The 57671-nt window shown below is 33.2% G+C and carries 59 protein-coding genes, 7 tRNA genes and 1 pseudogene (1 of these 67 running past the window's edge); 36 read left to right on the top strand and 31 right to left on the bottom strand.

From position 1 onward, the window contains the following. Positions 1-218: 218 nt before the first annotated feature. From RVY88_RS01775 to RVY88_RS01785, 3 genes are all read right to left on the bottom strand, one after another. Positions 219-1718 carry a disulfide bond formation protein B gene (locus tag RVY88_RS01775; protein ID WP_002850725.1) on the bottom strand — a complete coding sequence of 500 codons (1500 nt, stop codon included), beginning with the start codon at positions 1716-1718 and terminating at the stop codon, positions 219-221. 10 nt (positions 1719-1728) lie between these two features. Continuing rightward, positions 1729-1893, bottom strand: a complete 165-nt coding sequence (locus RVY88_RS01780; protein WP_202930987.1) for a hypothetical protein — start codon at positions 1891-1893, stop codon at positions 1729-1731. Between the two features lie 173 nt (positions 1894-2066). Further along, entirely contained in the window at positions 2067-4157 is a 2091-nt protein-coding gene (locus RVY88_RS01785; protein ID WP_317051248.1) for a TonB-dependent receptor domain-containing protein, read from the bottom strand. A 216-nt stretch (positions 4158-4373) separates the two neighbouring features. On the opposite strand from RVY88_RS01785, the gene exbB reads away from it, so the two are divergent. The 8 genes from exbB to RVY88_RS01825 all read left to right on the top strand — a co-directional run bounded on the left by exbB (position 4374) and on the right by RVY88_RS01825 (position 10574). After that, complete coding sequence (exbB, locus tag RVY88_RS01790; RefSeq protein WP_002850727.1) at positions 4374-4811, top strand: TonB-system energizer ExbB; 438 nt, start codon at positions 4374-4376, stop codon at positions 4809-4811. Continuing rightward, positions 4795-5184, top strand: a complete 390-nt coding sequence (gene exbD, locus RVY88_RS01795; protein WP_042960538.1) for a TonB system transport protein ExbD — start codon at positions 4795-4797, stop codon at positions 5182-5184. Before exbB ends, exbD begins: the two co-directional genes overlap by 17 nt. Beyond that, positions 5181-5906: an energy transducer TonB gene (locus RVY88_RS01800; RefSeq protein ID WP_081303743.1), complete on the top strand. Its 726-nt coding sequence runs from the start codon at positions 5181-5183 to the stop codon at positions 5904-5906. The genes exbD and RVY88_RS01800 overlap by 4 nt, the downstream gene beginning before the upstream one ends. A gap of 134 nt (positions 5907-6040) precedes the next feature. Beyond that, entirely contained in the window at positions 6041-7576 is a 1536-nt protein-coding gene (locus tag RVY88_RS01805) for an ABC transporter substrate-binding protein (protein WP_162167410.1), read from the top strand. After that, the gene (locus RVY88_RS01810) at positions 7576-8526 is read left to right on the top strand and encodes an ABC transporter permease (protein WP_162167411.1); all 951 of its coding nucleotides are present in this window, start codon (positions 7576-7578) and stop codon (positions 8524-8526) included. Before RVY88_RS01805 ends, RVY88_RS01810 begins: the two co-directional genes overlap by 1 nt. A gap of 2 nt (positions 8527-8528) precedes the next feature. Continuing rightward, entirely contained in the window at positions 8529-9311 is a 783-nt protein-coding gene (locus RVY88_RS01815; protein WP_317051249.1) for an ABC transporter permease, read from the top strand. Beyond that, complete coding sequence (locus RVY88_RS01820; RefSeq protein ID WP_162167413.1) at positions 9304-9918, top strand: ATP-binding cassette domain-containing protein; 615 nt, start codon at positions 9304-9306, stop codon at positions 9916-9918. The genes RVY88_RS01815 and RVY88_RS01820 overlap by 8 nt, the downstream gene beginning before the upstream one ends. Next, positions 9915-10574, top strand: a complete 660-nt coding sequence (locus tag RVY88_RS01825; protein ID WP_011732302.1) for a dipeptide/oligopeptide/nickel ABC transporter ATP-binding protein — start codon at positions 9915-9917, stop codon at positions 10572-10574. The genes RVY88_RS01820 and RVY88_RS01825 overlap by 4 nt, the downstream gene beginning before the upstream one ends. Here the strand turns inward: RVY88_RS01825 and RVY88_RS01830 are convergent. Beyond that, on the bottom strand, positions 10567-11832 hold the full coding sequence (locus RVY88_RS01830; RefSeq protein WP_002850734.1) for an arsenic transporter: 1266 nt from the start codon (positions 11830-11832) through the stop codon (positions 10567-10569). The genes RVY88_RS01825 and RVY88_RS01830 overlap by 8 nt on opposite strands. A 122-nt stretch (positions 11833-11954) precedes the next feature. On the opposite strand from RVY88_RS01830, the gene RVY88_RS01835 reads away from it, so the two are divergent. The 9 genes and pseudogenes from RVY88_RS01835 (at position 11955) to RVY88_RS01875 (ending at position 18906) form a co-directional block, all read left to right on the top strand. Continuing rightward, positions 11955-12569 carry a hypothetical protein gene (locus RVY88_RS01835; RefSeq protein ID WP_011732303.1) on the top strand — a complete coding sequence of 205 codons (615 nt, stop codon included), beginning with the start codon at positions 11955-11957 and terminating at the stop codon, positions 12567-12569. Further along, positions 12566-13201, top strand: coding sequence for a UPF0323 family lipoprotein (locus RVY88_RS01840; protein WP_065844837.1), 636 nt, complete (start codon positions 12566-12568; stop codon positions 13199-13201). The genes RVY88_RS01835 and RVY88_RS01840 overlap by 4 nt, the downstream gene beginning before the upstream one ends. Before the next feature lie 62 nt (positions 13202-13263). After that, entirely contained in the window at positions 13264-13551 is a 288-nt protein-coding gene (locus RVY88_RS01845) for a hypothetical protein (protein ID WP_038454246.1), read from the top strand. 14 nt (positions 13552-13565) lie between these two features. Continuing rightward, complete coding sequence (locus tag RVY88_RS01850) at positions 13566-14744, top strand: glutathionylspermidine synthase family protein (RefSeq protein ID WP_024305178.1); 1179 nt, start codon at positions 13566-13568, stop codon at positions 14742-14744. Next, on the top strand, positions 14744-15286 hold the full coding sequence (locus RVY88_RS01855; RefSeq protein ID WP_002850738.1) for a UbiX family flavin prenyltransferase: 543 nt from the start codon (positions 14744-14746) through the stop codon (positions 15284-15286). The genes RVY88_RS01850 and RVY88_RS01855 overlap by 1 nt, the downstream gene beginning before the upstream one ends. 111 nt (positions 15287-15397) lie before the next feature. Next, on the top strand, positions 15398-16330 hold the full coding sequence (locus RVY88_RS01860; RefSeq protein ID WP_002850739.1) for a D-2-hydroxyacid dehydrogenase: 933 nt from the start codon (positions 15398-15400) through the stop codon (positions 16328-16330). Positions 16331-16332: 2 nt separating this feature from the next. Continuing rightward, a pseudogene (locus RVY88_RS01865) lies at positions 16333-16830 on the top strand (YajQ family cyclic di-GMP-binding protein). Positions 16831-16839: 9 nt separating this feature from the next. Next, positions 16840-17511 (top strand): disulfide isomerase, encoded by a 672-nt coding sequence (locus tag RVY88_RS01870; RefSeq protein WP_162167414.1) that lies wholly within the window; start codon positions 16840-16842, stop codon positions 17509-17511. Between the two features lie 87 nt (positions 17512-17598). Beyond that, positions 17599-18906 (top strand): coproporphyrinogen III oxidase family protein, encoded by a 1308-nt coding sequence (locus RVY88_RS01875; protein ID WP_010401553.1) that lies wholly within the window; start codon positions 17599-17601, stop codon positions 18904-18906. A 155-nt stretch (positions 18907-19061) separates the two neighbouring features. On the opposite strand, the gene RVY88_RS01880 is transcribed toward RVY88_RS01875, so the two are convergent. From RVY88_RS01880 to RVY88_RS01900, 5 genes are read right to left on the bottom strand one after another with little or no spacing between them, the layout of a single operon-like run. Further along, on the bottom strand, positions 19062-20771 hold the full coding sequence (locus tag RVY88_RS01880) for an ATP-binding protein (RefSeq protein WP_011732304.1): 1710 nt from the start codon (positions 20769-20771) through the stop codon (positions 19062-19064). Continuing rightward, a complete protein-coding gene (locus tag RVY88_RS01885) occupies positions 20768-22312 on the bottom strand; it encodes a fatty acid--CoA ligase (protein ID WP_162167415.1) in 1545 nt (514 codons plus the stop codon). Before RVY88_RS01885 ends, RVY88_RS01880 begins: the two co-directional genes overlap by 4 nt. A 2-nt stretch (positions 22313-22314) precedes the next feature. Next, positions 22315-23598 carry an OmpP1/FadL family transporter gene (locus RVY88_RS01890; protein WP_002850742.1) on the bottom strand — a complete coding sequence of 428 codons (1284 nt, stop codon included), beginning with the start codon at positions 23596-23598 and terminating at the stop codon, positions 22315-22317. Then, the gene (gene nfo / locus RVY88_RS01895) at positions 23598-24446 is read right to left on the bottom strand and encodes a deoxyribonuclease IV (protein ID WP_002850743.1); all 849 of its coding nucleotides are present in this window, start codon (positions 24444-24446) and stop codon (positions 23598-23600) included. Before nfo ends, RVY88_RS01890 begins: the two co-directional genes overlap by 1 nt. Then, entirely contained in the window at positions 24443-24919 is a 477-nt protein-coding gene (locus tag RVY88_RS01900) for a hypothetical protein (RefSeq protein WP_162167416.1), read from the bottom strand. Before RVY88_RS01900 ends, nfo begins: the two co-directional genes overlap by 4 nt. 134 nt (positions 24920-25053) lie before the next feature. Between RVY88_RS01900 and RVY88_RS01905 the strand changes: the two genes are divergently transcribed. The 8 genes from RVY88_RS01905 (at position 25054) to RVY88_RS01940 (ending at position 32534) form a co-directional block, all read left to right on the top strand. Continuing rightward, positions 25054-25128: transfer RNA gene (locus RVY88_RS01905), tRNA-Glu, on the top strand. Positions 25129-25403: 275 nt separating this feature from the next. After that, a complete protein-coding gene (locus tag RVY88_RS01910; RefSeq protein WP_002850746.1) occupies positions 25404-25985 on the top strand; it encodes a hypothetical protein in 582 nt (193 codons plus the stop codon). A 72-nt stretch (positions 25986-26057) separates the two neighbouring features. After that, a complete protein-coding gene (locus tag RVY88_RS01915) occupies positions 26058-27401 on the top strand; it encodes a Cas10/Cmr2 second palm domain-containing protein (RefSeq protein ID WP_162167417.1) in 1344 nt (447 codons plus the stop codon). Beyond that, on the top strand, positions 27398-27916 hold the full coding sequence (locus tag RVY88_RS01920) for an RAMP superfamily CRISPR-associated protein (RefSeq protein WP_065843680.1): 519 nt from the start codon (positions 27398-27400) through the stop codon (positions 27914-27916). The genes RVY88_RS01915 and RVY88_RS01920 overlap by 4 nt, the downstream gene beginning before the upstream one ends. Next, positions 27913-29268 (top strand): hypothetical protein, encoded by a 1356-nt coding sequence (locus RVY88_RS01925; protein WP_162167418.1) that lies wholly within the window; start codon positions 27913-27915, stop codon positions 29266-29268. The genes RVY88_RS01920 and RVY88_RS01925 overlap by 4 nt, the downstream gene beginning before the upstream one ends. Beyond that, positions 29258-30598 (top strand): RAMP superfamily CRISPR-associated protein, encoded by a 1341-nt coding sequence (locus RVY88_RS01930; RefSeq protein ID WP_162167419.1) that lies wholly within the window; start codon positions 29258-29260, stop codon positions 30596-30598. The genes RVY88_RS01925 and RVY88_RS01930 overlap by 11 nt, the downstream gene beginning before the upstream one ends. Further along, positions 30595-31032: a TIGR04423 family type III CRISPR-associated protein gene (locus tag RVY88_RS01935; RefSeq protein WP_162167420.1), complete on the top strand. Its 438-nt coding sequence runs from the start codon at positions 30595-30597 to the stop codon at positions 31030-31032. The genes RVY88_RS01930 and RVY88_RS01935 overlap by 4 nt, the downstream gene beginning before the upstream one ends. After that, the gene (locus RVY88_RS01940) at positions 31029-32534 is read left to right on the top strand and encodes a TIGR03986 family CRISPR-associated RAMP protein (RefSeq protein WP_002850754.1); all 1506 of its coding nucleotides are present in this window, start codon (positions 31029-31031) and stop codon (positions 32532-32534) included. The genes RVY88_RS01935 and RVY88_RS01940 overlap by 4 nt, the downstream gene beginning before the upstream one ends. 329 nt (positions 32535-32863) lie before the next feature. Here the strand turns inward: RVY88_RS01940 and RVY88_RS01945 are convergent. The 13 genes from RVY88_RS01945 to tig all read right to left on the bottom strand — a co-directional run bounded on the left by RVY88_RS01945 (position 32864) and on the right by tig (position 41162). Beyond that, a tRNA-Leu gene (locus tag RVY88_RS01945) sits at positions 32864-32948 on the bottom strand. Positions 32949-32958: 10 nt separating this feature from the next. Beyond that, positions 32959-33035: transfer RNA gene (locus RVY88_RS01950), tRNA-Arg, on the bottom strand. Positions 33036-33089: 54 nt separating this feature from the next. Beyond that, positions 33090-33166, bottom strand: a tRNA-Arg gene (locus RVY88_RS01955). A gap of 24 nt (positions 33167-33190) precedes the next feature. Then, a tRNA-His gene (locus RVY88_RS01960) sits at positions 33191-33267 on the bottom strand. Positions 33268-33271: 4 nt separating this feature from the next. After that, positions 33272-33349: transfer RNA gene (locus RVY88_RS01965), tRNA-Pro, on the bottom strand. 119 nt (positions 33350-33468) lie between these two features. After that, positions 33469-34188, bottom strand: coding sequence for a TerC family protein (locus RVY88_RS01970; RefSeq protein WP_162167421.1), 720 nt, complete (start codon positions 34186-34188; stop codon positions 33469-33471). Next, on the bottom strand, positions 34181-34768 hold the full coding sequence (purN, locus tag RVY88_RS01975) for a phosphoribosylglycinamide formyltransferase (protein WP_162167422.1): 588 nt from the start codon (positions 34766-34768) through the stop codon (positions 34181-34183). Before purN ends, RVY88_RS01970 begins: the two co-directional genes overlap by 8 nt. Beyond that, positions 34759-36144: an NAD(P)H-hydrate dehydratase gene (locus RVY88_RS01980; RefSeq protein WP_162167423.1), complete on the bottom strand. Its 1386-nt coding sequence runs from the start codon at positions 36142-36144 to the stop codon at positions 34759-34761. The genes purN and RVY88_RS01980 overlap by 10 nt, the downstream gene beginning before the upstream one ends. Further along, positions 36141-37655 (bottom strand): YifB family Mg chelatase-like AAA ATPase, encoded by a 1515-nt coding sequence (locus RVY88_RS01985; RefSeq protein WP_162167424.1) that lies wholly within the window; start codon positions 37653-37655, stop codon positions 36141-36143. The genes RVY88_RS01980 and RVY88_RS01985 overlap by 4 nt, the downstream gene beginning before the upstream one ends. Next, positions 37652-38170, bottom strand: a complete 519-nt coding sequence (def, locus tag RVY88_RS01990; RefSeq protein WP_002850762.1) for a peptide deformylase — start codon at positions 38168-38170, stop codon at positions 37652-37654. Before def ends, RVY88_RS01985 begins: the two co-directional genes overlap by 4 nt. Next, the gene (locus tag RVY88_RS01995; protein ID WP_052122006.1) at positions 38171-39253 is read right to left on the bottom strand and encodes a GGDEF domain-containing protein; all 1083 of its coding nucleotides are present in this window, start codon (positions 39251-39253) and stop codon (positions 38171-38173) included. Between the two features lie 11 nt (positions 39254-39264). Beyond that, on the bottom strand, positions 39265-39855 hold the full coding sequence (gene clpP, locus RVY88_RS02000) for an ATP-dependent Clp endopeptidase proteolytic subunit ClpP (RefSeq protein WP_002850769.1): 591 nt from the start codon (positions 39853-39855) through the stop codon (positions 39265-39267). Next, positions 39855-41162 (bottom strand): trigger factor, encoded by a 1308-nt coding sequence (gene tig, locus RVY88_RS02005; RefSeq protein ID WP_038454267.1) that lies wholly within the window; start codon positions 41160-41162, stop codon positions 39855-39857. Before tig ends, clpP begins: the two co-directional genes overlap by 1 nt. A gap of 133 nt (positions 41163-41295) precedes the next feature. Between tig and folE the strand changes: the two genes are divergently transcribed. The 7 genes from folE to RVY88_RS02040 all read left to right on the top strand — a co-directional run bounded on the left by folE (position 41296) and on the right by RVY88_RS02040 (position 48579). Then, positions 41296-41883, top strand: coding sequence for a GTP cyclohydrolase I FolE (gene folE, locus RVY88_RS02010; RefSeq protein ID WP_002850772.1), 588 nt, complete (start codon positions 41296-41298; stop codon positions 41881-41883). After that, entirely contained in the window at positions 41880-43184 is a 1305-nt protein-coding gene (gene fliI, locus RVY88_RS02015) for a flagellar protein export ATPase FliI (RefSeq protein ID WP_002850774.1), read from the top strand. Before folE ends, fliI begins: the two co-directional genes overlap by 4 nt. A 196-nt stretch (positions 43185-43380) precedes the next feature. Continuing rightward, positions 43381-44571, top strand: coding sequence for a NifS family cysteine desulfurase (locus RVY88_RS02020; RefSeq protein WP_162167425.1), 1191 nt, complete (start codon positions 43381-43383; stop codon positions 44569-44571). Between the two features lie 21 nt (positions 44572-44592). Then, complete coding sequence (locus RVY88_RS02025) at positions 44593-45594, top strand: iron-sulfur cluster assembly scaffold protein NifU (protein WP_002850779.1); 1002 nt, start codon at positions 44593-44595, stop codon at positions 45592-45594. Between the two features lie 311 nt (positions 45595-45905). Continuing rightward, complete coding sequence (locus RVY88_RS02030; protein WP_238389029.1) at positions 45906-47609, top strand: methyl-accepting chemotaxis protein; 1704 nt, start codon at positions 45906-45908, stop codon at positions 47607-47609. 78 nt (positions 47610-47687) lie between these two features. After that, on the top strand, positions 47688-47867 hold the full coding sequence (locus RVY88_RS02035) for a hypothetical protein (RefSeq protein WP_238389030.1): 180 nt from the start codon (positions 47688-47690) through the stop codon (positions 47865-47867). Positions 47868-48027: 160 nt separating this feature from the next. Then, positions 48028-48579: a bacteriohemerythrin gene (locus tag RVY88_RS02040; RefSeq protein ID WP_011732311.1), complete on the top strand. Its 552-nt coding sequence runs from the start codon at positions 48028-48030 to the stop codon at positions 48577-48579. A gap of 7 nt (positions 48580-48586) precedes the next feature. Here the strand turns inward: RVY88_RS02040 and RVY88_RS02045 are convergent, their stop codons facing one another. From RVY88_RS02045 to RVY88_RS02060, 4 genes are all read right to left on the bottom strand, one after another. Beyond that, entirely contained in the window at positions 48587-48964 is a 378-nt protein-coding gene (locus RVY88_RS02045) for an NINE protein (RefSeq protein WP_162167426.1), read from the bottom strand. 182 nt (positions 48965-49146) lie between these two features. Beyond that, a complete protein-coding gene (gene infC / locus RVY88_RS02050) occupies positions 49147-49665 on the bottom strand; it encodes a translation initiation factor IF-3 (RefSeq protein ID WP_162167427.1) in 519 nt (172 codons plus the stop codon). Further along, positions 49662-51482, bottom strand: a complete 1821-nt coding sequence (gene thrS, locus RVY88_RS02055) for a threonine--tRNA ligase (protein ID WP_162167428.1) — start codon at positions 51480-51482, stop codon at positions 49662-49664. Before thrS ends, infC begins: the two co-directional genes overlap by 4 nt. A 285-nt stretch (positions 51483-51767) precedes the next feature. After that, positions 51768-52616 (bottom strand): hypothetical protein, encoded by an 849-nt coding sequence (locus RVY88_RS02060; RefSeq protein ID WP_317051250.1) that lies wholly within the window; start codon positions 52614-52616, stop codon positions 51768-51770. Between the two features lie 257 nt (positions 52617-52873). Between RVY88_RS02060 and RVY88_RS02065 the strand changes: the two genes are divergently transcribed. Continuing rightward, positions 52874-53005: a hypothetical protein gene (locus RVY88_RS02065; RefSeq protein WP_002850786.1), complete on the top strand. Its 132-nt coding sequence runs from the start codon at positions 52874-52876 to the stop codon at positions 53003-53005. 183 nt (positions 53006-53188) lie between these two features. On the opposite strand, the gene RVY88_RS02070 is transcribed toward RVY88_RS02065, so the two are convergent. The 5 genes from RVY88_RS02070 to glmM form a co-directional block, all read right to left on the bottom strand. Then, positions 53189-53264, bottom strand: a tRNA-Val gene (locus RVY88_RS02070). 53 nt (positions 53265-53317) lie between these two features. Further along, positions 53318-53764 carry a CopD family protein gene (locus RVY88_RS02075; protein WP_002850804.1) on the bottom strand — a complete coding sequence of 149 codons (447 nt, stop codon included), beginning with the start codon at positions 53762-53764 and terminating at the stop codon, positions 53318-53320. Positions 53765-53827: 63 nt separating this feature from the next. Next, positions 53828-54190, bottom strand: coding sequence for an NINE protein (locus tag RVY88_RS02080; RefSeq protein WP_162167212.1), 363 nt, complete (start codon positions 54188-54190; stop codon positions 53828-53830). Continuing rightward, a complete protein-coding gene (gene lspA / locus RVY88_RS02085; RefSeq protein ID WP_002850807.1) occupies positions 54190-54633 on the bottom strand; it encodes a signal peptidase II in 444 nt (147 codons plus the stop codon). Before lspA ends, RVY88_RS02080 begins: the two co-directional genes overlap by 1 nt. Then, positions 54626-55966, bottom strand: a complete 1341-nt coding sequence (glmM, locus tag RVY88_RS02090; protein WP_002850809.1) for a phosphoglucosamine mutase — start codon at positions 55964-55966, stop codon at positions 54626-54628. The genes lspA and glmM overlap by 8 nt, the downstream gene beginning before the upstream one ends. A 204-nt stretch (positions 55967-56170) precedes the next feature. On the opposite strand from glmM, the gene rpsT reads away from it, so the two are divergent. The 3 genes in view from rpsT to RVY88_RS02105 are tightly spaced (at most 25 nt apart) and all read left to right on the top strand, a layout consistent with a single transcriptional unit that may run on beyond the window. Continuing rightward, on the top strand, positions 56171-56437 hold the full coding sequence (gene rpsT / locus RVY88_RS02095) for a 30S ribosomal protein S20 (protein WP_002850811.1): 267 nt from the start codon (positions 56171-56173) through the stop codon (positions 56435-56437). Positions 56438-56448: 11 nt separating this feature from the next. Then, a complete protein-coding gene (gene prfA / locus RVY88_RS02100; RefSeq protein ID WP_002850812.1) occupies positions 56449-57516 on the top strand; it encodes a peptide chain release factor 1 in 1068 nt (355 codons plus the stop codon). A gap of 25 nt (positions 57517-57541) precedes the next feature. Continuing rightward, positions 57542-57671, top strand: partial view of an MmcQ/YjbR family DNA-binding protein gene (locus RVY88_RS02105; protein ID WP_002850814.1) — the beginning only. 221 nt of this gene lie beyond the right edge of the window; the window shows 130 of its 351 coding nt (coding positions 1-130); its start codon is at positions 57542-57544; its stop codon lies off the right edge, out of view.

Consider the following 57671-nt stretch of genomic DNA (forward strand, 5'->3'; position numbering starts at 1 on the left):
AATTAACCAGATAAATGAAGCTGTTGCTACGGTAGATGAGCAGACTAAACAAAATGTCACTATAGCTCAAAATAGTAATAAGATAACTAATGAGGTGGAGAGTATAGCAAACGAAGTATTTAACGAAGTCAATAAAAAGAAATTCTAACCGGGTTAAATTTGAGCTTTTATTAAGCTCAAATTTATTATCCGGTTTTATCTCTTAATCTTATCAGAGATCAAAACTCCAACGTATAAAGAACATCTTTACCGTTTTCATAACTTGAAATCAAAATTTTATCATCTACAAACGTCATAGCACGGATATTTAAAATATCTTTTGGAAAACCATAAGCTTTAGTTATGATCTGATCTTTTGGGTCTATTAACAACAAAGTATTGTAAGCTTTACTTGCGGCGTAAAGCATATCGTCTTTTATGGCTAATGCCGAAATATAGAGCTCACCTAAGCTTCTTGCATCTTTTAATTTCACATTATCTCCAAGCTCGGGAATGAACTCAGCAGATAATCCTTTATCGCTATTTAAAGCGGAAACAACTATTAGTTCTTTATACTTGTTATTTGGCACAGTTATCATGTACGTATGTTTTTTATCACTTCTAGATGTTAACACATAGTAGTTTTTAGCTCTGCTAGTTTTGAGTCTATATCTACTGATTTCATCAAATTTATCTGCTCCTTCTAAAAAATATCGAAAATTTGCTACTTTATTTGCAGATGGATTTGGCTTGACATCAACGCTGGTTTTGTTTATTCCCATAATGCGTATATTATCGCCTACGAAATTTGCTCCGGCAAATTTCTCAACAGTAGCAGAAAAATATTTATCTAGAACTAAATGCGAGCTTATATTCGCAAGATCTTTATCTGTTATATATAAACCGTATTCTTCTGTAGATACGAGCATATTATCATTTTGATAATTTAAATCACTTATAGGTGAGTTTAAATTTAAAGAGCTGATTTTTTTATCGATGATTTCTAACTCCTCTTCTACAACAAGAGGCGAATTTGAGTAGTCGCTATCAAATTCAAAATCCTCAGATGCGTCAAGAGCGAGATCAGGAAAATTGACATCTCTTTTTCCAAGAAAATTAGTCGGGAATCTCATATCTTTCCATCCATCGGCAGACCAAATTGTATATTTGCTATTCCAACTATATCGAACCGGATCTCCTTGACCTAAAAACGGCGGCGGTCCTGTAGAAATAAATGCTTGCACGATATTTGAAACGATAACTATAAAAAATACCCAAAAGGCGACTATGTTTGCACTTGTTAATTTTCTAAATTTATAGGCTTCATCTTCAAATTCTTTTAAATTTGGAGCGAAAAATAATATAACTCCCAACAAAAACACTACAGCCCAAAATACAACTTCAGCCCAAAACTGCGTATGCAAACCTAAAATCGCTACGCCAAATCCCTGTCCAACATCTTCTAATGCGTGATTTCCTAAATGATAAAAACTCTCCCATAAACCAACTGCAGTGATAATAAGTATCATAGCTAAATATTTTGGCTTAAATCCATATCTCAAAACAAACAAAGCCGCAACCGAGATATATATCATGCTTTGACGCTGACCCCAACAAAGTGTGCAAGGCGAATCGCCAAGAATATATCCGAAAATAAAATTAGCAATCCCGACCGGAAGCGCTAAAATACCTATTGCCGCTAATGAAAATAGCAGATAAAATGTTTTTGTATTTCGCATAGTTGCTCCTTTAGAGATTAATATTTGGTAAAATACTCGAAACATGAGCTATATACATAATAGCAGCCATAGCCCAAGCAATAACAAAAATTCCAAAAGCGAATTTCTCTTTTTGCGGTTTTTTGTAGATCAAAAATACAGCAATAAATGCTAGAATGAGTCCTAGAAATTCCATTACTTTCTCCTTATGTTTAGATATTATCATAATTACACTTTTTAAATTCAATCAAATTTTATCTCGGTTACAATCTATTTTTTGATATAAAATATAAATTCAATAAAAGTTTGGCTTAAATTTAACAACAAGCCAAACATGTCTGATTTAATATAATTTTAATAACGCAAAATCTAGAAATTACCGTTTAAAGATAGATAAAATCTTCTGCCTTCTTCTATTCTATTATAAGTATTTACCCACGTTTGCGTATTTGCACTAGTATAAGACTCGTAACTATCCGTAAAATCTTTATCTAGCAGATTATAAATACCTAAATTTACATTCCAATTTTTATTTATATCATAACGCATACCTACCGAAGCTAAAAATATATTTTTATAATATTCTCGATTTAAATTTGAATCTCCCATATATCTGTCTATTTGATATTCGCCTTTTATCCAAGGCGTAAATTTATTAAATATCATATAAGATGCTTTTGCGACTATATTGTGTTTTAGACTGTTGATCTCTGGTTTTCCTATGCTGGTACTATCTATGCTATCTTTAACTTCGCTGTCTGTATATGTCCATGAAAGATCAATATTTAAATCTTTTATCGGCTTTACTCCTGCTGCAAACTCTAAACCTTTGTACTCTACTTCACCGTGATTTATAGCTTGTAAGCAGCGAGCCGCGCCACACACTCCTATACTAGGAACGGATTGACCTGTTTTATAAGTTTTACTTGAAATTTTATCTTCAAACGTGGTTAAAAATCCGGTTAAAGACGTGCTGAATATTCCAGTATCATAAATTGCACCAAATTCATAATTTACAGAAGTTTCCTCTTTTAAATTCGGATTTCCATATACGGGATATTTTCCTTGACCGCTAAAGTTATACTCTCCGGCAATTAGTCTATTTGCATATGGAGCTTTAAAACCAGTAGAAACGCCGCCTTTTAACGTTAAATTATCAGTAGCGTTATAAACTAGATATGCTCTTGGAGATATGTTATTGCCAAATATTTCATGATGGTTATATCTACCGCCTAAAGTTAAAAGCAAATTTTCTAAGATTGTTATCTCATCTTCTGCATAAACAGCGAGCATATATTGATCAAAACTCGTTGGATTTGCTATTTTATCATGCATTTTTTCAAGGCGATACTCGGCGCCGACACTTAATATATTTCCATTTCCTATAGGAACAACTGCTTTAGTATCTAGCATAAAATCTTCGGCTTTTATATCTCTATTTTGACCGAGAAACGCTTGAGTTGGCTGACCCACAACCTCTCTTCCGTCATTTGTAACGCGATTATACTGCACAGCCGAATTTAAAGTAAATGCATCATATATGCCTTCGTGAGCAAGATATGTAACTATCTTTGATATATCCATAGTAGGCGTATATCCGCCAGTAAGGCTTCCGTTTGGATTTTTTTTCGTGAGAGTTCCTATTTCACTATTTTTATTATTATAGTGATTTTTAGAGTAGTCTATATCCCATATAATACTATTTCTATCGTCCACTAAATAGTTAAATTTAGCTCCTATATTAAATGTATTTGCCCTAGTAGGACTTTGAGCTTGATCTCCTGCTACTCTTTGACCAAAACCGTTTGTAAATTCAACCTTTGACTGCTCTCTATATGAGTTTCTAAAACGAAGATCTAATCCTAATTTATTATCTAATAATGGACCACTAGCATAAATACCGGTTCCATAAGTATTTCCCCAGCTACTATCTTCATTTATCATAGTATCTAGGCTAAAAGATGCTCCCCACTTATCGCCTACTTTTTTTGTAATTATATTTACAACGCCGCCAAGAGCCTCAGATCCATATAAAGTAGACATAGGACCTTTTATGACTTCGATTCTTTCTATACTAGAAAGCGGCGGTAAAAGAGCATTTGAAACTTCACTAAAACCATTTGGACCTATCTCGCCGCCAACGCTTTGACGTCTGCCGTTTATGAGAACTAACGTATAGCCAGTTATCCCGCGCATAGTGATATTATAAGCTCCGGTTTTACCTTTACTAGCATATAGATCAACTCCCGGAATATCCGATATAACTTCGGCGATATCACGATACGGTTTGCTTTGTAGTGCTTTTTTATCAATAACGTTTATAGTAGCCGGCGCTTCTTTGATATCTTGGGAAAATCCAGAAGCACTAATAATAGAATGTTCTAATTCTTTTATATCATCTGCTATTAGAGAATTACATAGATAAGCAGCAACACAAAAACTCAATATGGTTTTTTGCATATATATCCTTTATTATAAAATTAATTAAATAAGAATATAATATTATAAAAATATCTATTAATTTATACTTAATTACAATAATAAATATCAAAATTAATTTACTATATAAAATAAAATCAAAATTATGCCTATATATAATATAATGATATTAATTATAAATTTAGTTTGTTTTTATTATAATGCTCGAATTACAAAAAATATTTAAGAAAGTAAAAAATGGAATTTCTAAAGCAATATATCGATTTAATCATCTTTATCATACTTGGATTAATGGCTTTTATAGCTATTTGGTGTGTTATAGAAAGAGTATTATTTTTAAATAAAATAGATATAAATGAATATAACAATCAAGAAGATTTAGAAGATAGTATAAGTGAAAATTTAACCACGCTTTATATCATATATTCTAATGCTCCATATGTAGGACTTTTAGGTACAGTTATAGGCATTATGATCACATTTTACGATATGAGCTTAGCTGGAAATATCGACGTAAAATCTGTAGTTTCAGGTCTATCTTTGGCTCTTAAAGCTACAGCTCTTGGACTTTTTGTCGCTATTCCTAGTTTGATAGCCTACAATGCTCTTTTAAGAAAAGTAAATTTGGTAATCAACAGGTATAAAACAAGGAAATCTAATGATAAAATTGCCTAAAAATGAGGGTTTAAATATCATTCCGTTTATTGATATTATCCTAGTTTTATTAGCAATAGTGCTTAGTATATCTACGTTTATAGCTCAAGGAAAGATAAAAGTAGATCTTCCGCAAAGCCAATCTGCACGAAGCTTAGAAGACGATAAAAATAGACTTTCTATAATAATAGATAAAGATAACAAATTTTATTTAGACGAAAATGAAGCAAGTGTAGAAGATCTAAAAAATAGAATTCAAACATTAAATCCAGACACTTTAGTTGAGCTAAAAAGTGATAAAGACGCTAAATTTAGCAGTTTTGTCGTGATAGTGGACAGCTTGAAGCTAAAAGGACACGATAAATTTCAGATAGTTACGGAAAAAGAGCAATGAGAGAGCTTATTCGCACATATTTTAACCATAAAACTCAAGCATTTTTCATATCATCTATTATATTTTTACCTATTGTTTTATTGTTTTACCAAGCTACTTCGATTTTAAGGTTAGAGTTTCAAAACCATAAAGAAGAGAGTTTCGTACTAAGTATGCAAGACTTCATAGCTCCACCTGTGCAAAACTCGCCTATGCCGACTCCTGATATACCTCATATAGCAGAACCTACGGTAGATAAAATAGAGCCTATAAAACCAAAACCTATTAAAAAAACGGTTAAAAAGATACAAAAACATATCAATAAACAGATAAAAACCGAATTTACGCACAAAGTAGAAACAGCCAAAACAGCAGATATACAAAACATCGAACAAATCCCGCGTATTTCACCATCTCAAACAAATATCGCACCTAAAAACACGATTCAAACTCTTACATACGGTAAAAGTGATAATCCTCATTTAAAAGAGATTAAAGCTGCTATCGATAAAGCAGGTTTTTACCCCAGACAAGCAAGAAGAATGAGAATGAGCGGAGAGGTTTGGGTAGAGTTTTTATGGCTAAAAAGAGGTATTTTAAAGGACCTAAAAGTAAGCAAAAGTTCAGGTTATGAGCTACTAGATTTAAGTGCTATGGAAACTATAAAAATAGCTTCAAAAGAGTTCCCAGCGCTAAATGAAGATGCTAGATTATCCGTACCGATAGTTTATCGCTTAAAATAATAAACTAAATTTAAAATACAATCAAATTTAAAAATTCTTCTAAATTTATATATTAAATAAAATTATCTAATATATATTTAAGTAAGATAATATTAAAATACAATCAATATTACCAATCAACACAAGGAAACATTATGATTAGAAATCTCATTTTAGCAAGTTTATTAGCTATTAATATTTTTGCCGCAACACCAAAAGATACGATAGTAATCGGTATAGAAAACGAAACATCGCGCATAAATCCGCTATTTGATGAAGATCACGATACCGCTCTTGATTTTGTATTTAGCGGACTTACCAAATTTACTCCGGATATGAAAATCGAACCAGACTTGGCAAAAAGCTGGAAAGTAAGCGAAGACGGTCTTGTCTGGACGTTTTACTTAAGAGATGATGCACTTTGGCACGATGGAGAAAAATTTAGCGCCGAAGATGTTAAATTTACTATAGAACAAGCACTAAATGATAAACTAAATGCTCCTGCTAAAGCGAGTTTTGAAGAGGTTCAAAGTGTAGAAGTCATAAATAAATATGAGTTAAAAATCATGTTAAAATCACCGTTTCCACCACTTCTTGATGCGCTTAGCATAGGAGTTTTACCAAAACATATTTTAGATGGCAAAGATATAAATAGTGATAAATTTAATCAAAATCCGATCGGCACCGGTCCATTTAAATTTAAAAAATGGCAAAAAGGCAGCTATATAAGTTTTGAAGCCAACAAAGACTTTTACCGAGGTAAGCCAAAAGCAGATAAAGTAATTCTTAAAATCGTGCCTGATTACAATATAAGAACATATGAGATAAAAAGAGGCGATCTTGACGTGGCTCTTATAGAATCAAATTTAGTAAAAGAGTTGCAAAATGATAAAAATATCAAAATCATGAAACTAGATAGTGCTGATTATAGGGCTTTGATGTTTAATTTTGATAATGAAATACTAAAATCTTTGGCCGTAAGACAAGCTATCAATTATGCTATAGACAGGGAATTGATCGCTACGAAAATACTTCATGGATATGGATTTAGCGCTAATAATCCTATACAAAAAAGCTGGGCAAACGATAAAAACGCAAAAATATATGAATACAACATAGAAAAAGCTAAAGAGATCTTAGCAAATGATGGCTGGGAGCTAAAAAACAAGGTTTTACAAAAAAACGGGAAACGACTTGAGTTTGATATCTATGCATTTAATGGCGATCCGTTCAGAGTAACACTTGCCAACATCATCCAAAGCGAATTATCTAAAATCGGCATAAAAGCTCGAGCTATAGCTAAAAATCACGGAGCATTTGAGATAGATAAAGTAGATAGTTTCATTATCGGCTGGGGAAGTCCGCTTGATCCTGATGTGCAAACTTATAGAGTATTTAGCTCTAAAATGGACGCCGCCAAAAATGAAAACGGTTGGAATTACAATCATTATAGCGATAAAACGGTTGATGAAACACTTTTAAAAGCTAGAACGACAGATAAGACAGAAGAGAGAAAACTATGGTATTCTAAATTTATAAACGCCTTACATGAAGATCCGCCGTTTGCATTTTTAGTTTATTTGCAATATCCATTAGCGTACAGCGGCAAAATAAGCGGTATTAAGCCTACTATTCTTGGTCATCATGGAGCCAGATTTACTCATAATATAGAAGAGTGGAGTAAAAATTAGTGTGGATATTTGCTGCTAAAAGAGCAGTCCAGACTATTTTTCTCATTTGTATTTTTAGCTTATTTATATTTATAATGATAGAGTTTTCTAGTGGAAATATCGTATCAGGACTTTATGGAGACAACATTCAAGCCTTAAATCCAGCTTTAAAAGAGAGAATCTTAGCTAATTTAGGACTTGATAGACCTCTAATGGTGCGATATTTTGAATGGTTTTTAAATTTTATAAGAGGCGACTTTGGATTTAGCTTTATAAGCGGAGAAAAAGTTATAGATATCATAAAAGACAGGCTTCCTTGTACTCTCATTCTTGGCACAATAAGTTTTTTTCTTAGCTTTGTTTTAGCCGTAATTTTAGGAGGTCTTAGCGCTATTTTTCAAGGTTCTTTATTTGATAAAATAGTTATGATAATAACTTTATCGTTTTTTAGCGTTCCTAGTTTTTGGCTGAGTCTTATTTTTATAATGTTTTTTAGTGTTATTTTAGGAATTTTTCCTAGTTCAGGAGCATATGATATAGGAACCCAGGGGAATTTTATAGATTTAGCACATCATATGATACTTCCGATTTTAGTTCTTAGTTTATCTCATCTTGCCATATATATCAGACTAGTTAGAACTACTGTTTTAGAAGCCTTGAAAGAACCTTTTGTTACTAGCTACAGATCTTGGGGAGTCGATAAAAAAGATATTTATCTAAAACTTGTTTTAAGATACTCATTATTGCCTGTTATAAGTTATTTCGGCGCAAACTCCGCGGTGATTTTAAGTGGAACTTATGTCGTAGAAACCGTTTTTTCCATCGGAGGACTTGGGAATACGACCATAAACGCACTTTTGGACAAAGATTATCCATTAGCACTCATCATCATACTTTTAAGCACTATCTTTGTAGTTTTTATAAATTTAATAGTCGAAATATCAGCCAAAATATTAAATCCGAGATTTTAGCAATGAAAAAAATTACTATTTATACGACTATTTTTTTGGGATTGATAATAATTTTACCGATGTTTGCACCGTTTGATCCAAATGAAGTAAATTTAAACGCTATAAAATTAGCTCCAAATTTAAAAAATATTTTAGGTACGGATTTTTTAGGAAGAGATGAGCTTTCTAGGATTTTATTTGCATTTAGAAATTCAATTTTTATAGGACTTTTAAGCGGAGTTTTTGCCATAATTTTTGCTTTTGGTTTTGCTTTTTTGGCGCTTAATTCGCCAAAAATCGTAAAAACTTTTTTAATGCGTTTTTTAGATGCGTTTTTATCTCTGCCTAATTTACTATTTATACTGCTATTTAGTGCATTTATCGATAAAGGATTTAATATTTTTACTATAAGTTTACTTTTGGCGATATTTTCCTTTGGAAGCGGTGCAAAAGTGATACATGATGAGTTTTTAAGCATAAGCAAAAACGAGTTTATACTAAACGCAAAAGTTCTTGGTGCCGAGCGATTTGAGATTATGTTTTATGAAATTTTACCGGTGGCTAAAAATAGCGTATTTGTGATATTTATAAATATCTGTGCTCATGCCATAAGCACAGAAGCGCTGCTTAGTTTTTTTGGGCTTGGGCTTATGGTTGGCGAAGCTAGTCTTGGAAATATGCTAAATGAAGCCGCAAAAGCGATATTTACAGGTGCTTGGTGGCTTGTTTTGACACCAGGATTGGCTATTTTCGTTACTATTTTATCGCTGATGCTAGTTGGAGAAAGAGTGCAAAAATATGATTGAGGTTTTAAATTTAAACATAAAAGCTAAGAATACTCAAATTTTACACAATATCAGTTTTATCTCAAACTCAAATTTAGCAATCTTAGGTAGCAGCGGAAGCGGAAAAAGTACGCTTTGTAAAGCCATCTGCTCTATTTTGCCAAATAACGTAAAAGCCGATTATGCTAAACTGCAAACAGATGAAAAACCTGCTTATATATTTCAAGACTGTATAAGCTGCTTTTATCCATATCTCAAGATAAAAGATACGTTTAAAACGGTTTTAAAAAATAATGCAAGCTCGGCTAATCAAATTTTTGATGAATTACACATACCAAAACAAGTGTGGGAAATGTATCCGTACGAACTTAGCCGAGGGATCGCTAGTAGAGTTCAAATCGCTCTAAATTTAGCATTAGATGCCAAAATACTTCTACTTGATGAAGTTACCAGCTCGCTTGATGAAACAAATACAAACAGAGTTATAGAAATACTTTTAAGACTAAATATACAAAAAGTAGTCATAACTCACGATGAAAATTTAGCATTTACACTATGCGATGAAGTACTAGTTTTAGAAGACGGACGTATGACGTATTTCGGAGATAAAATAGGATATTTTTCATGAGCTTAGAAATTATAAATTTAAAAAAATCATATGGTAAAACTGAAGTTTTAAAAGATATCAGCTTTTATCTAAAAAGCGGAGAAAGCGTAGCTCTTATGGGGGCTAGCGGAAGCGGAAAAAGTACACTTGCAAAATGCATAGCTAGGCTAGAGAGTATCAACAGAGGAAGCATAATTTATAACAGAAAGGATATATTAAATTTAAAAAATGCAGAGTTCAGACAAAATATTCAATACGTATTTCAAGATCAGCTAACCGCACTAAATCCATCAAAGCGCGTAAAAGATCTATTAATAAGCGTTTTAAAACGTTTTAAGATAGATAAAAAAGATGAATTTGAGCATATTTTAAGTGACGCAAAGCTGCCTTATTCTATTTTAGATAGATTTCCAAAAGAGCTTAGCGGAGGTGAGAGACAAAGGCTTGGTATCGCTAGAGCTATGCTGATAAAACCAAAAATTCTGATCTTAGATGAAGTCACAAGCGCGCTCGATAAGAGACTAAAAAGCGAGATAATGCATACTCTTATGCACTATAAAACTCTTCATAAAACCGCAATGATATTTATAACGCATGATAAATTTATAGCAAAAGAGTATTTTGATAGAATACTTATGCTTGAGTGCGGCAGATTGATTTTCGATAAAACTAGCTAACCCAGATATATATGCTAATTAAAACAACAAAAAGCACTGGAGGAGTTATCATAAAACTAAATTTAAAAAAGCTTTTTATACTTATACGAATACCGTTTTTTTGCAGTATAAAAAGCCAAAGCAATGTAGCCAAAGAGCCAAACGGAGTTAGTTTTACTCCTACATTCGAGCCTATTATATTTGCATAAATCGCAGCCTTACTCGATATACCATCAAGAGAAATATCCATTATCATGATAGCCGGTAAATTATTCATAACAGCGCTTAAAATAGCCGAAAGAAATCCACTAGCCATCACAAAAGAAAATTCCCCAAATGAGCTAAAATAAACCAAAATACCCCTAACAAATTCCAACAATCCTGCATTTTTAAGTCCAAAAACAACAACATACAAACCTATACTAAACCACACTATCTGCCAAGGAGCAGTTTTTAGTAGATCTTTTGCACTTACCACTTTTGATTTTGCCGCTACGCATAAAAATATAATAGCTCCTCCAAGAGCAAACAAACTCACCGGAAGTCCTAAAAAATCTCCTAAAAAATAACCACATAAAAGCATAATTAAAAATATCCAGCTAAACTTAAAAAGTTTAACGCTTTTTATAGCTGTTTTTGGTTCTTTTAATAGGCTTGCGTTTACGCTTTTCGGTATATCTCGCCTAAAAATCAGCCATAAAAACAAAGTAGAAGTTATAACACTAGCAATAAATGCAAAACTCATATCATACATATATGCTGAAAAGCTGATTTTATAGTAGTTTGCCGTAATTATATTTGTTAAATTTGAAAAGACAAAAGGAAGAGAAGCTGCGTCGCTGATAAATCCACCTGATAACAAAAACGCGGTTATGGTTTTTAAATTTAGTTTTAAAATTTTCATTTTGGCAAGTATTATAGGTGTTAAAATAAGCGCAGCAGCGTCATTTGCAAATAGAGCCGAAACAAAAGCTCCGAGCAAAATCAAGTAAATAAACATCTTTTTCGCACTATTTTTAGCAAGTTTTGCAACAAAAAGAGCACTCCACTCAAAAAAACCTATCTTATCAAGAACCATTGAAAATAAAATTATTCCGATAAACGTTAAAGTCGCGTCCCAAACTATACTTACGACTTCTAAAATATCATCAACACTAACCACATTAAACATATAAGCCATAGCAGCTCCTAAAACGGCTGAAGTGCCGATTCCAAAACCTTTTGGCTGCCATATAACTAAAACCATAGTGATTAAAAATATAAAAGCGGCTATAAGCATTTATCTGCCTTTAAAAATTTTAAAATAGCTATGCTAGCAAAAAATAGCCAAGACTAAGTTTAACTAAGATTTTAGATAAATTTAATTATAATATTTAACTAAAATAACTCCGAAGGCGAAAAATGAAGGTTTCTATTAAAGAAGCAGCTGAAATTTTGGGTATCACAAAAGAGGCCGTTTATAATAGAATTCGTAGAAACTCTTTAAAAAGCGAAGAGATTAACGGAGTTAAATATGTTATTTTAGATGATAAAACAGTAAAGAAACCTTCTAACAAAACTATAAAAACGAAAAATCAAGATGAATTCACAAATTTTTTACTCTCTCAAATCGAAAACCTCAAAGAGATAAATAAGCGGTTATCTGCGGATAAAGATAGAATTTTTAAAGAAAAAGAGCAGCTTTTACTAGCCAAAAATGAAGAGATAAAAGAGATCTATAAAAACAGCGACGAAAGACTAAAAAGATTTTTGCAAATGTTAGAAAACTCATTAAATTTACCTTCGCAAACGCAAAAACCATTAGCAATAGATGTAGAATACGAAGAGATAAAAGATAAAAATTGGATAACTTTGAGTGATTTTTTATTAAATTTAAAAATAAAACCTAAAAAGTTAAAAAAACTTCAAAATTATCTGCTAAAATGTGTGAAAAAAGGCAAACTTTCAAAGCTAGAAAATGGAGTTATATATATAAAAGCCGGACTTAGTTATGAAAAAGTAAAGGAGAAAATGTGAAACATATAAAAACATTAAAAGAGATAAGCAAAATCAGCGGCGTTGGAGCTATACTTATATTTGGTTTAGCGGCATGCGGAAATACCGAACAAAGCAGTGGAGGTTCGGCAGTGCAAGAAGCTAGCCAAAAACAAGGCGCAACAGTATTTATCGAAAAAAATAGCGATGGAAGCTATAAAATAGCAGACGAATTCCCAAGCAATGAAACAAGAGTATTTTTAAGAGAGCCGGGTGCCGACGGAGCTATAAGCGAAAGACTTTTAAGCCAAAACGAACTCGATAAGCTTATGCAAGAAGAAAATGCCAAAATAGATGCCGGAACTAGCGGACTAACAAATCAAAACGCTAGTGTAAGCGGAGGCGGTATGAGCCTTGGAGAAACTATTTTAGCTAGTGCGGCTGGCGCAATCATAGGAAGCTGGATAGGAAGTAAGCTATTTAACTCACCTGGCTATCAAAATCAGCGTCAAGGCGCGTATAAAAATCCATCAGCTTATAACAGAAGCGTAAACAGCTTCAATAAAGCCGGCACTGCAGCAGCTAGCTCCAAAGCAAACGCCGGTAAAAGTGGATTTTTCGGAGGAAATAAAGCAGCAACTAGCAGTTCAACTTCTACAACGAGCGGCGGCTGATATTTGTGATTTAAATTTGGCTTAGAATTTGCTTGATATTCTCAAAATTTAAAGGAGAAAATATGCAAGCCGTAAATGAGTTGAAATCTATTTTTAATAGCTATATAAACATAACTAATAAATTTAACAAAGATAATAGCTTTTCTAAACTCTTAGATGAAAGTTCTGCGAAACTTGATGAACTTGAAAACAAGATGAATGAGCTAAAAAGTATAGCAAAAAACGATGAAGAGATGTTTAAGGTTTTTGATTTTATGCAGATTATGACTCAACTTATGTATGGAAATGTTGACGAGAAAGAGCGCGATAAACTCCTTAGCAAAGCTGCAAAAATCAGTAATAGTTTATAAAATAATTAAGGGATATTATGAATTTAAAAAGTATAAAAGCATTAGATAATGAGTATTTAGAAAGTATCGGCTTTAGCTGGCATACAGATCCAGACAACACTCCATACGTAGCAGATGAGTTAGTAGTCGTGAGTCAAGATGAGTGCGAAGCATACTATAAAGCTGCAAATGAGTTATATGATATGTATGTAACAGCAGCTCAATATGTTATCGATAACAATCTTTTTCACGAGCTAGGAATTCCTTTTAATCTTATCGATACGATAAAACATAGTTGGGAAAATGATGTGCATTGGCATCTTTATGGGAGATTTGATCTTGCCGGAGGACTTGACGGCAAACAGATAAAACTCATTGAGTTTAACGCAGATACGCCAACTAGCCTGTTTGAAACAGCTATAGTCCAGTGGGCTATGCTTAAGTTTAACGGTATGGATGAAGAGGCGCAGTTTAATGATCTATACGATAGCTTAGTAGAGAATTTTCGCAGGCTAATAACTCTTGAAGAAGATACTAGTAAATTTGACGAGTATTATGAAGGATGGGGGATATTATTTAGTTCAATAGCAAACAACATAGAAGATGAAAATACAACAAGACTTTTACAAAGCGCGGCTATAGACGCAGGATTTAAAACCGAATTTGCCTTTGCTAATCAAGTAGATTTCAGTGATGAAAACGGAATTTCTTACAATGGGGAAAATTACGAATATTGGTTCAAACTAATCCCATGGGAAAATATCGCGGTAGAAGAAGGTGAGTTAGCACTTATCTTAAAAAATATTATCGAAAATCAAAAAGCAATTATCCTAAATCCAGCCTATACGCTTTTATTTCAAAGCAAAGGCATCATGAAAATACTTTGGGATCTATACCCAAATCACCCGCTTTTATTAGAAAGTAGTTTTGAACCGTTAAAAGGCAAAAAACAGGTCAAAAAACCGTTTTTAGCCAGAGAAGGAGCAAATATAAGCATTATAAATGAAAACGGCGAAACTGAGCTTGAAACAGACGGAGAATATGCAAACGGAAAGTTTTTATATCAAGAATTTGCAGATTTTAATAAAGATAGTAAAGAAAATAGCTATCAAGCCGGACTATTTTTTGCATTTGAAGGTTCGGCACTTGGATTTAGAAAAGGTGGATTAGTGCTTGATAACTACTCTAAATTTGTAGGACACGTGATAAAATAGTGAAAACTTTAGTAGCTATAAGCGGTGCTAGCGGTGCTCATCTAGGAATCAAACTAGCAAATGCTATTGCTAGCTTGGAAAATGATACGCATATGATTATCAGCGAAAATGCGTTGATCTCTATGCAAAAAGAGGGATTTAACGAAAAAGTCGATAAAAATATACGAATTTATTCAAATAATGAAATTTGGGCTGCTCCGGCTAGTGGTTCGTCTAAATTTGAAAATATGATAATCGCACCTTGCTCCATAAACTCTTTAGCCAAAATAGCTTCTAGCATCAGTGATAATCTGATTTTAAGAGCAGCTGCAGTTATGATAAAAGAGCATAAAAAACTTATTTTAGGCGTAAGAGAAATGCCTTTATCTGCTATCAGTCTTAGACAAATGGCGGATTTAGCAACACTTGGAGTTATCATAGCGCCGCCTATTATAGGGTATTATTCCGAGATAAAAAGTCTTAAAGATATGGAAAACTTCGTGATAGGAAAGTGGCTAGATACTCTTGAAATAAAACACGATATTTTCAGTCGCTGGAAGTGATCCGTATCAAAATGTTACTATAATTTCATGTTATGGATAAAATTTTTATAAACAATTATAGTTATAAGAGTTTTTTGATATAATTGTGATAGAAACAAAAAAGGATAAAATATGAAAATAGTATGCTTAGATGCCGACACGCTTGGAAACGATATTGATTTAAAATCTGTATTTAGTGAGTTTGGGGAGTTTATCAGCTATCCTAAAACTGCACCAAATGAGACCATAAACAGATTAAAAGATGCCGATATAGTACTTACAAATAAAGTTTTAATCACGCAAGAAGTTATAAATTCTTTAAATTTAAAACTCATCTGCGTAACTGCAACCGGAGTAAATAATGTAGATCTTGACGCTGCGGCTAAAGCAGGAATAGCCGTTAAAAATGTTGCTGGCTACTCTACAAATAGCGTTGTACAGCAGACTTTTGCAAATCTTTTATCAATAACTAATCAAACAAAGTATTACGACAGCTACTGCAAAGATAGAGTCGGCTGGGCTAAAAGCCCTATTTTCGTGCATTTAAATGATCCTATTTATGAGTTAAGCGGAAAAAAATTCACAGTTGTTGGATTAGGAACCATCGGAACTAAAGTAGCAAGAGTAGCAAAGTCTTTTGGCTGCATAGTTTCTTACTACTCAACAAGCGGTAAAAACAGTAGTAATGAGTTTCAAAAAGTTAGTTTTGATGAGTTACTAAAATCAGATATCATCAGCATACACGCACCTCTAAATGCAAATACAAAAAACCTATTTGATGAAAAAGTGCTTTCAAATTTAAAAGACGGTGCTATAATCGTAAATTCGGGTAGAGGCGGAATAGTCGATGAAAACGCCGTTGCAAAATTAGTTGATGAAAAAAATATCTACTTTGCAACCGATGTTTTAGAAACTGAGCCTATGAGAGAAGATCATCCGTTTTTAAACGTAAAAAACAAAAATAGACTCCTCATCACTCCGCACATTGCATGGGCAAGCGTAGAAGCTAGAAAATGCCTTGTGGAGCTAGTAGCAAAAAATATTAGAGATTTTATAAAAGGATAAAAATGGCTGATGAGCATAGCTTTGATATAAGCGCAAGCGTAGATATTATGGAGGTCAAAAATGCTCTTGAAACAGCGAAAAAAGAAGTTTCAAGCCGTTTTGACTTTAAAGGCTTAAAAGCCCAAATAGAGCTAAACGAAAAAGAAAAAACTATAACTCTTATTAGCTCAAGCGATAGCAAAATAGATGCTTTAAAAGATATAGTTTTGAGCAAACTAATAAAAAGAGAGATTCCTCCTGTTGCTATAACCGAGTTAAAAAGAGAGAGCGCAGGCGGTGCAAATACCAAATGCAGTTTAAAACTAAACGATACTTTAAATAGCTTAAATGCAAAAAAAATCACAAAAGCTATAAAAGATGAAAAACTCAAGGTAAATGCAAGTATAAGAGGTGAAGAAGTAAGAGTTACTAGCAAATCTATCGATGAGCTTTAAAATGTTATAAAGCTTGTAAAAGATTTAAATTTAGAGCTTCCGCTAAGTTTTAAAAATTTAAAATAAAGGATAAAAATGGGTTTCGAATTTAAAAAAACAGTACTAATTGGAGCATTGGCGATATCTACTTTTTTAAGTGCGGCTACAGAAGGAACCGAATATATAAAACTAACCAAAGCTCAACAAATTCCAAACGCAGACGATAAAATAATAGAATTATTAAGTTACGGCTGTATCCACTGCTATAACCACTTTAAAAATGGAACTTTAAAATTTGTTTCCGAGTTTTTTCCGGAGTTTAAATACGAAGAGTGGCAAGTAAAACAGATGGGCGAGTACGGTTACCAAATGGCTGAAGTATTAGCATATGCAAAAATGCTAGACGGAAAAAGCGGTATAAACTCTTTAAGCGTTAAATCATCGTTCCATCAAATTTTAAAAGCGTATTTTGAAGCAAATTTCAAACAAAGAAAAAGATATAACGATGCAAATGCATTTTATCAAGTTGCCATAGACGTATTAAAAAATCAACTAAATAAAGATGTAAGCGTGCAAGATATCATAGATTATGCCAAAAGCGACGCCGGCAAAAAACAGATACAAAGATTTGACGATGGATTTGAAATAGCAAAATTAAATGGAACTCCAGCTTTTATCATCAAAGGAAAATATCTGATAAATTTAGAAAAGATAGGCAGCGCAGAAGAGCTAGTAGAAGTGATTAGCGAGATAGTTAAACTGGATTAACTGGAATTTTACTTAAATTTAAATATTAATTTTATATTTATTATGTTATAATCTACGCTAATTTTTATTAGCAAGGATTATAATATTATGACTTTTTCAAACATAGCCCAGAATCTTGCTATAAAGTACGCGGATTTTAAAATGCAAAGATCGCTGTATAATGGGCTAAATATTGATATATTACAAAATAATCTGCCAAAAATAGCAGACACAAACAAAACATATATGCTCTACGCACATGTGCCGTTTTGCCATACATTTTGTCCGTTTTGCTCGTTTCATAAATATGATTATGATGAGAGTGCGGCTAAAAAATATTTTTACAGCTTGAGACTTGAAATGGAACAGATCAAAGAAGCAGGATTTGACTTTCATTCTATGTATGTTGGTGGCGGAACGACTCTTATAAATGAAAATGAGCTCTTAAAAACGCTTGAACACGCAAAAAAACTATTTAATATAAACGAAATTTCTTGCGAAACAGATCCAAACCATATAGAACCTAACAATCTAAAATGCTTTTCGGGGCTTATTGATAGGCTTAGTATAGGAGTACAAAGTTTTAACGATGAAATACTAAAAAAAGTAGCCAGATATTCTAAATTCGGCTCAAAAGATTTACTTATAGAAAAATTATCAAAAGCAGTCGGCATACTTCCTATTACAAGCATAGATCTGATATTTAACTTTCCGTTTCAAACTAAAGACGAACTACTTTATGATATACAAACAGCAACCGCCATAGATAGCGAGCAAGTTACATTTTATCCGCTTATGAAATCAAATATAACAAAAGATAAGATCGCAGCTAGTTTAGGTCACAGCAGCAAAGATAATGAACGTGAATTTTACGAGATAATATGTTCTAAATTTAAAAATTACTATCAAAATAATGCTTGGTCGTTTTCTAAACAAAGCTCGAATTTAAAAGATGAATATGTCGGTACGGGCAACCAGTACGTAGGAGTAGGAAGCGGTGCTTTTAGTTTTTTAAACGGCGAACTTCTTATAAATGCTTTTAATCTTGATGAGTATAGCGAACGCGTAAATGCCTACAGAAGTGCTATTATAGCAAAATGCAAATTTAAAAAAAGAGATAAAATAAGATATCTCTTTTTAACGCAGTTATTTGATGGAAAGATAAATATTGATAAATTTAACCGCGAAAACGAAGTAAATTTAAAACTTGATTTATACTTAGAAATAACACTTTTAAAAACTACAAATGCCATCAAAATAATAGACAAAGAGATAATTTTAACTGATTTCGGAAGATATTTATGCGTAGTGCTGATGAAAGAGTTTTACATCGGTATGGACAAAGTAAGAGCTACTTTTAGAGACGATGCTAAGATAAAATATAAAAAACGTTTAAGAATTATGGATAAATTATAAATTTAAAGTAGAGCAATTAAAATTTGAAAAATCTTTTAAAAGCTATTTTTTTCAAATTTAAACACATACGCAAAAGTAGTTAAATTCAGATGGACAAAATATAGTATTAATTAAATTTATATTACTTATTTTGTCCGCAATACAATATAATAAATTTATAAAAGCCCTACTCTTTTATCCTCATCAAACGCGGAACTAATCTCTCGTTTTATCTCATTTTCAAATATCTTCATAGTAAAAATTCCATCTTCGCTGATAGCTGTTTTAAGTGCGGCGTTTTTAAGCACAAGCATTATCTGGGCGCCGCTAAGTGCATGTTTAGCAAGCTTTTCTATGCTAAATCCGCTTTCAAAACTACCATTTTGCGGAAGCACTCTTTTCCAAATTTCGAGTCTAGCTTTAAAATCAGGCTTTTTAAACTCAATTTTATAATCAAATCTCCTTGAAAAAGCGTGATCCAGACTCTGCATAAAATTTGTAGTAGCTATAAGAACGCCTTCAAATTTTTCAATCTGCTCTAGAAATATATTTTGCATTTGATTGTGCATCTTATCGCTTCCAGAGCTAGTTTCTATACGAGTAGAAAGAAACTGATCGGCTTCATTTAGCAACAAAACAGGTTCTGTTTTAGTCTTTGAGCAAATTTCCTTATACGTATCAAATATCTTTCGTACGTTTTGCTCACTCTCGCCGACGTATTTACTCAAAATCTTAGAACAATCAAAGCTTAGAATTTGTTTTTTAAGGCTTTTAGCAAGACTTAACGCACTCATCGTCTTTCCGGTGCCCGGACTTCCGTAAAAAATCACTTTCACTTGAGCGCTTTTTCTTGATTTGATGCCCCAGGTATTTAGTCTAGTTAGTACTTTTTTATCTACTTGTTTTAATATATCATCCAAAAGCTCTTTAGTTTGCTCATTTAAAACAACGTCGTTCAAGTCGCTATTTGGCTCTATAAGTTCAAATATGTCACTCTCTTTAACCAGAGTCTCTAGTTTTAATTTTTTTGTTTTTTTGGAATTTTGAGGGTGCATTATAAGCTGCAAAATCTCTTCAGTAATAAAAAAACTCCTGCTTACGCTGCCAAACGCATTTAATACCTCATCATAATCTATAAGTCCACTTTCAAGCAAATTTGATCCATCTTCAAGCAAGCTTCTGCTTTTCATTCGCTCCATATCGTCTTTGCTAACTAAACTTATAAGAGTATTTAAATCGCGCAAAGCCTCAAATTCTCCGCTATATTCCTCTTTTAAAAGCGCTAGAAAGATGACCTGCTCTTTTGAATTTAAGCTGTTTTCTTTAAATATTTGCTCACAGGCTAATGGAATTTTGCTTATTTTAAGGCGATGCTCTATGAGATTTTCGGTGATGGCTATCTTTTTATCAAGCTTTGCTTTTGAGTTTTGACTATGATTGCTAACCTTTTTTTGGTATAGTTCAATTCTTAAAAACTGATCCTTCAAATATTCCAAATGATCGTTATAAGGCTCATTTGGTGGCACTTGACTAGTAGCTTTACCATCTTCAAGCAATACTAAAAATAGCTCGCTTAACTCAACTTCGGTGTATAACATACTAAGTCTGCTTGATTTTTGTTTTGCATTTTCTTTAAAAAATGAAAAGTTTTGTGAGATATATCCCAAATCAATTAGATTTTTTAAATTTGAAATATAATCCAAATATCCAAAATCCTTATCTGTAAAAACCGTATTTAACAGATCAAAAACACTCATCTGGCTAACGCCTTGTATAAAACTTCTCGTCATGTATTTCAAAATTTCTAGCTCGTCCTTATCACATTCTAGAATTTGAAATATCTCTGAGCTTCGATTATCGTTTAAAAAATCTTTTAAATACTTCAACCTAATTTATCCTTTACTTTATCTTTTAAGACGCGCTTAAGTACTTTTCCGGCAGCGTTCTTTGGAAGTTCATCTGCAAAATATATATGTTTTGGTATTTTAAAATTTGCTAAATGTTTCTTTAAAAACTCTTTTATCTTTATGGCTTCTATATTTATACCATCTTTTAACTGCACAAAAGCTACTACATCTTCATCTTCGCTCTCATCTTTTATACCTATAACGGCGCAAGCTTCTATCTCTTCTAATCTATAAATTATCTCTTCTATCTCTCTTGGATAGATATTTTGTCCTTTTGATATGATAAGATCTTTTAACCTATCAACTATATATAAAAATCCATCTTCATCGATTTTTCCAAGATCTCCGGTTCTTAACCAGCCGTTTATTATAGTATCATCTGTAGCGCCTGGATTATTTAGATATCCTTGCATAACGTTATCACCTTTTACGATTATCTCGCCAACTTCACCGATATTTTTTTCCATCATTTCATCATCTACGATTTTTACGTTGTACTCCGCAAGAGGAAGTCCGACGCTTGAAATTTTTTTATGTTCCGGACGATTTACGCTCACTAAAGGACTGCACTCGCTAAGCCCATAACCTTCTAAAAGCTGAGCGCGCGGAAAAATTTTTGCAAAATCATCAATAGTCTGTTTTGCAAGAGGTGCTGAGCCGCACACAAAATATCTAATAGAGTTAAACCACTTAAAATACCAAGGAATTTTAGCTTTTGCCATAGCCGCGTATATAGCAGGCACTCCTAAAAATACGCTTACACGTTTTAACAGCGTCTGTTTTAGTACATTTGAAAACGGAAATACCGACTTTACTATCACAGCAGCGCTTGCGCTAAATAGTGGCAAAAGTACCATCACAGTAAGAGTAAAACTATGAAACATCGGCAAATACACGATAAATCTATCTTTGTTGGTGATCGTAAAAATTCTATTTATACCAACTAAATTTGAAAAAACATTTTTGTAGCTTATAACCGCACCTTTTGGATGACCTGTTGTTCCTGAAGTATATATAATGCTAGATATATCGTCTATACTCACGTTTTGATTAATTTTGCACGGCGAAAACTCTTCATATAAATAAAATGAAGTGTATTTGTCATTAGGATTTTCATATTCGCCGATAACTGCTATCTTACGTAAATTTGTTTTACGTTCTAAACCTAAAATTTCTTCTAAATGCGAATTTGATACGATAAGCATTTTTGCGTCACAATCATTTAAAATATACTCAAACTCATTTTTCTTTAAAAATGTATTTATCGGTACAGCCACTGCGCCTATAGATGTTATTGCTAAAAATGCTACTATAAATTCGGGTGAATTTGTAACTATCATGGCGACTTTATCTGAGTAAGATATCGAGTTACTTTGCAAAAAAGCCGCACACATATCGACTTTGTTTCTCAACTCTTCATAACTAATCTTCTTTTTATCGTCAAATATAGCTATACTTTTTGGATGCTCGTTCGCTGAGCTTATAAGCATCTCATAATAATTATTAAATTTGTATTCCATGATTAAAACCTATATTTTATACCGAAATTTAGAATCTGCGCATCTCCGTTTGCCATCTCTCCCACTATATTATTAAAAGAAGCGACGTTATCTTCTTTATTTATATGTCTATCTTTTCTTTGCTGATACAAGTAGCCGATTGCGAACTCAAGATCGTCTCTAAATTTATAATTAATACCAAGTGAATATATATATGCTCTAGTATCAGGTAATTCAAAACCTATATAATTTACATTGCTAGGACTCTCATCATATGCAAAACCGCTCATAAGTCTTAATTTATCATTTACATCCCATACTATACCAAATCTATATGTGTTTGAATCTTTCCATTTTTTCTCTACTGGATGATCAAAAACTTCCTCAGAAGGAACTCTAGTTGCATAATTAAAATTAAAACTTACCAACTCCGACCAAAAACTTCTCTCCAAGGCGGCCAGAAAAGTTACATCTTTGACTTTGTAAGCCATAGCCAAATTTAGGGCAGCAGGCAGAGGAATTTTCACATCGACAGAGCCATTATAAAATCCGTTAAATCCGGCTAAAGCGGATAAATTAGGAGTAGTTTTCGAAACTATATTCGCATCGCCTTTTAAATCCAGATTGACTTTCGATCTATAAGTAGCAGCAAAACTTAAATTTGAAAATGGTCTATAAGTAGCAGCAACGTTCCATCCAAAGCTTAAATCATTGCCGTCTATATGTCTATTTGCTTCTAGCAAAAACGAATTAGATACCATTCCATAAGGATTTGTATCTACCTTGCCATAAGAGTAAATAGCCCTTGCTCCGGCTCCTATACTAATCTTGTCATTCACTCTATAAGCTACGCTAGGATTTATCTCAAATACTCTAAGAGAAAATAATCTAGCCGTAGAAGCCGGATATTTATCCACCCATCTCATATCAAGTCCCGATGGAACGGCAAAGCTTAATCCAAAACGCCAATTTGGTATGTATTCTGGAGATATAAAGTTAAAAGTAGGTATTAAAAAATCTGCATTTTTAGATGAGACGGCGTAATTGTGTGCATTTGGAAATTGTGGATTAAACGTGCTTGAGCCAAGATGTATATATGAAAATGAATTTTCAAAATAGTGTCTACTATCTTCAAAATACATCATATTTGCAGGATTGTAATAAGCTGCGTCAGGGCCAAAACTATAAGCTATGTTTGACGCACTTAAAGCTACGGCGTCGCTACTTTGTTCTGGTATTTTATAGCCAGCAGCATTTGCTAAACTTGCACAGCTTGCAAGCAACAAAGCTCTTTTTAAATTTATCATCAATTTCCTTTTATTAAATTTCTAAGAGCTATGATCTCGTCAGCCCATATACTATTATCTATCGTTTCTAAAATAAGAGGTATCTCATCTATCCTTTTGTCATTCATAATATTTTCAAATCCACTCCAGCCTATACAGCCTTTTCCAAGGCTTTCATGACGATCTTTGCGGCTTGCTAAATCGCATTTGCTATCATTTAAATGCATACCGCTAAGAAACTCAAATCCAACTATTTTACCAAAATCGTCCATGGTTTTTTCATAAGCGCTCTTGCTTCTGATATCATATCCGCTACAAAATAAATGGCAAGTATCAATACAAACTCCGATGCGATTTTTATCGCAACTGTTTTTTACCAAGTAGCCTAGATGCTCAAATTTAAAACCCATATTGCTGCCTTGACCGGCCGTATTTTCTATAACTAATTTAATGCCGCTTGAGTTTTCTAGTATATAATTTATCGAACTAGATATATTTGAAAGGCAGATGTTTTCATCAATCTCTTTTAGATGTGATCCTGGATGAAAATTTATCATCTTTAAATCAAGCAAATCGCATCTATAAATTTCATCTAAAAACGCATCTATGCTTTTTTTCCTTTGCTGCGGATCTGGATGACCTAAATTTATAAGATAGCTATTGTGAGGTAGTATATGCTCTAAAGATATATTTGCATTTTTTAAATTCGTTTTAAAAGAGGATATTTCTGATTTAGTAAGTGGTTTTGCGCTCCATTGTCTTTGATTTTTGACAAATAAAGCAAATGCGTCCGCTCCGATACTTTTAGCATTTAATGGAGCATTGCTTACTCCGCCACTAGCACTTACGTGCGCTCCTATGTATTTCAATCAATCTCTTTCATGATAATTTTTATGTCGTTTTTTTGATCGACAAAACTCATTTTGCCGTCACAAACTTTGTATTCTACTGAAATTTTACTTATTATTTGCTCAAATCCACAGCTAGTAGTTACTAAATCAGCTCCGAAATAGATCGGATTTTGATTTAAAATATCTTCTAAAAGTCCGGCGTAATGAGAGCTTAAAAAGAATTTCTGATTAAAAACCAGTTTATCGTCGCAAGCACCGTTTACGCAAATTTGATCTTTTATGCGAAGATCCAATATACTTTTTCCGCTTGCGTATATTTGTAAATTCGTATAATTTTTATAAAAATGTATAAATCCAGCGTCGTTTATTTTGAGATTTTTCGACTTTATAAGCAGAGTTATGCTTTTTGAGCGTTCACTACTAAGAGTCGCACATCCGCTCAAAACAGAGATATAAAAAACGAGCAAAAGCAACCCATAAGTTCTAAACAAAACTTTTCCTTTTAAAATTAGATTAAAAATCAAAACACTATTATATAATAAATTATTAAATTTGTTATACTTTTAAGTGGTATTTAAGTAATAACAGAGTATAATCTCACTTCCAAAACAAAACCGCAGAAAGTGGCCCCTTCGTCTAGCGGTTAGGACATCGCCCTTTCACGGCGGTAACACGAGTTCGAGTCTCGTAGGGGTCACCAAATTCTATTAATCAAAAATTATATTTTTATCTTATCATATACATTTTTAAATTTAAATAAAATCGCGTAGATTAACTAAATCCGATAAATAAAAAGTATAGTTTTAATACCGGCAAATTCCAAAAAATAATTACCATATTTAAACATAAATTTAAAAATATATTTATTTAATATTTTAATTTTATATTAATATTTTATTGAGTAAAATAGTTAAATTTAAACATAAATTTATAAAAAACAAAATGTCATGGTTTTTTATAAAAAAGGAGGGTTGAATGGATAAAAATAGTTCTTGCAAATGCTTAAAAAATATTATAGATAAGTTCAAACGTCTAAGAAATATAGCTATTTTTTTAGTTGTAATCATTATAGGTTTGATTTCTATAACATTATATAAAGAATCCGTATTAACAGAATTGTATAGAGATCTTAATACGGTTTGCGGAGTTGCACTTGCTGTGATAGCTTTTATTGCTTATATTGAAATAAGCAAGGAACTAAAAGAAAGCAATCAAGAGATAGATATTTTTATTGAAAAAATAGATAAAAACGGAATCAAAAAGAAATTTAAACTACCTATAACGATTAAGCGAAAATATTTTACTAGAGCTGAACTACTTGGAATTCTAGGTGGATTTCACTCCAAACCACATTATTCTATACGATATACAACAAAAAAAGAATTTTTTGAAAATATAAAAAACGTACAAGACGTAAAAGAAAATAAAATAACAATTTTTGTAGATAGTAGCAAACCTACGATTGATAAAAGCGATGACGAACCTATAACAAATAAAGAAGGTAATGATAAATTCGACTGGGAACCAAATGACAGTAGTATGACAGAACTTTTGTAGCGATAATTTTAAAATCTTATATTATTTATCAAAACAATCAAAACTATACACATAAACAAATAAAGGATATAAATGTCAAAATATCTATATGGTGCTAGTATACAAGGTATTCAAGAGTTTATCTTCAAGACAAATAAACTAGCTCAGATAGTAGGAGCAAGTGAAATACTAAAGAGTATTCACGATGATTTTGAACAAAGCTATAGAGTAAATAATCACGAAATTTATCTGAATGCAGCAGGAAATATCAAAATTATCTTAAGCGATAAAAACGCACTAGAAAAAATCGTAAAAGAATTTCCAAAAAAAGTTATGCAAAAAGCGTACGGTATAAGCATTTCTCAAGCAGTCGTAGAAATAAATAACAATAATCCGACAACAAATGAGTTAAAACTCTTAGACGACAAGCTAAAAGCCGGCAGGAACAAAGCCGCTATACCGCTAGATATAAGATTTAGTATAATGGACTTTGTGAGAAATACCGCTAGACCCTCCGTGCCAAATGAAAAAAAGATTAGCAACACGGAAAAGATAGACAAAGGCTCTCTTCAAAAATATAAAAAAAGCGATAAAAATGAAATTTCAGCCATAAAAAATAAAAAAAATAAAATCGCAGTTATACATGCCGACGGAAACAATCTTGGAGATCTCATTCCTAATCTTGAAAATATCTCCGATTTTTCTAAAAATTTAAATAAAGCCATAAAAGAAGCTTTTGATATGGCAACAAAGACTATCAAAAAAGATAAATTTAGAGAGATAATCCTTGGCGGAGATGATATGACTATCATTTGTGATGCGGATTTTGCGCTTGATTTTACAAAAATATATCTAACTAAATTTGAAGAACTCACAACCAAATTTAAAAAATACCCCTTAACGGCTTGCGCCGGTATCGCATTTTGCAATGAAAAATTCCCATTTCATTACGCCATAAATTTAGCAGAAAGTTTATGTGGCGTAGCAAAAAATCATACCAAAAATCTAAATCCAAACGAACCCTCATCGTGCCTTATGTTTCATAACGTGCAAAGTTCAAATTTCCAGACTTGGGATAAATTTGTACAAGACGAACTCAGCGTAAAAAGTCAAAATATATCATTTGACTTTGGACCTTATTATCTAAATAAACAAAACCAGCCTAGTATAGAAAATTTGATAGAAGTATGCAGAAATTACGCTGATGAACGTAGTCCGATCTCCAGTCTTAGAGAATGGATAAGAGTGCTAGATAATAAATCTTACGCTGAGTTTATGCTAGATAGATCTTGGGCAGATAGAGAGTTTATATCAAAATTATTTGCAAATTTATCAAATAAACATCTTATTACAAAAAAAGATGGAAAAAACAAAACCCCCATCTATGATATATTGCAGATCCATGCAGTCACACAAAAGATAAAGGAGCGACTATGAACCTAAACTACCGACTAAAATTTTATGACTACTGGCATCTAAGCAGCGGTTTAAGCGGTGGCGCTAAATTTAATAGTATAGTTATTAAAGATAGCAACGGACTTCCTTTTGCTCCCGGTAAAACCATAAAAGGCTTGTTAAGAGAGATGGCAAATTTGATAGATCCTAACTTTACAAAAATCTGCTTTGGAGATAAAGAGCATATGGGGGAATGCTATTTTTCAAATGCGACTTTAGAGCAACAAGACACGGATTATATCATAGCAAATTCATTACAACCATATCTATATGATATAATCGCACAAACTAGTATAGATGATAATGGTAATGCAAAAGACGACTCATTAAGAGTGATAGAAGTTGTCATTCCATTAGAGTTGCAAGGCGAGATAAGAGATATACCAGATGAATTTGAAGATAAAATAAGAAAATCACTAAGAATGATAAAACAAATCGGATTAAACCGTAACCGCGGACTTGGTAGATGTGAGTTTTGTGTAGAGGGGCAAAAATGAAAGAGCTATTTTTTGAAGTAAAATTTTTAAGTGATATCGTATTGCCTGCAACCTCAAATACGGAAGGAAATATAAACTATCTTGATTTTATACCAGGAAGTAACTTTTTAGGTATGGTCGCTCAAAATTATGATAAATTTAGTGATAGTTTTGATCTGTTTTATAGTGGAAACATACGCTTTAACGATGCCCATATGGTCTATAACGGTAAAATAACATATAAAACGCCGTATTCGTTTTATCATAAAAAATTAGACAATAAAATCATATATAACAAACATATGATAAGCAAAGAAGAATCAAATAAGCTAGGTCAGCTTAAACAATTAAGAGTCGGATATATCACTGAAGATTTAGAGCAGGTATTAATAAGTCACTCATACTCGCAAAAATCATCATACGATACGCAACAAAGAAAAAGCAAAGATAGCGCAATGTTTGGTTATAAATCTCTTCCAAAAGGCTCAATATGGAGATTTTCGGTAAAACTAAAAAATGAGTGCAAAGATGAAAACTTGATTATATCTACATTACAAAACAGTTACAAGCTCGGCAAATCAAAGTCTGCCCAGTACGGACTAATAAAAATATCATACTTGCAAGACTATAAAAGTAATAATATAAAAACATTTAATGACTATGAAAATTATGATTTTTTATATGCAAATAGCCGCTTAGTACTCATAGACGACCATGGAAATCCAACATATGATTTGAGTTTTATCTGCAAAGATATAGACATTTGTTATGAAAAAACAAATATACGCAACTCGTCTTTTACGCCTTACAACGGGAAAAAAGCGCGTTTTGAGTCTGAGAGACTTTGTATAAATAAAGGAAGCGTCATAGCGGTCAAAAAACTTACGCCTGAGCAAACTTCTATTATAAAAAACGGTGTCGGAGCATATAAAAGTGAAGGCTTCGGAGATATAATCATAAATCCAAATTTTCTAAAAGAAAATGAACCTAAGCTAAAAAATACCGATAAAAGAGATAGCATAAAAGCAAAGACCGAACCCAAAACTTCTTTAACTAAATTTCTAAAAGCTAAACGCGAATCATCAGATACAAATTTAAAAATAGCAAATGAAGTATCTAAGCTTATAAATGAAAAATATTGTTATTTTAGCAGTATTTCATCATCTCAATGGGGAAATATCAGACAAATTTGTGATACAAGCGACGATGAAAATCTCCTTGCAAATATAGAAAATAGTATAAAAAATGGCATAAAAAAATGGAGTGATGAACAAGCAAAACAGCTTATAAACATTATTGAGTCTATACAAAAAGATAAGTGTAAATTTATAAAACTATTTGCTATGAAAATAAGGAGCAAAAATGGCAACTAAAAGGCATGTAGCACACGTAACGCTAGAAGCGCTCACGCCTCTAAAAGTAGGTTCACAATCAGTAGATTTTTTGCAAGATTCGCCAGTTCAAAAAGACTGGAATAACTTACCGATGATACTTGGCTCATCTATAGCAGGAGTTTTAAGGGTCAAATTTCAAGATAGAACAGATGACATATTTGGCAAAGAAAACGGCTCTAAAATCATAATCTCCAACGCTCTTTTGCTAGATAAAACAGCAAAAGTCTGTGAGACGCTACTTTTAGAAAAAGATGACTTTTTGAGTCTGTTTGAAAATTTACCACTTAGGGAGCATACCGCCATTAACGAAAAAGGCTTGGCGATAGATAGGTCTAAATTTAATGAAGAAGTAGTATTTAAAGGCTCTAAGTTTAAATTTGGTATCGAGTTAGTAGAAGATGATAAAGAGAGTTTTAATGATATTTTATCCTTGCTTATAGACGATGATTTTAGGCTTGGCGGAGGCTCGTCAAAGGGCTTTGGAGAGTTTGAAATAAAGCGTATTAGATACGGATATTTGGACGTGAGCGAGTATAGTAGTTCACTAAATTTTGAGCTAAAAAACGTATATTCAAACAAAACACAAGATCTTGAGCTAAAAAACGTATATCAAAAGCAAAGTCACACTGGTCAAAAGCTTACTAAGTACGAACTAAATATAACTCCGGATAATTTTTTTATGTTCGGCAGCGGCTTTGGAGACTCGGACGCCGATATGACTCCGGTTTTTGAACAAACCATATCATACGATACCAGCTCCATTTCAAATCCAAAAGTTCTTATAGCTGCAAGCAGCATAAAAGGTGCTTTACTTCATAGAACATTGTACCATATATGCAAATTAGAAGGCATCACGGTGGATAAGAGTTTGGAAGAGGCTTTAAGAGAAGCAAAAAAAAGAAAAGATATAAAAGACTTAAAAGATCTTGTCGTTCCGCTTTTCGGCGAGGCAAAAAATACGGATAAAAAGGGCAAAAAAGGCAATATTTTAATGAGCGATTGTTTTAAAGCAAACGACACTCAAACAAAGATTTTTGACCATGTGGCCATAGATAGATTCACGGGCGGAGCGATGGACGGGATGTTATTTCAAGAAAAAACTATCGCAAAAGACAAGGACTCTTACCTCATCAAAATCAGTATCAAAAATGAGCAAAACATAGGTGAAAATCTCATTAAAGCCTTTGAAAATGCTCTTTTAGACGTGACTTTAGGACGTTTGCCACTTGGTGGGGCTACTACAAAAGGTCATGGTATATTTAGCGGAAAAGTTTTGAAAAACGGTACTGAGCTAAAGGAGAGTAAATGAACGAATTTAAAACCCAAAAAGATATACAAAACTATATAAACTCACTAAAAAGTTGCGTTGGCTACTTGCAAATTAGCAATGAAGATCTAAAAGAGCATAAACAAGATAGAATTTGGAAGCAAAAAAGCGATATAAATGTGGATTTTAGTAGTATAAAAGGATTTATTTATGAGGCTCACTTTTTTGATGAGACGCTCAACAAATCCATAGCTATAAGACAGATAAACAGTACTTGGCTAGTAGATGAAACGAATTTATCAGATAAAGATATACAAAGCGACGATGAGCAAATTTATATAAGCGATATAGATGATTTACTAGTAAAAACGGTCCAAATTTGGCAAGAACGCTCAGATGAATTTTGCTTGAATTTAGCAACACTTAAGTTGCAAAAAGTAGTATTTGCCGGCTTTGGACATAAGGAGAAAAAATGATAACCACACTATATAATTTTGTTCCGCTAAATGAGCAAATATTTTATCCAGACTGGGCTGATAATGTTAGCCACGATATACCATTTAGCGACGCCCAAAGCGGAGAGATAGATATAACTATCACCGCTAAAAGCCCGATTTTTATCAAAAATCATGCATCTAAAGATAATAAGGAAGCGTTGGAGTTTTGTCATCACATAAATGAAAACGGTGAAAAAGAGTATTATATACCAAGTAGTAGCGTAAAAGGCATGATAAGAAACGTTCTAGAGATCATGAGTTTTGGGAAGATAAAAATCGATAGTAAATTTAATGGCGTATTAATCGTAAGAGATATGACGAATAATTCACTTATAGGAAAAGCAAACAAATGTGGATTTTTAGTAAAAATAGACGGAAATACTAAGCTCCTAGATTGTGGCAATATCATAACTATATCGCATAAAGATTTAGAAAAAAATTATCCGGAGCTCAAATCCCTAAAAACTGCGAAAGATAAATATACGAAATACTATTTATTAAATAAGGTTAAATTTACGACCAAAAAGGAAAAATCCCGTACAGTAGCATTATTATCAAATGATAACAAAAACGCTCAGAGCGGTCAATTAGTTTTTACCGGAGACATTCACCATGAATTCATATTTAAAGATAGCGGTAAATATATAGAAGTTACGGATGATGCTAATAAAAAATTTTTAAAAGTTTATAATAACAACAAATCCATAGACGGAAAATATATCATCAAAGAATTTAAGGAAAAAATACCGGTATTTTTCGTAGAAAAAGGCGGCAAAATCGAAGCTATCGGTATAACTCAGCTATTTAAACTAGCTTATAACAAAACTATAGCTGACGCTGCCAAACAAACAGATTATAAAGAAGACAAGCTAGATCTTAGTGAAACTATATTCGGCACGGTTATAAACTCAAAAAAAGCTCTAAAAGGGAGAGTCTATTTTTCTCATTTTAAAGCTATTCCGCCGTATAACTTTGCTACAAAGGCAGAGGTAATATTAGGTACTCCAAATCCAAATTATATACAACAAACCAAAAAAGCAAATCCATATATCACGCTGATAAATGAAGATGCTAAGATATCGGGCTGGAAAAGATATCCGCTTCATAATGAACTTATGAAACCAAGCTTACCGAACGACAATCAAGATGTTCGTACGACTTTTACTCCCTTAAATCAAAATACGGTATTTAAAGGCAAGCTCAAATTTCATAATCTCAGACCAGTAGAGATCGGAGCCTTGATTAGCGCTATAACGTTTCATAACCGAAGCGATGTTTGTATGCACAATATCGGTATGGCAAAGGCTTTAGGATACGGTAAAATAGATATAAAATTAGGGCTTCAAAATCTCAAATTTGATAAAAAAGAGTACTTAAAAAGATTTGAAGAGCTTATGACTAATTTTCAGCTAAACTGGGAGAACTCGGATCAGCTTACCGAGTTATTTGATATGGCAAGCACTAATACAAAAAACAAATAAGCAACTAGCCTATCAACTTTTGGAAAACCCAAATCCAAACTACTTTAAAGATAAGTCAAAGACGGAAACAAATGACTTTATTTTTGCAAAAAAGACAAAAAAATATCTAAAGACATACTCGCAAAATAATGATTTAGTTTAAAATAGCATAAAAAGCAAAATATATATCTTAAAAACCCAACCTTAAGCACATCAAAAACTTAAGAACCTTGATAAGTCTTTGATAAAATCCTCAAAGACTTATAGCTTAAAAATATTAATTAATAAATTTAGTAGAATTTGAATTAAATATATTAGATGATTTGAAAAGAATTTGATAAAAAATTGAATGGTGCGGACGAGAGGACTTGAACCTCCACACCGTAAGGCACCAGATCCTAAGTCTGGCGTGTCTGCCAATTTCACCACGTCCGCATAAAATAAATGGTACGCCCAAGAGGATTCGAACCTCTGGCCTACGGCTTAGAAGGCCGTTGCTCTATCCAGCTGAGCTATGAGCGCATAGCTAAAAATAAATAACAAAAAAGCTGCAAAAACTCAGCATCTAACTTAAAATGGCGCGCCCGATAGGGGTCGAACCCATAACCTACAGATCCGAAGTCTGTCGCTCTATCCAATTGAGCTACGAGCGCAACTTGAAATCCATCGATCTAAAATGGGGTGAGTGATGGGAATCGAACCCACGACCCTCAGGACCACAATCTGATGCTCTAACCGACTGAGCTACACTCACCAAATGGTCGGGGTGAAAGGATTCGAACCTTCGGCCCCTTGGTCCCAAACCAAGTGCGCTAACCAGACTGCGCTACACCCCGAAGCATGAGTCTCACTACTTCAAACTAAGAGTTAGAATTATATCTACTTTTTTATACATTGTCAATTAAAACAATCTTAAAAACTGAATTTAGCTTAAAATAAAGCCAAATTCATATAATTACTTAGAATGCTTCCTTTTTGCGTACAAATTTATCATCTCAACCGCGAGAGAAAATGCCATCGCAAAGTATATATATCCTTTTGGAATATGAAATTTAAATCCCTCTCCTACAAGCGCTATTCCTATCATTATAAGAAAAGCCAAAGCAAGAACTTTTATAGTTGGATTATTATCTACGAAACGACTTATAGATCCGCTAGCAAGCAGCATAACCAAAACAGCCAATATCACAGCTATAATCATGATTTCTATATGATCGGCCATCCCAACAGCGGTTATAACGCTATCTAATGAAAATACGATATCCAAAATGCCTATTTGGACTATGGTAGCAAAGAAATTAGAAGCACCTTTTGCTTTTAAGCTATCTTCCTCGTTTTCTCCGGTTGCATGAGAGTGAAGCTCTAAAGTGGATTTTGCTATCAAAAACAGACCTCCGGCTATCAACACGAGATCTCTTCCTGAAATTTCATAATCAAATAAGCTAAACAAAGGAGTTGTAAGCTTCATGATCCAAAATAAGCTCAAAAGCAATAAAATTCTAGTCACCATAGCAAGTCCAAGCCCTAAAACTCTAGCTCTATCTCTTTGATGAGTAGGAAGTTTGCCACACAAAATGGCTATAAAAATTATATTATCTATACCTAAAACTATTTCCAAACTAGTTAGTGTAAGTAAGCTTATCCAAGCCTCCGGAGAGTAAATCCACTCAAGCATTATTTTCCTTGTTTGTTAAAATATTTATGATCGTTTTTGGTAAAATTTCGTGTTCTATCTTGTGAATGGTCTCTTCCCACTCTTCAAAAGTTTTCGAGTTTCTTTGAAATGTCTCTTGAGCTATGATTTTACCACCGTCTAGCTCTTCGCTGACAGAATGAACGCTCACTCCGCCGACAGCCATATCGCTATCAAAGCTCTCTTTTATGGCATGAGCGCCTTTAAAAAGCGGTAAAATGCTCGGATGAAGATTAATTGCTTTTATTTTTGAAGTAAAAACATGAGTTAAAATCCTCATAAAACCGGCTAAAACAGTCAAATCTATCTCGTTTTTTTCTATCTCTTTAACCAAAGCCGCATCAAATTCCTCTCTTGAGATAAACTTAGAACTATCGATAATAAGAGTTTTAAGCCCGAATTTTTTAGCTCTCTCTATCCCATAAGCGTCAGTTTTGTTGCAAATGAGTAGTTTTGCGACTATTTTTACATCTCCAAAAACTTTTCCGTGCACTTTTTCTAGTATCGCTTCTAAATTTGAACCGCTACCGCTAAACAATATAGCTATATTTTTTACAACCATTTAAGTCCTTCTATAATGTCATTTGGCGTGAAACTATAATCGTTTGCTTTGTAATTTTGCGCCGTTTTTTGATGAGCTAAAACTCCACTTATCGCTGAGTCAAGCGGGCTAAAACCTTGAGCCAAAAATCCAAGAAGTATTCCGCAAAGTGCGTCGCCGCTTCCTGCTACTGCTAAACTCGGGGTGCCTAAATTTGATATGTAAAGTACGCCGTTTTTGGCTATAATGGCGTTTGCTCCTTTTAAAACCAAAACGCAAGAAAAGGTTTTAGAAAATTCTCTAGACAGCTCAAAGCGGCTTCTTTGCACATCTTCTATACTGAAATTTCCAAATCCGGCTATATTTAAAAGACTAGCAAACTCTTTTGGATGAGGAGTTAAAATGGCGTCATCTTTAACCGTAAAACTCAAAATTTCTTTTTTATAAAACATATCTGCATCGACCACGCAAGGTCTAGTCGATATCTCGTTTATATCAAATTTAGCTTCTCCAAGCCCCATTCCAACAGCGACCGCGTCCGCTCCTTTGAAACTATTTTTTTGCATGATCTCTTCATCTAAATTTATATTTTGTCCATTTAAATTTACAACACTAACTCTACCGGAGCCCATTTTTAGCGCAGCTTTAGCACAAATTTTAGCAGCTCCGCTTAACTCGCCGCAAGCCACGAAAGCATGGCCGAAATCGCCCTTATTTGTATTTAAAATCTCTCGACTAGGAAGCCTAAGATCGTCAAACTCAAGTAAAAAATCGCTACTAGAACTTGAAAATTTACTTTCGCAAATACCTAAATTCGAGCATACTATTTCACCTACAAAATCTTTTGCAGCGTCGCTATAAAGTCCTAGTTTTCTCGCACCCATAGTTACGGTAAAATCGGCATTAAAGCAGGCCCCTAAAATGCGTCCGTTTTTTTCAAGTCCGCTTGGAAAGTCGATCGCTATCTTAAGAGAGGAAGTATTATTTATCAAATTTAACATTTGCACGATTTTTTCGTCCAAATTTTTATTTAGTCCACTACCGAATATCCCGTCAATTACGCAATCCACTCTATCCAAACTCAAATTTTCACACATTTTTACGCCGATTTGCTTAGCTATTTTTAGTTGAGTTTTGCAATTTTCATTTAAATTTGAAGTGGTGAAAAACAGTTCGCACTCATAATCCCCCTCAAGCATTCTAGCAGCTGCTATAGCGTCGCTTGCATTGTTTCCGCCTCCGCAAACAACAAGGATTTTTGAGCCTATTTTCAAATTTACCCTTACTAAATTTGCTACACTAAGAGCTGCATTTTCTTGTAAAATAAGCTCATTTAAACCATAATTTAAAATGCAATTTTTATCAAATTTATCACTGCTTATAAATAATTTTTTCACATTTTCATCCTATAACTGAGACTCTCAAGCATATGAACTTTACTAATATTTTCTTTACCCTCAAGATCGGCTATAGTTCTAGCAACTTTTAGCGTTTTATTGATACCTCGTTGACTCAAATGATAATTAACAATCGCTTTATTTAAAGTAATCTTAGCATCTTTATCGCATTGACAAAACTTAGCAATCTCCGCATCTTTTAACTTTCCGTTTAGCTCACTCTGACCGCGTACAATCTGTTTTTTAAAAGCTTCTAAAACCATACGATGCATATCTTCGCTGCTAAGACTTGGTTTATCTTCGCTGTTTATTTCACCCATTGCAACATAGACATCTATCCTATCAAGAAGAGCTTTTGAGATCATACTTTGATATCTTGCTATATCTTTGTCGCTACATCTGCAGTTGTTAAATTTACTAAAAGCATTTCCGCAAGGGCAAGGATTCATAGCCGCAACAAATAAAAACTTAGTTTCATAACTAGTTTTTGAATTTACGCGAGAGATGTTGATTTTATTATCTTCTAACGGTTCTCTTAAGCTTTCAAGTACCTGTTTACCGAAATGCGGAAACTCATCAAAAAATAAAACTCCGCCATTTGCTAAAGCAACTTCACCTATCTTTGCCATACCGCTTCCACCGCCAAAAATAGAGCTTCTCGTGCTTGTATGGTGTGGACTGCGAAATGCTCTTAAAGAGCTAAAATCACAATTATTTGAGTTTAAAGACTGATACGCACTAGCTAAAAGTATCTCACTCAAACTCTGCGGCGGAAGAATATAAGCAAGGCGCTTTGCGCTCATAGATTTTCCACACCCTGGGCTTCCTTCAAAAAGTATATTATGCATACCTGCGGCACTGATAATGCAAGCCCTTTTGGCTCTTTCTTGACCTTTTATATCCTTAAAATCTAGTTCGTAATTAAAATTCGGAACAAATTTTTTATCGTTTATTTCTATAACATTTTCAAAAAGAGGATGAGACGATACTATTTTGCAGCTTTGTTTAAACTCTTCATTTAAGAAAAAATCTCTAGCTTCGTTTAAATTTGAAACCGTAAAAACGGTTAAATTCGGTATCATTGCAGCTTTTAGCGCGATATCTTTGGGAAGTAAAACATTTGCACTTTTAGTCTTTACGCTAAGAAATAAGAGCACAGAAAATAGCTCGGCACTGCTCTTTAAACTACCATCTAAAATAAGTTCTCCAAATACGAAAAAATCACTATCAAATTTCTCTTTTTGCAACAAAATAAGAAGCGCTATAGGTAGATCAAAGTGCGAGCCGTCTTTTTTAACATCGCTAGGGCTTAAGTTTATGACGATTTTCATAGCAGGTAGATTAAAGTCTTTTATGACCCCAAGTGCAGATCTCACTCTAGTCACAGACTCTTTTATGGTAGTACTTGCAAGACCGACTATATCAAATCCAGGAAGCGCTCTAAGAAAAGTAGATTCTATATCTATGATATGTAATTTACTGCCTAAACAAGCACTTTTTAGAGATTTCATATCGGTTTTAACTTTGATTTTTTCTTGTACTCTTTATCAAATTTTTTGCGTTTGTTAAATCCAATTTTTTCTATAAAAAGATGTCCGTCTAAATGATCGTTTTCATGCTGAATAGCCACAGACAAAAGTCCATCTGCTTCTAGCTCTTTTAAATTTCCAAATCTATCTTGAAACTGTATTTTAATATCTTTAGCACGTTTCACATCTTCATAGTACCCAGGTACGCTAAGGCAGCCTTCTTGATATACGATTTCACCGTCTTTGGATATAAATTTTGGATTGATTATCTCTAAAAGATCATTTTTATCTTGCACTTCATCTTCGTTTATTAAATTTATTATAAAAACTCTAATTGGTTTACCGACTTGTATAGCAGCTAACCCTATGCCGTTTTTTGCTATCATTGTATCATACATATCATCTAAAAACTTTGCTAGCTCATTATCAAATTTGACAACGTCTGCGCTTTTTTCAAAAAGTCTTTTATCAGGATAGGTAATTACATCTAAAATCATCTAATTTCCTTCTATAACCTCATAAAGCTTAGCTCTTTTTCCGCTTTTTGCTAATCCATCAAGGGCTTTTGAAAGTGTCTCTTCTACGCTATGTTTTAAATTTAACGCCGCTACAGATATCTCTATATCCATATCTATCTCATCTTCGGCTATAAAAAATGTAGTTTGGTAGAGCATTTGGCCTACTCTATCGCACGCTTTTTTAGCGCCTTCTATATCCGTATGTTTCATTATCATACCAAAATATCCATCACCATAATGCGCTACGACATCGCTTCTTCTTGAAGTTTTTAGCAAAATTTTAGCTATATTTCTTAGTATTCCGTTTTTGTCTTTCAAACTAGGTATGTTGTTTAAAACACTGTCTTTTACATGTATCAGCATAACACTTACATTGTAGTTATATCTTTTTACATGATCAAACTCGTCTTCTAATACTTTTAAGAAATATTTTTTATTATACACTCCAAATTTAGAATCATAAATAGACTGCTCTTCTACGTTTTTGAATATACGATTTACATCTTCATAGCTATTTTTAATAACATCTAAATGTCTCTCCATAAGAGTATTTAGCTTATCTAATTCGTCGCTAAATGACTTTATAGCAGCTTGCACCTCAAGCGGATTTGCATTTGCCTTTGTCTCTTCTAGTCTTTTTTTGACTATACCTTTCATAATAACTAAATTTTTATATATAAGAGTGATGACTTGAAGCATATTTTTAATCTGACCAAAACCTAATTTGATCTCTTTTTCGATCAAAGCCTGCTTCTCTAATACGTCATCTTTATCATAATCTATAAGCTCTAAAACTTTTTTTTGAAATGACGAGGACTTAGACTCTAAAAGTTTTCTAAAATATATATCAAAATTTTCAGGAGTTGCTTGGATATTGTCATCGCTTAACTGTTTTAAAACAGTCTGTGAGAATTTATTTAAATCAACGGCTACTTCATCGTTTTTATCTGAATTTTTTACTTTTACCGCTTCTTCGCGACTTCTCTCAGCAACAGACTTAGTGATCTGATTTTGTTGAACTATATTTGGCGAAACATCTTTATCATCTCTTAACTTAACCACTAAAACCTCACTTATTTAAAGCTTTTCTCCAAGACATTATCTATAAGTCCATACTCAGCTGCTTCATGGGCACTCATAAAAAAGTCTCTATCCGTATCTTTAGCTATTTTAGCAAGTTTTTGACCTGTATTTTTAGCTAAAGTGCTATTTAATACCTCTTTTAAGCGTAAAATTTCTTTCGCTTGAATTTCTATATCGGTTGCTTGACCTCTAGCACCGCCTAAAGGCTGATGGATCATTATACGCGAGTTTGGAAGAGCGTAACGCTTTCCTTTTGTTCCGCAACTAAGTAAAAAAGCGCCCATACTAGCAGCTTGTCCTATACAAATAGTGCAAACATCTGGTTTTATATAATTCATAGTATCATATATACTAAATCCGCTCGTTACGACTCCGCCTGGGCTATTTATATATAGATATATATCTTTGTCCGGATCTTCAGCTTCTAAAAATAGCATTTGAGCCACTATGGCGCTTGCCATTGCATCTTCTATCTCACCGCTTAGCATTATAATACGATCTTTTAAAAGGCGAGAATATATATCGTAACTTCTCTCGCCTTTGCTAGTTCTTTCAACTACGTAAGGGATATAATAACTCATTATTCGCCCTTATCTTCTTTATTACCACTTTTAAATAAATTATTAAATAACTTCTCTTCTATCATAGCCATTTTAACTGCTGGAAGCATGCCTTGTTTTTTGTAGCTTTCTAAATGCTCTTTTGGGTCAATTCCATATCTATAGGCTTCAAAATATACCGCCTGTAAAAGCTCATTATCGCTCACGGTAATACCTTTTTGCTTTGCTAATTCATCTATGATAAATGTAAGCTGAACGCTTTTTATAGCTTCATTTTTATAAGTTTCTCTCTGTTTTTTAAGAGCTTCTTTATCTTCGCGGAATTTTTTCATCTCATCTTCACTAAAATTTCCCCAAGCACTTCTAAATTGCATATCAATCTCTTGCTCTACTATATTATTAGGTAGATCAAATTTAAATTTTTCTACTGCTTTATCTGCAAATTTAGGCTTCAAATCCTCATTTAAAAGTTTTTGGAATTTATCTGCTCTGATCTGCTCTTTGATTCTATCTTCTAGTTGCTCGGCAGTTGGATTTTCTTCATTAGGCATTAGTTTTTTAAGAGTTTCTTCATCTAATTTTCCAGCTTTTTTACCTTGAATCTCGTGTAATTTTACTTTAAAAACAGCAGATTTTCCGGCAAGATGAGCAGCACCGTACTCCGCAGGAAAAGTAACATTTACATCTTTTTGTTCGCCTACTTTTAAACCTAACATACCATCTTCAAATCCCGGTATAAACTGTCCGCTTCCTATCTCAAGAAGATAGCCTTCGGCTTTCCCGCCCTCAAAAGCTTCGCCATCTACAAATCCTTCAAAATCAAATTTAGCAAAATCACCTTTTTCTAAACTCTCTTTTTCAACTTTCTCAAGAGGAGCTATCATTTTCAAAAACTCATTTATCTTCTCTTCGATCTCTTTTTTGGTAACTTTAGGAGTTGTATACTCAGGAATAATCTCCTCATAACCATCAACTTTAACTTCTGGTTTGAACGAAATTTCAAGCTCAATATCTATATTTCCGTCTTTTTCATCAAATTTAAGTATCATAGGCTCACCGATTATATCGCTAGATTTTTTAGCGATCAATTTTAAGCTCTCGTTTACTATATCTCTAAATATTTCACTTTTAGCATCATTTTCTAAGTCTTTTCCGTATCTTTTTAACACTTGCGCAACCGGAACTTTTCCTTTTCTAAAACCATCAATTTTTATATTTTTAGCAGCTTTCTTGGCTAAATTTTCAACCTTGGCGTTAAGCTCACTTGCTTTAACTTCAGTTTGCGCAGCAGCATTTGCTGTGTTTAAAAGTTTTGCTTTAACTTCCATTATTTTCCTTTTATTATGATAAAAAATTATCTCGCAATATATCAAATTTTTGCTTTATTTAAGTATAAATTAGTAAATTTATTACTATAAAAGTCAAAATATTGTAAAATCGCAAAAATTTTTAAGGTGATTAATGTTTGATCAAAATAGAAAAATCGAATTTGAAAAATGCGTTAAAACAATGCTGGAAATTTTAGGCGAAAATCCAGATAGAGAAGGACTTTTAAATACTCCAAAAAGAGTTGCAAAAGCTTATGAATTCATTACAAGCGGATATTGGCAAGATCCAAAAGATGTTCTGAATGACGCAATGTTTGATAGCAGCAACAATGAAATGGTTTTGCTAAAAGATATCGAGTTTTACAGTATTTGCGAGCATCATTTGCTTCCTATTATCGGTAGAGCTCACGTCGCTTATATACCAGACGGAAAAGTTGTAGGACTTAGCAAAATTCCAAGAATGGTAAATATATATGCAAGACGTCTGCAAATTCAAGAGCAAATGACAGAGCAAATCGCTCAAGCTCTTCAAGATGCAATAAGTCCAAAAGGCGTTGGAGTAGTAGTCGAAGCAAGACATATGTGCATAGAGATGCGAGGAGTAGAAAAGATAAACTCTACAACGACGACATCGGCTTTAAGAGGGATATTTATAAAAAATGCGGAAACTAGAAAAGAGTTTTTTGATCTTATTAATTCTCCAAAATCGGTGAAATTTTGAGCTTAGAAAATATTAAAAGTAAACTTAGCAAGAGTAAAAGCTTATCTAGCATATTCGGTATCATTACAAAAATCACTACAAATAATATGGAGATAACAGGGCTTCGTCCGAGTATAGGTGATATCGTACGAATAATAAGCATAGATGGCAATAAAAATGAGCTTGGTATGGTAACTGGATTAAATCAAACAGGAGCTAGCGTAAGTCCTTTTGGATTTGTAGAAGGATTTAAAATAGGAGACCGAGTGTATGCTAGTGATCAAGGTATGAGCATACCAGTAGGCGAGTCACTTTTGGGTAGAGTAGTAGATCCATTTATGAATCCAAAAGACTCTAAAGGTGCCATAGAAGCTACGACTTACGTTCCGATAATGCAGATGCCTATTCCTGCTATGAAAAGAGGACTTATAAATGAGCCTTTTAGCGTCGGAGTAAAAACTATAGATGGACTTTTAACCTGCGGCAAAGGTCAAAAATTAGGGATTTTTGCAGGAAGCGGAGTTGGGAAATCAACTCTAATGGGAATGATTGTAAAAAACTCCGTAGCGCCAATAAAAGTTGTAGCTCTTATCGGCGAACGCGGACGTGAAGTACCTGAGTTTATAGAAAAAAACTTAAATGGCGATCTATCAAATACCGTTATAATAGTAGCGACAAGCGACGATAGTCCTCTTATGAGAAAATATGGAGCATTTTGTGCTATGAGCGTAGCAGAATATTTTAAAAGTAGCGGAAGAGACGTACTATTTATAATGGACAGCGTTACTAGATTTGCTATGGCTCAAAGAGAAATCGGACTTGCTTTAGGAGAACCTCCTACAAGCAAAGGCTATCCGCCAAGCGTATTAACTATACTTCCACAACTTATGGAAAGAGCGGGAAAAGAGGAAGGAAAAGGCAGCATAACCGCGTTTTTTACTGTTTTGGTTGAAGGAGACGATATGAGCGATCCTATAGCAGATCAAAGCAGAAGCATACTTGATGGACATATCGTATTAAGCAGAGAATTGACTGATTTTGGAATTTATCCGCCTATAAATATCTTAAACTCTGCAAGTCGTGTTATGGGAGATGTAACTTCAAAAGAACATAGAGCTAATGCTTCTAAATTTAAAAGACTATTTTCCATGCTCAAAGAAAACGAAGTATTGATAAGAATAGGAGCATATCAAAAAGGTATAGACAAAGAATTAGACAGCGCGATATCGAAAAAAGGATTTATGGAAGAATTTATGAAACAAAATCCTACAGAAGGTTTTAAATTTGAAGATACGATTAAAATGCTTGAAGGGATAAAATAACGCTCTATAAGGCAACTCAGGCATTGTAAATTTAGATATTTTGATAGTAGATATCAAGTATAAATAATTTTTATAATTTTTGTTTTCATTTACTAAATTTTAAAGCAAAATTTATAAAAATTGTTATATCATTCAGAAATAAAAGATAAAATTTATCCTAATTAAATTTAGGATGAATTATTAAGAAAGGCTAAATTTGAAAGTTTATTTAGATAATAACGCAACAACTATGGTAGATCCTGAAGCTTTGGAGCTTATGCTACCGTTTTTAGGCGAAAAATTTGGTAATCCAAACTCACTTCACTCATATGGAAGTCAAACTCATCCGGCCTTAAGAACTGCTATGGATCAACTCTATGCAGGCATAAACGCAAAAGATAGCGATGATATCATAGTTACTAGCTGCGCAACCGAGAGCAATAACTGGGTTTTAAAAGGTATTTATATAGATAAAATATTAAAAGGGGACAAAAAACGTATAGTAACGACTACGGTAGAACATCCTGCCATAGGTGCAACTTGCTCGTTTTTAGAAAATCTTGGCGTAGAAATTACAAGATTAGATGTAAATAGCGAAGGCGTAATTACCCCTGATGATTTAAAAAAAGTTATGGGAAAAGATGTAGCTTTAGTCACAGTAATGTGGGCAAATAACGAAACAGGTATGATATTTCCTATCAAAGAGCTTGCTAAAATAGCTCATGAATATGGAGCTCTTTTTCATACGGACGCAGTTCAAGCAATAGGAAAAATAGCAGTTGACGTACAAGATGCAAACGTGGATTTTCTAAGCTTTTCAGCACATAAATTTCATGGGCCCAAAGGAGTTGGAGGACTATTTATAAAAAATAGTATGCAGTTAACAAGTTTGCTCCACGGCGGTGAGCATATGGGCGGTAGAAGAAGCGGAACTCTAAATGTGGCCGGCATAGTAGCCATGGGAAAAGCTCTCGAAAATGCAAATAAATTTTTAAAATACGAAGAGAGCCACGTAAGAAGATTAAGAGATAAATTAGAAGACGCTCTTTTAGAAATTCCTGAAGTTACGGTTGTAGGCAAAAAAGATAGCAGAGTACCAAATACAATCCTAGCCTCTATAAAAGGAGTGGAAGGAGAAGCTATGCTATGGGATTTAAATCAAGCAGGTATCGCAGCAAGTACTGGTTCGGCATGTGCTAGCGAGGATCTTGAGAGCAATCCTATAATGGAAGCTATAGGAGCAGATAGCGAACTAGCTCATACGGCTCTTAGACTCTCATTATCTAGATTTAACACTGAAGAGCAGATTGATTACGCTATAGACAAGATAAAAAACGCTGTGCATAGATTAAGAAGTATTTCTAGTAGCTATGCTTACGCACCAGAGTGGCACAAATCTGGATTATAAATCAAATTTAGGAAAGAAAAGATGGCTAAAAGTAACTTAATAAGCGGAAATATATGGGAAGAGTATTCACAAAAGGTGCAAGATGCAATGAATCATCCAAAAAATATGGGTGAAATCACGGAAGAACAAGCAAATGCGATGGGCTGTGAGCTCATCATAGCAGATCACGGAGCTGAAAGTTGCGGAGACGCCGTTAGATTATATTGGGCTGTGGAAAAAAACACGGACATTATAAAAGACGCTAAATTTAAAAGTTTTGGTTGCGGAACAGCTATAGCTTCTAGTGATTATATGGCTGAACTTTGCAAAGGAAAAACAGTAGATGAAGCCGTTAAAATAACAAATATAGATGTTGAAAAAGCTATGCGCGATGATCCGGAAATTCCAGCTGTCCCGCCACAAAAAATGCACTGCTCAGTAATGGCGTACGATGTTATAAAAGCCGCTGCGGCTAGCTATAAAGGCGTAGATCCAGAACATTTTGAAGATGAAATAATCGTCTGTGAATGCGCCAGAGTAAGTCTTGGAACTATAAAAGAAGTTATCAAGCTAAATGATCTAAAAACAGTAGAAGATATAACTAAATACACAAAAGCAGGTGCGTTTTGTAAGTCATGTATCAAGCCCGGCGGTCACGAAAAAAGAGAGTATTACCTAGTCGATATTTTAGCCGAAACAAGAGCGGAAATGGAAGCTGAGAGACTAAGAGCCGTAGCTGATGCTAAAATAAGCGGAAGCGGACTTGATAGCGATCTTAGTTTTGAAGAGCTAACAGTTGTAAAACAGTTAAAAGCCGTAGAAGCTGTGATCGATGAAAATATACGTCCGATGCTTGTTATGGATGGCGGAAATATGGAAATTTTGGATATTAAAAAAGAAGATGCGGACGGTAAAATAGATATTTATATCAGATATCTCGGGGCTTGCAGCGGTTGCGCAAGCGGAGCTACAGGAACTCTATACGCGATAGAAAATATCTTGCAAGAAAATCTTAGTCCAAATATCAGAGTACTTCCGGTCTGATAAGTTTTAAATTTATAAAACAATACATACTTATAAACAATAGTTTAAGGCTAATTTAAGTCTTAAACTATTTATATTAACCTATACTAATTAAAAACCTATTTCATAATATAAAATTTAATAAACTAAATAATACTATTTTTTAGTTTAAATTATATAATAAATTTAAAAATTAAATAAATATTGAATGATAATAAATAATTTCTTTTTATTTATTTAATAAAGAATTTACAAGTAAAGATATATATTTTAAGCTTATTTAAAAGATAGATTCATTAGAATAAATTAATTTTAATGACAAAGGATAAAAAATGTTGTTTTTCAACAAAAGCATAGCAAGCAAAATCTCCATAGGCGTATCCTTACTCTTTGCAATAGCACTGATAAGTTTTACATATATCAATTATATAGATTCTAGAGATAACTCTATAAAACTTCTCTCTTTAGAAAGGCAAAAAGCAGTTGCGGGATCTGAAAATATATTAGATATCGAGCTGGAATTCGATGCCAATAAAGCAGAGCAAATATCAAAACAGATATCAAAACCAAATTTAACCCGCGAAGAAGTTCAAAATATACTAAAAACTACAAATAAAATAACGGAATTTTCGTCTATACATATGGTATATGAATCAGACGGAACTATATACAAATCAGACGGAACTATAAAAGAAGCAAATAGTATATATGATGCGAGAAAATATCCATGGTACCAAGAAGCTTTAAAGAAAAATAAACTCATCATCACAGATCCTTATCAAAATTTAGATAATAATACATATATAACTTTAGCAGCTCCGATACATGTAGAAAATAAATTTATAGGAGTTTTAGGTATAAATTTAGAAGCCGAAAATTTAAGTAAAAAAATTATAAAGCTTGGAGAGACAAAAGGCGGATATATAATGATATTAGATTCTGAAGGAAAAATCATTATGCATCAAGAAAAAAATCAAATAGGAAAATCGCCAAACTCTACTCTAAGTCTCGTAAATAACTTTCAAAATAAAAATATTGACAAATACGGAATGATCAACTACACAAGATCTAACGGAAATCAAAATATCGCAGATTGTATGAATTCAAAACATAGCGACTGGATAATTTGCGCATCTATGGATAAAAATATTTTTGAAGAAGGTATAAATAATATACTAAAAAAACAACTATGGCTGTCTGCATTATATATTATTATCTCATCGTTTATAGTATTAATTCTAGCCAAAAGATATTTAAAACCGATAAATAATATAGTATTTGGTCTCAAAAATTTCTTTGATTTCTTAAATTATAAAAACGATAATCCTAAAGATATAAGCTTAAAATCAAACGATGAGTTTGGAGTTATGGCTACAATGATAAATGATAATATAAGTATCATTAAAAATGCTATTAAAAAAGACGCTCAATTAGTTAGCGAATCTTTGCAAAAAGTAAAAGAGGTTGAGGATGGAAATTTAAAAGCAAGAATAGTTAATGTTCCGGTTTCACCGCAGCTAAACAAACTAAAAGATGTTTTAAACTCTATGTTAGAAGTGCTTGAGCAAAAAGTCGGAAGCGATATAAATGTTATCCAAAAAACATTCGATGATTTTAAAAATCTTGATTTTACATCTAACATACCTAATGCTAGAGGAGAAGTTGAAAAGATAATAAATACTTTAGGAAAAAATATAACTAAAATGTTAAAAGATAACCTAAAACAAGCAGATATCCTACAAGCAAAAGCAAATAACTTACAAGATTTTGTAATTATGTTAAATGAGAGCTCAAAAAGTCAAGCTAGCTCACTAGGAGAAAGTGCAGCTGCGATTGAAGAGATGAGTAATTCTATGACTTCGATTAACGAACGCACTATGGAAGTTATAAAACAATCAGAAGATATAAAAAGTATTATAACAATAATTAGAGATATAGCAGATCAAACAAACTTGCTAGCATTAAATGCGGCAATAGAAGCAGCGCGCGCAGGAGATCACGGCAGAGGATTTGCGGTTGTTGCGGACGAGGTATGAAAACTTGCCGAAAGAACAGGGAAATCGCTAGGAGAGATTGAGGCAAACGTAAATATACTTAGTCAAAGCATAAATGATATGAGTCAAAGCATCAAAGAGCAAACCGAAACCATGAATCAGATAAACCAATCTGTTGCTAACGTAGATGAATTAACAAAACAAAATGTTGATATAGTTAATGATACAAACAAAATATCTATTGAAGTAGAAAATATAGCAAATTCAATAGTCAATGATGCGAAAAAAAATAAATTTTAACATAAATTTAATTGCATTTTAATTGCTTATCAAAGACATCTTTAGTCATATATTTGGCTAAAGATATACTTTAATTTATATAATTAAATTTCATATAAAGTAACATTAAAAATAAATTTACTATAATTACGTAATTATATTATACAAAAAGGGTAGGGTTATGATACCGGTATGGGACGATAAATATAGTGTAGGAAATAATGGTATAGATAAACAGCACAAAAAGCTATTTGAACTTGCAAAAAAATCATATATTTATGCTAATAAAAATATCTCAAGAGAAGATATTAGAAATATAATAACTGAATTTTTTGAGTATATGAAGGAGCATTTTAGAGATGAAGAGATCTATATGGAGCTTATAGAATATCCATATTTAGAACAGCACTCATCTATCCATAAAGATATTATAAATAGTATGTCAAATCTCATAAAAACTGCAAAAAATGTAAATGATCTAAAAGAAAATTTAGTTATTATAGCTGAAAAATGGCTTCTTGAGCATATACTTCATCATGATACCAGAATCGAAGAATGGAGAAAGTTACAACTTAGCAATCAAAATAAACCAAGCACAACAAAAAAATACAGATATACATGTGGTTGTCCAAATAAAACGCACATAGTATCTATAACCATCCACAACAAAATCATACAAGGCAAAAAATACTCTTGCATGACTTGTAATAATGAGATAAAATTTAAATCTTAAGAGTAAATCATGCGAGTATCTGAATTATTTTATTTAGATTATCTTGCTTGATACCCTTATATACTAGAAAGAAGTCGGCAATAACCCACACGAAGACTATTATCAAAAATATATAACCTATGACGATAAGCACAGTCATCCATCCTATGATAGTCAGCACAAGTTTAGCGATACCAAGTATAACATCACCTTTATAAAACCTATCAACACCAAATCCGCCAAATAAAACACCTAATATAAGACCGATCAGTGGATTTTTCAATGGAATTAAAGCAATACTTTGTACCTTCTCTTGTGAAGCAACTTTAAGCTTGTCTTGCAACAACAGTAGACCTTGAGATGGAACCTTATCTTGCATATACATTGTAATGGCGCTTACGTCCATATTGTCCTCCTTAAAATAAATTCAATTCTATTTAACTTTATTATTGTATCAAAAAAATAGCATTAAAATATATAAATTTAAAAATAATAGATAACTGTGTAAAAATTTATTTAAATTTAATTTATTGTTTTATTTATGAAGAAGTGGCAACTAGCCTGGGCTAGTAACCACAAGGCTAAAGTTTATCCCTTTTTAGGAGTTACTAACATATTTACGTAACGTCCCTCTAAAGCAGGTACTTTATCGCGATCCGCGTAATCTTTTACAAGTTCCCAAATTCGCTCAAGCATAACAACGCCTATATCTGGAGTAGCCATCTCTCTTCCTTTTAGAAAAACTCTAAATTTAACATGCTTGCCTTCTTCAAGAAATTCTTGCGCGTGCTTGATCTTGTAGTTAATGTCGTTTTGGGCTATTTTTACTGAGAGTTTTATCTCTTTTACTTCAATAACTTTTTGCTTCTTTTTTGCTTCTTTTTGCTTCTTTTCTTGCTGATAACGGAATTTACCGTAGTCCATTATCTTACAAACCGGCGGTTTAGCATCGGGAGCTATAAGAACCAAATCAAGCCCCATACGGTTTGCGATATCTTGAGCTTCTTCTCTACTTATAACACCATAAGCAGTACCATCATCACCGACACATCTTACCTCACTAGCACGAATTTCTTCGTTTAGATAAACATCCTTCTCTTTGCTCAAATATTCACCTCATTTAATTTAGATTGAATAAAGCCTAAAAACTCGTCTAAGCTCATATCTTTTTGCTCTCTAGCACGTCTATCACGAAGTGCTACACCTCTGTTTGCAACCTCATTATCTCCAAGTACGATTATCATCGGTACTCGTTGTTTCTCTGCTGTCCGTATTTTTTTATTTAAAGTCTCATTTTTATTAAATATTTCACTATCTACATCCATATCTAGAAGCAAAGAGTGTACCTCATTTGCATATTTATGGTGTTCATTACTAATAGGTATGATAACAACTTGTGTCGGCGCTATCCAAAATGGTAGCTCTCCGGCCGTATGTTCAAGCAAAATTCCTATAAATCTCTCAAAACTACCCATAATGGCACGATGCAGCATAACAGGCTGTTTTCTTTCGTTATTTTCATCTATATAACCAAGATCAAAACGAGCAGGCAAATTAAAATCAACCTGTATAGTTCCGCACTGCCATTTACGCTTAAGCGCATCTGTGATTTTTATATCTATCTTTGGTCCGTAAAATGCGCCGCCGCCCTCGTCTATACCATATTTCAATCCTTTTTCATCAAGAGCATCTTTAAGCGCTTTAGTAGCTATCTCCCAAACAGCGTCATCGCCAACTGCTTTTGCAGGTTTTGTTGAAATTTCCATTTCGTAAGTAAACCCAAATGCACTCATCAAAGTATCGACAAAACTTAGAATTTCATACACATTTTCTTTTATCTGACTTGGCATACAAAATAGATGCGCATCATCTTGAGTAAATTCGCGAACTCTAAAAAGACCGTGTAAAACACCGCTTTTCTCATGTCTATGAACTACGCCATATTCAAAAAATTTAAGAGGCAAATCGCGGTAACTGCGAATTTCGCTTTGATAGACTTTGATGTGTCCCACGCAGTTCATCGGCTTTATACCATATTCTTGCTCGTCAATCACGGTAAAATACATATTTTCTTTGTAATTCGCGTAGTGACCACTGATTTTCCAAGCATCGCTTTTTAAAATTTCAGGACCGCGAACAGGCTCATAACCGCGAAGTCTATGAGTACGATAAAGCTTGTGTTCTAAACGACTTCTAAGCCTTGCGCCATTTGGCAGCCATATAGGAAGTCCAACACCTATAGTATCATCAAATGTAAAAAATTTCATCTCTGCGCCGAGTTTTCTATGATCGCGCTTTTTAGCCTCTTCAATGATGCGAATATGCTCTTTTAGACTCTCCTTATCGGCGTAAGCGGTTCCATAAATTCTAGTTAGCATTTCGCGGTTTTCATCTCCACCAAGGTATGCTCCGGCTATTCTAGTTAGTTTAAAAAATCTTGTAAAAATCGTATTTGGTACGTGAGGTCCACGACAAATATCTTCAAAGTTTCCTTGAGAGTACAAGCTAACGACGCCATCTGGTATGCGTTTTAGAACTTCTTGTTTTAGATCGTCGCTTGCATATTTTGCTGCGACTTCTGATTTTGTCGAGTTAAATTTAACTATATCGATTTTAGCTAATGCTAGCTCTTTCATCTTTTTTTCTATCTCTTCAAGATCGCTCTCACCTAGCTTTTCGCCGTCGCTTTTACTAACTCTCATATCATAGTAAAATCCGTCTTCTATACATGGTCCTACGAAAAATTTAGCGTTTGGATATAGCTCTTTTATCGCTGCGGCCATAAGATGCGCACAAGAGTGTCTTATAACGTCTAACGCTTCTTTTGAATTATCAAAAAATATCTCTTCGCCACCGTTTCCACAGTAACTTTGGGTATCAACTATTTGCTCATTTACTTTATATGCAATTATATCGCTCATTATATTCCTCTTTCTACCGGTTGCTCTTCCATACAACGAAAGAACAAAATATCTGATTTTATCTAATTGTATTTTAAGTTAAACTGAATTTTAGGATTATTAAAGCTTACTAATGCCGTATTTTAGGCTAAATTTAATCAAATTGTTAATATTTAGTTGCATTTACGATTTTTAATTATAAATTTAGACAGACAATTAATTATATTTATCTGTCTAAATATTTATTTAAATATAAGCAAATTTACAGCTCACGCCCAAACTCTAAGAGGTTTTGGATAGAATTTATCTTTACTCGTTTATGGTTTTGTTTGAATTTGAGTTATTTAAATTTAAATTACTTGATTTATCAGAATTATCTAAATTTGAATTACCAAATATATATTTAGTATAGATATCGCTTACTGTTATGCTTTTATTGTTTTGTATATCAGTAAATAACTTATATCCTCTACTAGATAGTTTCTTTATCATCTCAACGCCAAGATCTTTTAAAGATATAAGTTCCATCTCTCCTGAACTATTTCTTATTTTAGCCGCACTTACGCTAAAGTCTAATTTAGTATTTAATTCTTCTTCGTTTAGTCTATTTATATTTAAGTTTAGTTCTATCCTTGCTTCAAATACTTTGCTTGTATCTTTATATAGTTTATCTACTACAAACTCTCTTCCACTATTAAATCTAAGAGTGAATGTTCCGTTTTTATTTATTTTTATAGCTGTTAGTATATCGGTGTCTATAAGCATATTTGCAGTATCGCTTCTATCTTTTTCAAAGCTATCTTTTACTTTTTGTAAGTTATCTAAGGTGAATGTTAGACCAGTCGCAGATGTGAAGTCTCTTTCTACGGCTATCATAACGATTGATTTTATGTTTTGATATTTTTCTTCGTCGCTTAGACCTGCCATATGGTTATCTCTGTTTTTAAGTTCGCTCATATAATCGTTGTATAAATTTATAAACCTATCGTATTGTTGATTTTGGTAAGAGTCTTCGCCTTTCCAAGAATACTGCCTGGTTTGTGGGTCATATAAGTTATTAAAAGAAAAATTTGTTGTATCATATCTGGAATATTTTAACTTCTCAAGTCTATAGCTTTCATTAACTATTTTTTGGCAATTGAACTTAATCGCGTACAATTTCCATTATCGCCATACACAAAATTTTTATCATTTTGTCCGAGTAAATACCTAGTCTGAGTTGTAATCATATTATTAACAAGCTTACTTATTAAGATAAATTTAAATTTAGGTAAGTAGAAAGCGGCGTTTTTCGAGTATTTTGTATTTTATCTATTCTAGCAAAACCGCTGCATATTTTTATTTAAATTTGAATATTATACTTGATAAAGATAATCAATTATGATATAATAACTTAAAAACAAAGGATAGCATATATGAAAGCTTTAGATGTTCTAATCAAAGTTTCGAGTTTGGTTTTAATCATCTCTAAAATAATTCACATTAGATTAGAAAAGAGAGTTTCAAATTTAGAAAAAACTCAAAAACGTTCTGTTAAATTTAAATAAAACCAAAAAAATTATAAAGAAAGAGTTTAACCGGCAATATAAGTGCTATTTTAAAATGCATCATAGCATAAAAAAAGAATTTATAACTTTGTTTTTTGTAAATTTGCATAGCTCAACGTTGCAAGATCTTAAATAAGGTATAAATTTAAAAGTTTAATTAATTTTTAGATATATAAGTATAAATGGTGGCTCTAACTGGACTCGAACCAGTGACCCCCACCATGTCAAGGTGATGCTCTACCAACTGAGCTATAGAACCAAAAGAGTTTGGATTATATAAAAATATCGCTTAAATTTGGGTAAAACCCAAATTTAAATCAAATGCGCCTTTATAATCATAGCGTATAGAATGATAAACATTATTATTGTCGGCACTTCATTATACATTCTAAAAAACTTTCCGCTTTTTGTACAGCGGTTATTTTTAAACTGTTTTAAATAGTACCCCAAGCTAAAATGATACGCAACTAAGATAATCACACAAAGCAATTTCATATGAAAATACCCTTGTTTCATAAGCTCCGGTTTTTCAAAAATCAGTATCGAAAGACCACTTAAAATGGTAATTATCATAGCTATCCAGCCTATACCGTTGTAAAGCTTACTTTCTTGAATTTTTACTACATCGACAAATCCATGATTTTGTATGTGTTCTGCGTGATAAACATAAAGTCGTGGCTGATAAAATAGCATCGCCATCCAAGAGATAAACGCAGCATAGTGCAGCCATTTGACCCATAAATAAGCTTCATAGCTCATTTTGTAACTCCTTAATAAAATTTTTCCGTTAGTTTACCATATAAATTCAAATAATATTAAATCTTAGCCTAAAATTTCATCTTTACGCCTGAGATACTCATCGTAACTCATAGCGCCGTTCTTATACAATTCATATAGTTTTTCTACTTTTTTTAATTTATGAGAATCGCTAATGCTTTTTTCTATACAATTAACTGAATTTAATTTTTCTACCCAATTAGAGGTAAAAAACAGATCTGCAAGCCACCAAATTCCCCAAATAGCAAGAAATATATATCCAACTAAAAATATAGCGGTTAAACTTCCGATCCAAAATAGCAATAATTGCAACAATCCGCTCAAAAATTTGCCGCAATATATCCTATGAGCACCAAAACCGCCTAGAAAAAACCAGAGCGCATACGCTATATAAATATTTCTTTGCATTACTTTTTCCTATGCATAAAACTCTGAATCAAAATAATCAAAATCGCCAGATCTATCATCATATCGGCAAAGTTAAATACGGCAAAGTTAAACCATTTATGCCAAAAAATATAGTCAACCACACCGCCATGCACAAATCGATCAAGTATATTTGAGCAGCCTCCGCCAAGAAGCAGACCAAATGCTGCGGTATGGGATTTTAAAAGTTCTTTTTGTCCAAAAAGATAGCCCAAAAGGACAGCGATGAGAGCTAACTGGATGTATTTTAAATTTGTTCCCAAAAACTCAAACATAGAAAATGCCACACCTTTATTAAAGACCAAAACAAGATCTATAAACTCGCCTTTATATCTAAATCCGTTTAAAAATATCCATTTTATAATCTGATCAACGGCAAATATAGCTGCAAAATATGATAAAAATTTAAAAATTACCTTACTCATTTAATGCTTTTATAAAGAATTTTTCTACTTCAGCTATCTTTTTAGTTACCAATGCTTCGTCTTTTCCCTCAAGCAAAAGTCTTATAACGTTTTCAGTCCCAGAATATCTAAAAAGAGTGCGAATTCCTAGTTTTTTAAGCTCGTCTTCAAGTTCTTTTAAGCCTTTAAGCTCATCAAGAGGTCTCTTTTCTATAATTTTCAAATTTGAAAGTTTTTGTGGATATGCTTTAATACTCCCGAATATCTCGCTGGCTTTTTTATTTTTAGCTAAGAGACAAGCGCTTACTTGCAAAGCTGAAACAAGTCCGTCGCCGGTCTTTGAAAAATCGCTAAATATGATGTGTCCGCTCTGCTCACCGCCGAAATTTATGCCGTTTTCTTTCATCATTTCAAGAACGAATTTATCTCCGACGTTTGAACGAAGAAGCTTAATTTTGTGTTTTGCAAGATAGTCGTCAAGTGCGGCATTACTCATCACGGTGGCTACTATCTCCTTTTTATCAAGCATCTTATTTTCATCAAGATAAGTAGCCAAAACGCCGAGCAAAGCGTCTCCATCGACAACTTTTGCATTTTCATCGACAACCACAAGTCTATCGGCATCACCGTCAAAAGCAAATCCTATATCGGCTCTTAATCTTTTAACTTCTTTTGCCAAATTTTCAGGATGCAAAGCACCGCAGCCATCATTTATATTTCCGCCGTTTGGTTCATCGTTTAAAACTATTGTCTCTGCTCCAAGCTCGCTAAATACGGTCGGAGCGACTTTATAAACTGCGCCGTTTGCAACGTCCAAAACAACTCTTAAACCTTTTAAAGTAAGACTTTTAGGGAATGAGTTTTTGATATGAACTATGTATCTGCCTATAACATCGTCAATTCTTTTTGACTGACCGATTTCGAGACCTATTTTTTGATTGTTTTCTATTATTTCATTATGAAAAAATATATTTTCTATGGCTTGTTCAGCCTCTACGCTTAGCTTATTTCCGAAACTATCAAAAAATTTGATACCGTTATCATCAAATGGATTATGACTGGCGCTTATCATTATGCCGGCGTCACAGCGCATATCTTCAGTCAAAAATGCTATCGCTGGAGTCGGCATAGGACCTATTTGTATAACATTATATCCAACTGCGGTAAGTCCGGCTACTATCGCGGTTTCGATCATATATCCGCTTTTTCTGGTATCTTTTCCGACTAAAATTTTATTTGTAATTGAGTTTTTACGAAAGTAAATTCCAGCAGCCATCGCTAGTCTCATCGCAGTCATCGCGTTTAGCTTCTCTCCGGCTCTGCCTCTAACTCCATCAGTTCCAAAAAGCTTCATTTTTGCCTTCTTTTTTTAAATTTAACTAGCTATTTTATCAAAAACAATATTAAATTTGCATATGAAATACAATTCTAAATTTAAAAACGGAAAATAATTACATTAAAAAACAGAATGAGAATGATTAAATTTGACTTAAATTCAGATTTATTTAATTATCTTTAGGATATAATCACCGACTAAAATTATAAAAAAAGGTAAGTTATGGCAAACCACAAATCTGCTGAAAAAAGAGCAAGACAAACTATAAAAAGAACCGAGAGAAATAGATTTTACCGTACAAGACTTAAGAATTTAACCAAAGCGGTAAGAGTTGCAGTAGCAAGCGGCGACAAAGACGCTGCATTAGTAGCTTTAAAAGATGCAAATAAAAACTTCCATAGCTTTGTAAGCAAAGGATTCCTTAAAAAAGAGACCGCTTCTAGAAAAGTTAGCCGCTTAGCAAAACTTGTTAGTACTTTAGCTGCATAATTTAAATTTAAATGTTAGCTGACAAACTACGTCCATTTATAGATCGCTACAATGAGTTAAACTCTATTCTTAGCGATCCAGAGGTCATAAACGATATATCTCGTATGACTAAACTCTCAAAAGAGCAAAGAAACTTAGAATCCATAAAAGACGCTACTCAAAGATACTTAAGTATCTTAAACGGTATAGAAGAAAATAAAACTCTACTTGAAGATCCAGAACTAGGCGAACTAGCTAAAGATGAGCTAAAAGCGCTAGAAACAGAGCTTCCGAAACTAGAAGAAGAGATAAAACTTCTGCTTCTTCCAAAAGATCCAAACGATGAAAAAAATATCTTTTTAGAGCTACGCGCCGGTACAGGAGGCGATGAAGCTGCCTTATTTGTAGGAGACTTAGCTACTGCGTATATAAGATATACCGAAGAGCGGGGCTATAAATACGAGATAGTAAGTTCAAGCGAAGGAAGTGCGGGCGGATATAAAGAGCTGATTTTACTCATAAAAGGCGAAGGTGCTTACTCAAGACTTAAGTATGAAGGCGGAACTCACAGAGTTCAAAGGGTGCCAGAAACAGAAAGTCAAGGTAGAGTGCACACTTCGGCTATCACAGTAGCCATCATGCCAGAAGTAGAAGATAGCGAGATAGATATAAATCCAAACGATCTTAAAATAGACGTTATGAGAAGCTCGGGTCATGGCGGACAGTCGGTAAATACCACAGACAGTGCCGTGCGCGTAACTCACATACCAACAGGCTTAGTCGTAGTCAATCAAGACGGTAAAAGCCAACACAAAAACAAAGACGCCGCTATAAAGGTCTTAAAAGCTAGGCTTTACGATATGCAAGAGCGCGAACGCAGAGAAAAAGAAAGCAAAGAGAGAAAAGATCAAGTCGGCACCGGAGATAGAAGCGGTCGTATCCGCACGTACAATTACCCACAAAACCGCATCAGCGATCACCGCATAAATCTCACTCTTTATAGGCTAGATGCCATTATGGCAGCAGGACTTTTTGATGAGATCATAGACCCGCTCATCGCGCACTACCAAGCAGAAGCCATAGCAAACGCCGGACTATAAATTAACTATTTTTAAAATAAATATTATGACCAGAGAGACTGTATTTAAGTATGCAAAAGAAAAGTACGGTACGATCCCCGATCATCCATGGAAAAAATATCCGAAATACGCCATTTTAAGACATTTAAAAAATCAAAAATGGTACGGAGCCGTAA

It is taken from the genome of Campylobacter sp. TJR-1, assembly GCF_032840035.1.
GTDB lineage: Bacteria > Campylobacterota > Campylobacteria > Campylobacterales > Campylobacteraceae > Campylobacter > Campylobacter fetus.

Bases quoted from the DNA above. Each gene is read 5' to 3' on its own strand.
- RVY88_RS01910 (WP_002850746.1), top strand. From the start codon at position 25,404: ATGGATAAAAATAGTTCTTGCAAATGCTTAAAAAATATTATAGATAAG.
- prfA (WP_002850812.1), top strand. From the start codon at position 56,449: ATGTTAGCTGACAAACTACGTCCATTTATAGATCGCTACAATGAGTTA.
- lspA (WP_002850807.1), bottom strand. From the start codon at position 54,633: ATGAGTAAGGTAATTTTTAAATTTTTATCATATTTTGCAGCTATATTT.
- RVY88_RS02075 (WP_002850804.1), bottom strand. From the start codon at position 53,764: ATGAGCTATGAAGCTTATTTATGGGTCAAATGGCTGCACTATGCTGCG.
- RVY88_RS01785 (WP_317051248.1), bottom strand. From the start codon at position 4,157: ATGCAAAAAACCATATTGAGTTTTTGTGTTGCTGCTTATCTATGTAAT.
- RVY88_RS01885 (WP_162167415.1), bottom strand. From the start codon at position 22,312: ATGGAATACAAATTTAATAATTATTATGAGATGCTTATAAGCTCAGCG.
- RVY88_RS01890 (WP_002850742.1), bottom strand. From the start codon at position 23,598: ATGATAAATTTAAAAAGAGCTTTGTTGCTTGCAAGCTGTGCAAGTTTA.
- rpsT (WP_002850811.1), top strand. From the start codon at position 56,171: ATGGCAAACCACAAATCTGCTGAAAAAAGAGCAAGACAAACTATAAAA.
- RVY88_RS01805 (WP_162167410.1), top strand. From the start codon at position 6,041: ATGATTAGAAATCTCATTTTAGCAAGTTTATTAGCTATTAATATTTTT.
- RVY88_RS02035 (WP_238389030.1), top strand. From the start codon at position 47,688: ATGAGTCAAAGCATCAAAGAGCAAACCGAAACCATGAATCAGATAAAC.
- RVY88_RS01875 (WP_010401553.1), top strand. From the start codon at position 17,599: ATGACTTTTTCAAACATAGCCCAGAATCTTGCTATAAAGTACGCGGAT.
- RVY88_RS02040 (WP_011732311.1), top strand. From the start codon at position 48,028: ATGATACCGGTATGGGACGATAAATATAGTGTAGGAAATAATGGTATA.
- RVY88_RS01825 (WP_011732302.1), top strand. From the start codon at position 9,915: ATGAGCTTAGAAATTATAAATTTAAAAAAATCATATGGTAAAACTGAA.
- RVY88_RS02025 (WP_002850779.1), top strand. From the start codon at position 44,593: ATGGCTAAAAGTAACTTAATAAGCGGAAATATATGGGAAGAGTATTCA.
- RVY88_RS01920 (WP_065843680.1), top strand. From the start codon at position 27,398: ATGAACCTAAACTACCGACTAAAATTTTATGACTACTGGCATCTAAGC.
- purN (WP_162167422.1), bottom strand. From the start codon at position 34,768: ATGGTTGTAAAAAATATAGCTATATTGTTTAGCGGTAGCGGTTCAAAT.
- clpP (WP_002850769.1), bottom strand. From the start codon at position 39,855: ATGAGTTATTATATCCCTTACGTAGTTGAAAGAACTAGCAAAGGCGAG.
- RVY88_RS01775 (WP_002850725.1), bottom strand. From the start codon at position 1,718: ATGCGAAATACAAAAACATTTTATCTGCTATTTTCATTAGCGGCAATA.
- RVY88_RS01860 (WP_002850739.1), top strand. From the start codon at position 15,398: ATGAAAATAGTATGCTTAGATGCCGACACGCTTGGAAACGATATTGAT.
- RVY88_RS02045 (WP_162167426.1), bottom strand. From the start codon at position 48,964: ATGGACGTAAGCGCCATTACAATGTATATGCAAGATAAGGTTCCATCT.
- RVY88_RS01815 (WP_317051249.1), top strand. From the start codon at position 8,529: ATGAAAAAAATTACTATTTATACGACTATTTTTTTGGGATTGATAATA.
- def (WP_002850762.1), bottom strand. From the start codon at position 38,170: ATGATTTTAGATGTAATTACCTATCCTGATAAAAGACTTTTTGAAAAA.
- RVY88_RS01940 (WP_002850754.1), top strand. From the start codon at position 31,029: ATGATAACCACACTATATAATTTTGTTCCGCTAAATGAGCAAATATTT.
- RVY88_RS01845 (WP_038454246.1), top strand. From the start codon at position 13,264: ATGCAAGCCGTAAATGAGTTGAAATCTATTTTTAATAGCTATATAAAC.
- RVY88_RS02080 (WP_162167212.1), bottom strand. From the start codon at position 54,190: ATGCAAAGAAATATTTATATAGCGTATGCGCTCTGGTTTTTTCTAGGC.
- RVY88_RS01820 (WP_162167413.1), top strand. From the start codon at position 9,304: ATGATTGAGGTTTTAAATTTAAACATAAAAGCTAAGAATACTCAAATT.
- RVY88_RS01780 (WP_202930987.1), bottom strand. From the start codon at position 1,893: ATGGAATTTCTAGGACTCATTCTAGCATTTATTGCTGTATTTTTGATC.
- RVY88_RS01915 (WP_162167417.1), top strand. From the start codon at position 26,058: ATGTCAAAATATCTATATGGTGCTAGTATACAAGGTATTCAAGAGTTT.
- RVY88_RS02065 (WP_002850786.1), top strand. From the start codon at position 52,874: ATGAAAGCTTTAGATGTTCTAATCAAAGTTTCGAGTTTGGTTTTAATC.
- tig (WP_038454267.1), bottom strand. From the start codon at position 41,162: ATGGAAGTTAAAGCAAAACTTTTAAACACAGCAAATGCTGCTGCGCAA.
- RVY88_RS01835 (WP_011732303.1), top strand. From the start codon at position 11,955: ATGAAGGTTTCTATTAAAGAAGCAGCTGAAATTTTGGGTATCACAAAA.
- exbD (WP_042960538.1), top strand. From the start codon at position 4,795: ATGATAAAATTGCCTAAAAATGAGGGTTTAAATATCATTCCGTTTATT.
- exbB (WP_002850727.1), top strand. From the start codon at position 4,374: ATGGAATTTCTAAAGCAATATATCGATTTAATCATCTTTATCATACTT.
- RVY88_RS01935 (WP_162167420.1), top strand. From the start codon at position 30,595: ATGAACGAATTTAAAACCCAAAAAGATATACAAAACTATATAAACTCA.
- glmM (WP_002850809.1), bottom strand. From the start codon at position 55,966: ATGAAGCTTTTTGGAACTGATGGAGTTAGAGGCAGAGCCGGAGAGAAG.
- RVY88_RS02030 (WP_238389029.1), top strand. From the start codon at position 45,906: ATGTTGTTTTTCAACAAAAGCATAGCAAGCAAAATCTCCATAGGCGTA.
- folE (WP_002850772.1), top strand. From the start codon at position 41,296: ATGTTTGATCAAAATAGAAAAATCGAATTTGAAAAATGCGTTAAAACA.
- RVY88_RS01830 (WP_002850734.1), bottom strand. From the start codon at position 11,832: ATGCTTATAGCCGCTTTTATATTTTTAATCACTATGGTTTTAGTTATA.
- RVY88_RS01925 (WP_162167418.1), top strand. From the start codon at position 27,913: ATGAAAGAGCTATTTTTTGAAGTAAAATTTTTAAGTGATATCGTATTG.
- RVY88_RS01970 (WP_162167421.1), bottom strand. From the start codon at position 34,188: ATGCTTGAGTGGATTTACTCTCCGGAGGCTTGGATAAGCTTACTTACA.
- RVY88_RS01800 (WP_081303743.1), top strand. From the start codon at position 5,181: ATGAGAGAGCTTATTCGCACATATTTTAACCATAAAACTCAAGCATTT.
- RVY88_RS01930 (WP_162167419.1), top strand. From the start codon at position 29,258: ATGGCAACTAAAAGGCATGTAGCACACGTAACGCTAGAAGCGCTCACG.
- RVY88_RS01985 (WP_162167424.1), bottom strand. From the start codon at position 37,655: ATGAAATCTCTAAAAAGTGCTTGTTTAGGCAGTAAATTACATATCATA.
- RVY88_RS01870 (WP_162167414.1), top strand. From the start codon at position 16,840: ATGGGTTTCGAATTTAAAAAAACAGTACTAATTGGAGCATTGGCGATA.